A 56,722-nucleotide genomic window follows, 5' to 3' on the forward strand; every position below is an offset into this window, starting at 1 on the left:
GCGTGCGGCGGCCGCGGAGCCCCGGCTGGGCCCGGTGGCGGAGTGGGCGCGCATCGGCCCGTACCGGGTGCTGGCCGCGCTGCCGGTGGCGGCCGCGGCGGACCCCTCGGTACGCCCTCTGCTGGCGCCGGCCCACGCCGAACTGGCCCGGACGGCGGAGACGTTCCTCGACCACGCCGGCCAGGCCGGCCGCACGGCCGCCGCCCTCGGCATCCACCGCCAGACCCTCTACTACCGCCTGTCCCGCGTCGAACAACTCACGGGCCTCGACCTGGACAACGGCGAGGACCGGCTGCTCCTTCATATGACGCTGAAGGCGGCGCGGCTGTAGGGCCTTGCAGGATCCGCAGTTTCAGGTCAGGGTCGGAGAGGCGGTCAACCCGCTGACGAGTTGAGCGAATGCGGTGCGCTGGTTGGGCCGCCTGCGGCGGCGAGCGCCCTGCGGGCGCGTCCTCAATCGCCGGACGGGCTGACATCGGCTGAGCTCAGCCGATGTCAGCCCGTCCGGCGATTGAGGACACCGCCGCGCAGCGGTGGTGCACACGACACGGCCTAGGACACACCGCCGAGCGGCCGGAGGAAGCGGCGTTCGTACCGCTTGATGCACCGCGTGCGACGAGCCAGTTCGAACGCGTCCTGGCACTCCGGATCAGACACGCTGTCCGTGCGGTACTGCTCGTACGCGGCGAGACTGGGAAACGAGAAGAGGGCGTAGGCGATGTCGCTGTCGCCCTCACTCGGCAGGAAGTAGCCATGGTGCGTCCCGCCGAAACGGTTGACCAGCCCAACCCAGCGGCGACCGTATTCCTCGAAGTCCTCAAGCTTGTCGGCGTCGATCTCGTACGTCAGATGAATGGTGATCATGCCTACATGATGCAGCGAGACGGTTCGGGCCCGGCTTCCGGTAGTTCCGCAGGAAGCAGTGCTCACGAACGCGCGGATCCTCCAGCCCGCCGCCGCGGGTGACGGCGTTGGGTGATCATGGTTCGGTGACGGACGACATCGAGAACATCGAGGACAGGATCATCATCGACCTGGACCGGGCCGCCGCGGAGATCACCGGGCGGCTGGCCGGGTGGCGGGCGCGTGGGCTGGTGGCCGGGGCGGTGACCTGGGTCGATCTGGACGCGCCGTGGCCGCAGCCGCTGGAGACCGACCGGGCGCGGGTGGCGAGGCCGTACTCGGTCGGGATCCAGGTCGAGGGCCCCGGGGATTCGGGGCTGTCGGTGGTGCTCTTCCGCGACGGGCGGGCCGACGTGGACTTCCTGGCCGTCGGCGCGGACGAGGTACGAACGGAGGCGCCCGACTCCGCGACGCCCCGGGCGTTCGGGGCCGTACTGGACGACTGCGTCGGCCGCGCCTTCGGTACCGGCCGCCTCAGCTCTCCTCGACCGTGATCGCCTGCACCGGACACGCCCGTGCCGCCTCCCGTACGAGGGGGTCGCCCGCCCCGTCCTCGCGGCCGGGCAGGACGGTGCCGAAACCGTCGTCGTCCTGGGTGAAGACGTTCGGCGCGGTCAGGGCGCACTGGCCGGAGCCGATGCAGTTGTCGCTGTCGATGCTGACGCGGATGTCGCTCATCGTGCTGTTCCTTCTGTTGTTGACGGGTGTCACCAGGTGACGGGAAGGGCGAAGAGTCCTTGCAGGGTGTCGCCGGGCTTGACGGGCACCTCGTCCGGTGCGACGGCGAGCCGCAGGGTCGGGATGCGGCGGACGAGCGTGAGCAGGGCCAGCTCCATCTCCGCTCGGGCCAGGTTCTGGCCCAGGCACTGATGGATGCCGTAGCCGAAGGCGACGTGGTGCCGGGCCGAGCGGTGGAGGTCGAGGGTGTCGGGGTGGTCGTAGGCGGCGGCGTCGCGGTTGGCGACCGAGGTGCCGATCATGACGCCGTCGCCGGCGCGCAGGGTCCGTCCGGCGATCTCTATGTCGTCGGTGGCGACGCGCACGAGCCCGTCGGCGATGGACAGGAAGCGCAGCAGCTCCTCCACGGCGGTGGGCATGAGGGTGGGGTCGGCGCGCAGGGCCGCGAGTTCGCCGGGGTGTTCGAGCAGGGTGTAGGTGCCGAGGGAGATCATGTTGGACGTGGTCTCGTGGCCTGCCACGAGCAGCAGAAGCGTCATCATGACGAGCTCGTCGCGGTCGAGTTGGTCCTCGGCGAGCCGCTCGGCGATGAGTTCGTCGAGGAGGCCGTCGCCGGGGTCGTCCTTCTTCCGGTCGACGAGCCGGTGGAGGTAGGCGCGGAGTTCGTCGCGGGCGGTGGTGGCCTCGCGGTCGGTCCGCGCGGCGAGCAGTGCGCGGGAGCGGGTCTCGAAGAAGTCGTGGTCGGCGTAGGGGATGCCGAGCAGTGAGCAGATGACCATCGAGGGCAGGGGTAGGGCGAAGGCGGAGACGAGCTCCGCGCCGGGGCCCTTGGCGAGCATGGTGTCGATGAGGCGGTCGACGACGGCCTGGATCTGCGGACGCATGGCGTTGACGCGCTGGAGACCGAAGCGGGGGATCAGCATGCGGCGCTGACGGGCGTGTTCGGGGTCGTCGACGCCCAGCAGCGGGAGGACGACGGTGTGCTGGGACTCGGCGCGCGGGGCGACCACGGGAAAGGCCGGATTCTGCCGGTCGGTGGAGACCCGGGGGTCGGTGAGCAGCGCGCGGGCCTCGGTGTGGCCGGTCACCAGCCACACCACGCGTCCGTCGTAGAGCGTCACGCGGGTGAGCGGGCCGTCCGCCGTCAGCTCGTCGTAGTCGGCCGGTGGCTGGTACGGGCACGTACGGTCGCGGGGAAAGGCGGGGGCTGACGGGGTGGTGGATCGGATCCCGGTGTCGGTCATGTCTTACCTTCCAGGCGTTCGGACTGTTGTCCTCTACATCCAGTGCGTCCAGTCCAAGCTCCTCGGCTCCTCTCCGCCATGCCTAGTTCGGCCATATCCCGCACAACGCCGGAATATGTCTCAGGGGCGAGTCTTTTGGACATGAGTCACCGCACGGCACGGCCGACGCGGTGGTGGCCTGGCGGCCGCGCACAGGGAATGGACGCAGGTAAGGGCCGTCGGCCAAGGCGTACGGTCCTTACGACGTACGGTCCTTACGCCGGGCCGGTGGCACCCGGCCCGGCCGACCACGCCCTACCGCCGGTCGTCCCTCCGCTCCGGCCGGCGGCCTCCGATCACTCCCCGTCGGCGCCGGAGGCGTTCAGCACCGTCCCGGCCAGCACCCTGCGCATCCCCTCCACCAGTTCGGCGCCGGTCGGTGCGGTCTTCGCGTCGACGAGCCACTGCACCCACATGCCGATGAAGAGCGCGTGGTACAGGGCGCCCGCGGTCCGCGTCGCCTCCTCGCTCACCTCGGTGTCCTGAACGCCCTCGAAGATCGCCACCAGCCCTTCCCGGCCGCTGGGCAGCACTTCGGCGAACCATTTCTTCAGATCGGGGTTGGACCCCATCTGCCCGATCACTTCCAGCTGGACCCCCCAGAACGGGCGGTCCCGTTCGAACTGCCCCGTCAGTGCGTCCAGCGCGCCCGCGAGGTACTCGCCCCGCGAGACGGCGCCGTCGGCGCGGGCCGCCAGCGTGCGGCTCACCTCGTCGCCCCACTCCTCGGTCAGCTTGATGAACGCGGCCATCATCAGCGCGTCCTTGGAGCCGTAGTGGTAGCCGATGGAGGCGAGGTTGGCGCCCGAGGCGGCCACGATGTCGCGCGCGGTGGTCCGCACCCAGCCCTTTTCGAGCAGGCATGCCTTGGCGCCTTCGAGCAGATCTTCGCGATGTCCCATGCCGGAAGCCTAGCCGGGGTCATACGGGCGTACCAGACAGCCGTACAAGACGGCCGTCCCAGACGTCCGTCTCACACGACCGTCCTATACAAACGTCATAGACAAGCGTTTAAGACAACCGTATAGTCCTCGGCATGACGAACTCCGGCGCACGTGCCGGGCGCAGGGAATGGACGGCCTTCGTCGTCCTCCTGCTGCCCCTCCTCCTGGTCTCGATGGACGTCTCCGTGCTCTTCTTCGCCATCCCCGCCATCAGCACGGAGCTGGCCCCCACCGGCACCCAGCAGCTGTGGATCTTCGACAGTTACGCGTTCGCCCTCGCCGGGCTGCTGATCACGATGGGGTCGCTCGGCGACCGGATCGGCCGCCGCAAGCTGCTGCTCCTGGGCGCCACGGCCTTCGGCGCCGCCTCGGTCGCCGCCGCGTACGCACGGAACCCGGAGATGCTCATCGCGGCGCGGGCCGTCCTCGGCATCGGGGGCGCGACGCTGATGCCCAGCACCATGGCCTTGCTGCGCAACATGTTCCGGGACGGCAAGCAGCGCTCGAAGGCGATCGGGATCTGGAGCGGCGCCATGGCGGGCGGTATCGCGCTCGGCTCGGTACTGGGCGGTGTGATGCTCGACCACTTCTGGTGGGGCTCGGTGTTCCTGATCAATGTGCCGGCGATGGTGCTGCTGCTGGTGCTCGTGCCGCTGCTGGTACCCGAGTTCAAGGACCCGGCGCCGGGCCGGTTCGACCTGCTGAGCGTGCCGCTGTCGATGGGCGCCGTACTGCCGGTGATCTACGGGATCAAGGAGATGGCCGCCCACGGCATCACCCTCCCCATGGTGCTGTGCGTCGCCGTCGGCCTGGTCCTCGCCGTGACCTTCGTCCACCGTCAGCGCACCCGCCCCGACGCGATGATCGGCCGGGCGCTGTTCCGGCACCGGGCCTTCGGGGCCGGCATCGGGCTGAACACCCTCGCTACCTTCGGAATGATGGGTTCCGCCTACTTCACCACCCAGTACTTGCAGTCGGTGCTCGGCAAGAGCCCGCTGGAGGCGGCGCTGTGGGGCACCGTCCCGTCCCTCGCGGTCGGGTTCACCGCGCCGGCGGCCGCCACCCTCGGCCAGAAGCTGCCGAAGTCCTGGGTCATGGCCGCCGGGTTCGTCATCGGCGCCGCCGGCTACGCGCTGCTCGCGGTGTGCGGTCCGCGGTCACTGACCCTCGTGCTGGTCGGGGCGGCCGTCGTCAGCTGCGGCATCGTCGTCGTGATGGCACTGGTCTCCGACATGGCGCTCGCCACCGCCCCGCCGGAGAAGGCGGGCACCGCCGCCGCCCTGCTGGAGACCGGCCAGGAGTTCGGCGGGGCCATGGGCATGGCCCTCTTCGGCACCGTCGGCGTGGCCGTCTACCGCCGCGACGTGAACGACGCCCTGTCCCCGGACCTGCCGCACGGTGCGCTGGAGGCGGCGCGCGAGACGCTCGGCGGCGCGGCCTCCGTCGCGGCCGACCTGCCGGGCCAGGCCGGCGGGACCGTGCTGACCGCCGCCCGCGAGGCGTTCACGCACGGCATGAACGTCGCCGCCCTCGGCGGCACGGCGGTCCTGCTCCTCGCCGCCGTCCTCACGGTGGCCGCGCTGCGGGGCGTACGGACGGAGCCGCCGGCGGCGGAGCCGGAGCCCGAGCCGGCGGCGCGAGCAACGGCCGTCCGCTGAACCTTCCGCCTGGCGCCCCCGTCCCTCACGGACCGGGGCGCCGCCGCGCGATGTGGGCACCCAGCCCGTCCAGCAGCCGCAGCAGCCCGAACTCGAACATCGAGTCCAGGGTCAGATCGACGCCCGGATCGCGCATGATGCGCCCGTACATCGCGTACCGGCCCGACTCGACGATCTCGACCATCGCCGGGTACTGCGCCTCCAGCCACTGGTCATTGGTGATGCCGGTGTCCTGCTCGGCCTCCGCCTCGTCCTCCAGGTTCACGGCGACGCCGCGCACGTAGCCCGCGACGGTGACGGTGATGTGGAGCATGGCCTGCGGGTCGAGCCCCAGCCGTTCCACCGGCGCCATGGCCCACTCCATGTGGGCGAGGGCGTTCGGGGACAGCAGGGGCCGGGTGAAGGACATCGCCTTCGCGAGCCAGGGGTGGCGCCGGTAGAGCGCCCATTGCAGGCGCGCGGCCGCCTCCAGCCGCTCCCGCCAGCCCTCGGGCGCGTCGGCCGGCAGCTCGTCCTCGCCGAAGGCGGCGTCCGCCATCAGGACGACCAGCTCGTCCTTGCCCGGCACATAGCGGTACAGGGCCATGGTGGAGACGCCGAGTTCGGCCGCGATGGCGCGCATGGACAGGGCCGCCGCACCCTCGGCGTCGGCGATGCCGATGGCAGTCCGGACGACGCGCTCCCGGGTGAGCGCGTTCTCGCCTTCGCGCGCGCTGTTGCGCCGGGGCGCGCGCGCCAGGGGTCCCGCACGGCCGCCGGGCGACTCCACGACCGTACCCACGCCCGGCACGGCCCGGACGAGTCCTTCCCGCCGCAGCACCGCCAGGACCTTGGTGGCGGTCGCCATGGCCACGCCCCACTCCTGGGTGATCTGCCGGGTGGAGGGGACCTTCTCGCCCGCGCGCAGTTCGCCGGAGGTGATGCGGTCGCGGAGTTCCGCGGCGATCCGGAGGTACGGAGCGGGGGCCGGAGTCGCCGACCGTTCTAGTGCACCCATGGACGGAAGGCTAGCACCGGATCCCGCTTGCACTAGTGCACTACCTCCCAAGTACGCCCAGAATTGCGGATGTCAGAGGTCTGTGCGTACCTTGTACGCGATGACGCGTACGCCATAAACAGACCGCACTAGGGGGAGCCTCCGATGTCCCGACGGACAGCAGCGCACCACACCGCCTCCGGCCCTCGCGCCGGCCGCAGGGAATGGATCGGGATGGCGGTGCTGACGCTGCCGCTGCTCCTGGTCTCCATGGACGTCTCGGTGCTCTATTTCGCCGTACCGTTCATCAGCCACGACCTGGAGCCGACCGCCACCCAACAGCTGTGGATCTTCGACATGTACGGCTTCGTGCTGTCCGGTCTCCTGCTGACCATGGGCGCGCTGGGCGACCGGATCGGCCGCCGCAAGCTGCTGCTGATCGGTGCCGCCGCCTTCGGCGCCGCGTCCGTGGCGGCGGCGTACGCGCACAGCGCCGAGACGCTCATCGCCGCACGGGCCCTGCTCGGCGTCGGCGGCGCCACGCTGATGCCGTCCACGCTGGCACTCGTACGCAACATGTTCCGCGACGCGGCGCAGCGCGCCACGGCGGTGGCCGTCTGGTCGGCGGTGATGACGAGCGGGATCTCCCTCGGCCCGGTGCTCAGCGGCTTTCTGCTGAGCCACTTCTGGTGGGGCTCGGTGTTCCTGATCAACCTGCCGGCGATGCTGCTGCTGCTGATCCTCGCGCCGCTGCTCGTGCCGGAGTTCAGGAGCCCGGCGACCGGCCGCCGCTTCGACGTGCTCAGCTCGTTGCTGTCCTTCGCGGCGGTCCTGCCCGTCGTCCACGGCTTGAAGCGGATCGCCGCCGACGGCTTCGGCGCCCTGCCCCCGCTGTCCATCGCGGCCGGGCTCGCCGTCGGCGCGCTGTTCGTGCGGCGACAGCGGCGGGTGGCGGAGCCGATGATCAGCCCGGCGCTGTTCCGGGGCCGGGCCTTCGGACCGGCGATCGGCGTCAACGCGGTGGCGATGTTCGCCATGGCGGGCTTCACGGTGTTCTCCATGCAGTACCTGCAACTGGTCCTCGGCAAGAGCCCGCTGGAGGCGGCGCTGTGGTGCCTGATCCCGTCCGTCGCGGTGGGCGGCGCCGCGCCGGCGGCGACGGCGCTGGTACGGCGGGGCGTCGACCGCGCGTACGTGATCGGCGGGGCCTTCGCCGTCGCCGCGTTCGGCTACCTCTTCGCCCTCGCCGGGGCCGGCTCGGGGATCTGGGTGATCCTGGCCGCCTCGGGCATCGTGGCGGTCGGCATCGTCACGGTGATGACCCTGATCACCGACCTGGCCCTGGACGCCGCCCCGGCGGAACACTCGGGCGCGGCGGCCGCGCTCCTGGAGACGGGGCAGGAGTTCGGCGCGGCGCTGGGCACGGCGGTGCTGGGCAGTGTCGGCGCCGCGTTCTACCGCCACGACATCGGCGAGGCGATGCCGGCCGGCCTGCCGGCCGGGGCGCGGGAGTCCGTACGGGAGACGCTGGGGAACGCGCTGGCGGCGGCCGACGGGCTGCCGTCGCGTCTGGGTGACACGGTCGCGGCGGCGGCGCGCGACGCCTTCACCGGCGGCATGCACGCGGCGGCGATCGGCGCGGCGGCGGTCCTGGCGGCGGCGGTGCTGGCCCCGGTGCTGCTGCGCGAGGTGGGCGCGCGGACGGAGGGGACAGGGGCGGACATGGCGGAGGCGGCGCCCGCGGAGACGCCCGTGCGCTGAGCGGCGTACGGGGTGGGGCGCCCGGCGGCTCGTACGCCGGGCGCCCCACCCGTCCGGTGACTCGGACGCCCGCGATGATGATGTCCGGCGCCACCTGCCGTTGCCGGCGGCGGTTCGCGTCACCCGGCCGCATCACGGCCTGCCGCGGCCGTCGGACCGTACCCGCGCCCGGCACGCTGGGCACTGGACCACTGAGCGGAACAGGACAGGAAGCCCTGCGCACCCGTGGGGAGGTACAGCTCAGCTCGCGGGCCACGGCGCCGAGGCTCCGGCCCGGCACACGGCGACGAACACGCGCAGGTCATCCAGAGTCACAACTCCCAAGCCACAGCCGGGAGATGGCAAGCGATCCCCAGGATTGACCGGGGCCCACGAAGGCGGCGAGGATCGTCACAGGGCCCCAGACGGCAACCCGTCCGGTGCCTTCGCGAGGATCCGGACCGGGCGAAGGCACTGGACGGGTGCCGACCGCCGACCGTCGAGCACCGAAAGGACACGGACCTGTGCCGACTCCCCCTGTCGCGTCCGCCCGGGCGGTGACGCTCCTGCGCCGGCTCGGCGCCGAGGCCATCGCCCACCCCGGCGGTACCCTCCTCGCCCACCTGCAGCGCGTCCATGACCGGCTCGCCACGTGGAAAGCCCGGCCGGCTCTCCAACTCGCCGGCCTGTGCCACGCGTTGTACGGCACCGACGGCTTCCCCACGGTGTTGCTGCCGCTCGACCGCCGTGCGGACCTCGCAGCGGTCATCGGCACCGAGGCCGAAGCGATCGTCCACCTCTACGCCTCGTGCGACCGGAAGGCCACCTATCCGGCCTTCGCGCAGGCCGACGCCGCCTTCCACGACCGGTTCACCGGCCGCACCCACACGCCGGAACCGCGGCTGCGCCGGGACTTCGCCGAGCTGTCCGCCGCCAACGAACTCGACCTCGCTCGCTTCGACCCCGTCTTCCGCGAGAAGTGGGGCCCCGAGCTCCTCGCCCTGTTCACCCGCTTCCGCGACTGGCTCAGCGACGACGCCTGGCTCGACTGCCGCACGGTGCTCGCCGCGCCTTCACACCTGCCTCCCGCGCCTGCCATCCCTACGGGAGAACAGATGCGGCGCACCACCTGACAAGGGGGGATTGCCTGGCATTTGAGCAGCACACACTCGCGCTAGTGTGCGTGCGTGAGCCTTTATGTGGTTGTGGGATTCGGACCCGCCGGGGCGGCCACTGCTCGGCTGCTGGCCGAGAAGGGGCACTCGGTACGGGTCGTCACCAGGTCGGGCGGGAGCCCGGAGCCCGGCATCGAGCACGTCGCGTCGGACGCGACGGACAGCAAGCGGCTGATCGAGGTGTCGGGGGGCGCGGCCGCGATCTTCAGCTGTGCCGCACCGCCCTACCCCCGCTGGGCGAGTGGATGGCCGCCACTGGCCTCGTCGGTCTGCGCGGCGGCCGAGGCGACCGGGGCCGTCCTGGTCATGCTGGGCAACCTCTACGGCTACGGTCCGGTGGACGGCCCCATGACCGAGAAACTGCCGCTCGCGGCGACCGGCCCCAAGGGGCGGGTGCGCGCCGCGGTGTGGGAGCGGGCGCGGATGCTGCATGAGCAGGGCGATATCAGGGCGGTCGAAGTGCGGGCCTCGGACTTCTTCGGGCCCGGCGTGACCGACGGCGGGCACCTGGCCGCGCGGGTCGTGCCGCGGCTGCTGCGCGGCAAGCCGGTCTCCACGCTCGGGGATCCGGACGCCCCGCACAGTTGGAGCTATCTTCCTGATGTGGCCAGGGCCCTGGTCGAGGTCGCGGGCGAGGAGCGGGCCTGGGGGCGGGCCTGGCACATCCCGACGGAGCCCGCGCTGTCCACCCGGGAGATGGTCGACCGCCTGGCCGCCCAGTCGCGAACGGGACCGGTAGCGGTGCGCAGGCTCTCGCCGGCCGTGCTGGGTGTCGCTTCGATCTTCTCCCCGCTGATCCGGGAACTGAGGGAGATCCGCTACCAGTTCGAACATCCTTTTGTGGTTGATTCGAGCGCTTACGAATCCGCGTTCGCGGTACGAGCCACCCCGGTCGAGGAGCAGGTCGAGGCGACGGTGGACTGGTGGCGTGAGCGACTGGCCACGGGATGACGCCTGCGGCGGCGAAGGATTCCATGGGTGGGATTCAAGCTACGGTCGAACCATGAAGCTGGGATCCTCGGAAGCCCGGGCGCGCTTGACCGGATCGCCGGTCGCCCGGCTGGCCACGGCAGACGAGACGGGCAGGCCGCACGTCGTGCCCATCACCTTCGCCGTCAGCCGGAATCTCCTGTACTTCGCGATCGACCACAAACCGAAGACCACCCGGAACCCGCGCCGCCTGCGGAACATCCGCCGCAACCCCCAGGTCTCCGTCCTCGCCGACCACTACGCGGACGACTGGCGGCAACTGTGGTGGGCACGGGCCGACGGCCAGGCGGAGATCTGGACGGAAACCGCGGGGCTCGCCACGGCGGTCGGGCTGCTCCGGGAGAAGTACCCGCAGTACGCGGAGCAGCCGCCGGAAGGGCCGGTCGTGGCGATCGAGGTGACGAAGTGGAGCGGGTGGGCGTTCGGCGGTGATATTCCGCTCTGACGGCAGCTTCGATAGCGGAACCGGACTCAGACGCGGGCGACGGCGAGCAGATGGGAGCTCGCGGCCAGCAGGTCCGGATACGGTTCCGCCGCCCGGGCCGCGGCGAGGGCCGCGCGGAACATGGGCGAGTCGACGAGCGACACGCCGCCGTGCAGCTCGGCGGCCTTGAGCAAAGACCAGGTGGGACCTTCGACGCCGTACACCGTGACGTCGCGGAGACCGGCGGCGCGCATCTCCTCGGCCAGCTGGGAACCTGTGTGGAAGTACGCGGCGGTGAACCCCTTGCGGCCCGGCTCGTGCACGCCCGTCGCCAGGATGTCGGTCACCGCGTCCCGCACACTCGCGCGGTCCAGCCAGGTCGTGGCGGTGTGCTCGAACAGCGACGCGTAACGGTTGATCGCGGCCGCGACGACCAGCCCGCCGGCCGCCGTGACCCGGCGCGCCTCGGCCAGCGCCTGATCACGGTCGGCCCGGTCGAGCAGGTGGTACAGCGGGCCGAGCAGGAGCACGACGTCGTACGAGCCGTCGCCGGCGGCGAGGCCACGGGCGTCCCCGACCTCCGCCGTGCAGCCTGCGTCGGCCGCCTGCACGACGTGCTTGGCGACCGGGTCGACGAGGTGCACGCGGTACCCGTCGGCGGAAAGCCACCGCGCGTGCGCGCCGGGACCACCGCCGACGTCGAGAACGGTGCAGGGTGCGGGCGGCAGGTGACGGCGGAGAAGCTCCTGCGTACGGACCATCTCCAACACCCCGTCCGCGGTGCCCGTCAGGCGGGTGGCCTCGTCGAAGGTGTCGGTGTAGAAGTCGATGATCTCCGGATTCACTGGCAGGGTCGTCATGCTGCGGATGCTCTACCGTGACCGGTCCACCTGTCCAGCGATACAGGAGTGTTGAGCCATGCCGATGCTGAAATACGAGCAGATCGCCGACTCCTTGCGACGCCGGATTACCGAGGGGGAGTTCAGCCCTGGCGATCTCCTGCCATCCGGCCGCGATCTGTGTGAACAATGGAACGTATCCCGAGCGACGGTCAATAAGGCATTCGATGTCTTGCGCGCCGATGGCGCGATCATCGCTCACCAGGGCCTTGGCTTCCGTGTGACGGAGGTGCCGTTGGCCCGCTCGGCCGGTAGCCGTGGAGCCACCACCACGCGATCAGCCACAGGCCGTCCATTTCGACGGCTGGGCCAACCGGCCCGGGAGACGCCTCCCGCACGTATCGCTGACGCTCTGGGGCTCCGGGCAGGAGAATCGGCACTGCGGCGGGACCGGCTGGTACTGCTCACCGATGGGGCGCCGTTGTCGCTGGTAAGCGCGTGGTTTCCACCGGATGTGGCAGATCATTGCCCAAAGCTGGCTCAGGCGAAGCCAATCGTCGAGGGGACGACTCACTACGTGACGCGTCAGACTGGCCGCTCCCCCGCTCAGGGCACCGACATGACGACAGTGCGATTGGCGACCGCAATCGAGGCCGAAGTGCTGGAGCGCTCGATTCCACTCGCGGTGGCAGTGGACCTCCACGTCGCTCGTGATGCTGCTGGGGTCCCTCTGGTGTGCGAGGAGGGTGTGACTCCGTCGGACTTGTGGGAGCGAACCGCAAACTACCCCATGGGAACGGCAAGTTGACGCGGGCTTGACTGGTCCGGTTTACCGGTCCAGTGTGGAGGGTGTGACGCAAGCCACGCCCTTCCTTGTCGTGGAGGGGCGCTCTTTCGATCCCTGCGGTCAGAGCGATCGACAGGGATCCGCTCGAAACGAAGACCCCGGCGGCCGCTCCAACGACCCCGGGGCATGGCCAACGCTGAGTAGGAGCGTCAACATGCACGACCTTATCCGCCGCTGGTTCGCATGGGTACGGGCGTATTTCGCGCCCGGCGTCCCCGAAGAGGGCCCGCGCCCCCGCGCGAACGACCCCGCACCCTCACCGAACCGCGCGCCCGCCCCGACGCCACCACCGCACCCAACCCCCACCTGCGCCGTCCACCTCTGGGCCACCGCCCACGGCATCGATCTCAAGCCGAGCTCGCCCCTCCGTACCTGTACCTGCGCCGCCCCGGAACCCCCTCCGCTCCCCGCCCCCGGCACCTTCGTCCTCGACGAGCGCACCGGTCAGGTCGGTGAGGTCATGGCCCACGACGGGCCCCACCTCCAGCTGCGTCCGCCGTCCGGCGGCAGGGAGTGGGACGTCCAGCCCGGCACCGCCCGCCCCGCCACCCCCGCCGAGCTGCTCAGCGCCAAGGTGCGGGCCGTCAACGGTGCCGGGCGGTGGGGGAAGTGAGCGCCCGGACCGTCATCCGGTACGCGGACTGGACGATCGCGCCCGAGAACGCTCCCGAAGCGCCGCCCGTCGTGTTCGAGATGCAGTGCACGACATGCGGCGCCTCGTCCGACGCCGGTGACGACTTCGAAGACGTACGGGACTGGGCGTTCCGGCACGTCGGCCGGAACCCCTCCCACACCGGCTACCGGGAGGTCGTCCACCGCTTCTGGCGCGCCGCGCTCACTCCGTAACCGCGGCCGGCCGCGCCACGCCGGCGCGGCCGGCCTCCGCCGGTTCGTACGCCGAAGGCAGATCGCGGCGGCCCCGCATCGGGCCGAGGGCCAGGATCAGCCAGCAGGGTGCGAGCAGGCCGGTCATGACCCACATCGTGGGGCGGAGGCCGATCACCTCGCCGAGGAAGCCCGCGAGCAACGAACCGAGCGGGATCGTGCTGTGGTTGAGGACCATCGTCGTCGCGACGACCCGGCCCAGCAGGTGCGGCGGGCAGTAGGTCTGCCGGAAGCTGCCCAGCACGACGTTGCAGGCGACGATCCCCGCGCCCACCGTGAACGCGCCGAGCGCGAAGAACAACAGGCCGGCCCCCGGGGTCGTCAGCGGCAGCAGCAGCGCGAACGGGCCGGTGAGCAGTTGCAGCACGAGCATGCCGCGGGCGGTGCCGAAGCGCCGGCCGACGGGGCCGGCGAGCAGCGCGCCGAGGATGCCTCCGCAGCTCCCGGCCATGATCAGGGCGCCGACGGTCGCGGGCGTGACGCCCACCGTCCGCACCAGGAAGACGATCTGGACGCCCTGGTAGCCCATCAGCGCGAGGTTCACCACCGCCCCGTACGTCACCATCGGCCGCAGGTAACGGTCCCGGGTCACGAACCCCAGGCCCTCGCCAATCTGCTGCCGCAAGGTGGCCGTCGGTGCGGGCGCCGCCGGTTCCGGTTCGCGGGCCCGGATCAGGACGAGACAGACGGTCGAGATCACGAACGTCACCGCGTCGATCAGCAGCCCGGACACCGCGCCGAACGCCTGGGCGATCAGGCCCGCCGCTCCCCGGCCGAGAACCCGCGTCGCGGCCTCGCCGCCCTGGAGCTTGGCGTTGCCCTCCAGCAGGTCGGGGCCGTCGAGGACGGCGGGGATGTACGCATGGTAGGCCGTGTTGAAGAACACCGCCGCCACTCCGCACACCAGCGCCACCACGAGCAGGTGGGCGAAGGTGAGCGCGTCCAGCCACGCGGCGAACGGGACGCTCGCGTACATGACCGCCGATACGGCATTGCACGCGATCATGACGGGCCGGCGGCGGAGACGGTCCACCCACGCGCCCGCCGGCAGCCCGATGACCAGCCAGGGCAGCCAGACCGCCGCCGCGAGCAGGCCGACGGCGAACGTGCCGACGTGGAGTACCGCGACGGCTATGAGGGGCAGGGCCACGGTCGTGATGCTGCTGCCCAGTCCACTGGCGGTCTCGCCGGTCCAGAGGAGTCGGAAGTCCCGCGTCCGGAGTACCCCGAAGCGGCGGCGTCCGACGACCCTCGCGCCATTCGTCGTCGTGTCCATGATCAGGATCATCTCCCGCGCCGCCAGAGGACACCCGGCATTTTCCCCGGGCCGGCCGGCAGGGAATTGAGCCCGGCTACTCAGGCGAACCGAGTACGTTCCCCGGTCACCCGCACCGCCCCACCGCGTTGAATGAGGCCATGGCACCTTCCGACACCGGCCTCGTCGCCGACGCACTTCCCGCGGAGCCGTACACGTGGAGCGCCCGCGATGCGCGCAGAGGAGCCGTCGCCGGGCTGGTCCTGCTCGCCCCCATGGCCATCGTCTCCTTCATCCTGTACCTCACCACGGAACGGGCGGCCGCCTGCCTGATGAACGGCGAGCAGTGTTCGGCGTGGCCCGGGGCCTGGATCTACGGAGGGTTCTTCGCGGCGGCGGTCCTCGGTGTCCTGGCCGTCAACTGGCCCGAGCGGTGGGCGAGGTCCGGCGGGGCGCGCGCACTGACGGTCCTGTTCCAGTGGGGCGCCCAGCTGATCATGGCAGCGGCCATCCTCAGCTGACCCGCGTCCCCCATGCGCGTGGGCCCGGCCGCTGTCCCGTACAGGGAAGGGCGGCCGGGCCCACGTACGTACGGTTGACCTCAGTCGGTCAGGTTCACCGCGCGGGCGGACACCGCGCCGATCTCCTCCGCGATCTCCGTGAGGACCGGCAGCGGGATCGACTCGTCGACCGTGAGGGCGACCAGCGCCTCGCCGCCCTCGGTCGCGCGGGAGACCTGCATGCCGGCGATGTTGATGCCGGCCTCGCCAAGGATGCGGCCGACCGTGCCGACGACGCCGGGGCGGTCGCCGTAGCGGAGGAAGGCCATGTGGTCGGCGAGGGCCAGGTCCACGTCGTGCTCGCCCACGGCGACGATCTTCTGGAGGTGCTTGGGGCCGGCCAGCGTGCCGGAGATGGAGACCTCGTCGCCGCCGGAGAGCGTGCCGCGCACGGTCACCACGTTGCGGTGGTCGCCCGACTCCGAGCTCGTGGTCAGCCGGACCTCGACGCCGCGCTCCTGGGCGAAGAGCGGCGCGTTGACGTAGCTGACGGTCTCGTCGACGACGTCCTCGAACACGCCCTTGAGCGCGGACAGTTCGAGCACCTTGACGTCGTGCTGGGTGAGCTCGCCGTACACCTCGACGTCGAGCCGGACCGCGACCTCGCCCGCGAGCGCGGTGAAGATGCGGCCGAGCTTCTCCGCCAGCGGCAGGCCGGGCTTGACGTCCTCGGCGATGACGCCGCCCTGGACGTTGACGGCGTCGGGCACCAGCTCGCCGGCGAGCGCGAGGCGGACCGACTTCGCGACCGCGATGCCCGCCTTCTCCTGCGCCTCGCCCGTGGAGGCGCCCAGGTGCGGGGTGGCGACGACGTTGTCGAACTCGAACAGCGGGGAGTCCGTGCACGGCTCGGAGGTGTAGACGTCCAGGCCGGCGCCGGCGACCCGGCCCTCCTTCAGGGCGGTGGCCAGCGCCGCCTCGTCGACGATGCCGCCGCGCGCGGCGTTGACGATCCGGACCGACGGCTTGACCTTGTGCAGTGCCTCGTCACCGATGAGACCGAGGGTCTCGGGGGTCTTGGGCAGGTGCACGGTGATGAAGTCGGCGGTCTCCAGCAGCTCGTCGAGCGTGAGGAGCTTGACGCCCATCTGCGCGGCCCGCGCGGGCTGTACGTAGGGGTCGTAGGCGACGATCTTCATGCCGAACGCGGACATGCGCTGGGCGACGAGCACGCCGATGCGGCCGAGGCCGACGACGCCGAGGGTCTTCTCGGACAGCTCGACGCCGGTGTACTTCGACCGCTTCCACTCGCCGTTCTTCAGCGCGGAGTTGGCCTGGGGGATGTTGCGCGCGGTGGCGATCAGCAGGCCGCAGGCGAGCTCGGCGGCGGTGACGATGTTGGAGGTCGGGGCGTTCACGACCATGACGCCGGCCTTGGTGGCGGCGGAGACGTCGACGTTGTCCAGGCCGACGCCGGCGCGGGCGACGACCCGCAGCTTCTTCGCGACCGCGATCGCCTCGGCGTCGATCTTGGTGGCGCTGCGCACGAGGACGGCGTCGACGTCGGCGATCGCGGGTAGCAGCTCCGCGCGGTCGGCGCCGTTGCAATGGCGGATCTCGAAGTCCGGACCCAGGGCGTCGACGGTGGCGGGCGAGAGCTCTTCGGCGATGAGTACGACAGGTTTGCGGGAGGAAGCAGTGCTCACGTGGTCCTCAGTCCTCACTAATCCTTCGCGGACGGCCGTCCCGACGGCCGAAGGCGGTGAAGGGGGGCAGCCGCGGGGAAGACGCACGACGCTGTGAGCCTACGGCGTTTGTTGCGAAGCAGTGTATCGGTGGATACGGGCACGTCCGCCGCCGATACGGAAACGTCACCCGCGGGTGGCCGGCCGGGAGACGCGAGCGGTCGCCGGGCGGGCCGCGTGGGCCCGCCCGGCGACCGGCGGAGTGCTACTCCTTGTCGTCCACCCAGCTCATGAGCTTGCGGAGCTTCTTGCCCGTGGTCTCCAGCAGGTGGTCCTCGTCGGCCTTCTTGTACTCGTTGTACTTCGGCAGACCGGCCTGGTACTCCTTCATCCAGTTGTTGGCGAAGGTGCCGTCCTGGATCTCGCCGAGGACCTTCTTCATCTCGGCCTTGGTGCCGTCGTTGACGATCCGCGGGCCGGTGACGTAGTCGCCCCACTCGGCGGTCTCGGAGACCGACCAGCGCATCTTCTCCAGGCCGCCCTCGTACATCAGGTCCACGATCAGCTTGAGCTCGTGGAGGCACTCGAAGTACGCGATCTCCGGCTGGTAGCCCGCCTCGACCAGGGTCTCGAAGCCGGCCTTGACCAGGGCGGAGGCACCGCCGCACAGGACGGCCTGCTCACCGAAGAGGTCGGTCTCGGTCTCCTCGGTGAAGGTGGTCTTGATGACGCCGGCGCGGGTGCCGCCGATCGCCTTGGCGTACGAGAGCGCCAGGGCGAACGCCTTGCCCGTGGCGTCCTGCTCGACGGCCGCGATGCACGGCACGCCGCGGCCCTCCTCGTACTGACGGCGGACCAGGTGGCCCGGGCCCTTGGGGGCGACCATGCAGACGTCCACGCCGGCCGGGGGCTTGATGAAGCCGAAGCGGATGTTGAAGCCGTGGCCGAAGAACAGCGCGTCGCCGTCCTTGAGGTGGTCCTTGACGGACTCCTCGTAGACCTGGGCCTGGATCGGGTCCGGCACCAGGATCATGATGACGTCGGCCTCGGCCGCGGCCTCGGCCGGGGTGACGACGCGCAGGCCCTGCTCCTCGGCCTTCTGCTTGGACTTGGAGCCCTCGTGCAGGCCCACCCGGACATCGACGCCGGAGTCGCGCAGCGACAGCGCGTGGGCGTGGCCCTGGCTGCCGTAGCCGAGGACCGCGACCTTGCGGCCCTGGATGATGGACAGGTCGGCGTCGTTGTCGTAGAACAGCTCGGCAGCCACGTGAGGTATCTCCTTGTTTCCGGGTTTCCGGTTGTGCGTCCCACCGTATGACGGGCGGGTGAGGGGGGAAGCGGTAAGGGGTCTTCTGACCGGAAGACGTTTTCCGGTCGGAGGAGTGAGGCGTCGGGGGCGGCGCGTCAGGGGCCGGCGCGTCAGGCCGTACGGTCCAGCGCGCGCAGGCTGCGGTCGGTGATGGAGCGGGCGCCGCGCCCTATGGCGATCGTCCCGGACTGCACCAGCTCCTTGATGCCGAAGGGCTCCAGCATCTTGAGCATCGCGCCGAGCTTGTCGCTGCCGCCGGTGGCCTCGATGGTGACGGCCTCCGGGGAGACGTCGACGGTCTTGGCGCGGAAGAGCTGGACGATCTCGACGATCTGGGAGCGGGTCTCGTTGTCGGCGCGGACCTTCACCAGCACCAGTTCGCGCTGGATGGCGTTGCTGTCCTCCAGCTCGACGATCTTCAGCACGTTGACGAGCTTGTTGAGCTGCTTGGTGACCTGCTCCAGCGGCAGCGACTCGACGTTGACGACGATCGTGATGCGGGAGATGTCGGGGTGCTCGGTGACGCCGACGGCGAGCGAGTCGATGTTGAAGCCGCGGCGGGCGAACAGGGCGGCGATCCGGGTGAGGATGCCGGGCGTGTTCTCCACCAGGACGGAGAGCGTGTGCTTGGTCATCTCTAACTTCCTCTTCGTCCTCAGTCGTCTTCGTTGTCGCCGAAGTCCGGGCGGACGCCGCGCGCCGCGAGGATCTCGTCGTTGGAGGTGCCGGCGGCGACCATCGGCCAGACCATGGCGTCCTGGTGGACGATGAAGTCGACGACGACCGGGCGGTCGTTGATGGCGTTGGCCTCTTCGATGACCTTGTCCAGGTCGGCCGGGTCCTCGCAGCGCAGGCCCACACAGCCCATGGCGTCGGCCAGCTTCACGAAGTCCGGCACCCGCGTCCCGGCGTGCGTCTCCTTGCCGTCCGACTCCGGGCCCGCGTGCAGGACCGTGTTGGAGTAGCGCTGGTTGTAGAACAGGGTCTGCCACTGGCGGACCATGCCCAGGGCGCCGTTGTTGATGACGGCGACCTTGATGGGGATGTTGTTCAGGGCGCAGGTGACCAGCTCCTGGTTGGTCATCTGGAAGCAGCCGTCGCCGTCGACGGCCCAGACCGTGCGGTCGGGCGCGCCGGCCTTGGCGCCCATGGCGGCGGGCACGGCGTAGCCCATCGTCCCGGCGCCGCCGGAGTTGAGCCAGGTGCGGGGCTGCTCGTAGTCGATGAAGTGGGAGGCCCACATCTGGTGCTGGCCCACGCCGGCCGCGTAGATGGTGTCCTTCGGCGCGAGCTGTCCGATGCGCTGGATGACCTGCTGCGGGGAGAGGCTGCCGTCCTCGGGCTGGTCGTAGCCCAGCGGGTAGGTCCGCCGCCAGCGGTCGAGGTCGGCCCACCAGGCGGTGTAGTCGCCGGTGTGGCCCTCGGCGTGCTCGGCCTGGATCGCGACGATCAGGTCGGCGATGACCTCGCGGGCGTCGCCGACGATCGGCACGTCGGCGGCGCGGTTCTTGCCGATCTCGGCGGGGTCGATGTCCGCGTGGACGATCTTGGCGTACGGGGCGAAGGAGTCCAGCTTGCCGGTGACGCGGTCGTCGAAGCGCGCGCCGAGGGCGACGATCAGGTCGGACTTCTGCAGGGCGGTGACGGCGGCGACGGAGCCGTGCATGCCCGGCATGCCCAGGTGCTGCGGGTGGCTGTCGGGGAAGGAGCCCAGCGCCATCAGGGTGGTGGTGACGGGGGCGCCGGTCAGCTCGGCGAGGACCTTGAGCTCCGCGGTGGCGCCGGCCTTCATCACACCGCCGCCGACGTAGAGCACCGGGCGCCGGGCCTGGGTGATCAGCTTGGCGGCCTCGCGGATCTGCTTGGCGTGCGGCTTGGTCACCGGGCGGTAGCCGGGCAGATCGGTGTGCGGGGGCCAGCTGAAGGTGGTACGGGCCTGGAGGGCGTCCTTGGCGATGTCGACCAGCACCGGACCGGGGCGGCCGCTGGAGGCGACGTGGAACGCCTCGGCGATCGTCCGGGGAATCTCCGCGGCATCGGTGACCAGCCAGTTGTGCTTGGTGATCGGCATGGTGATGCCACAGATGTCCGCCTCCTGGAAGGCGTCCGTGCCGATCGCCTTGGAGGCGACCTGCCCGGTGATGGCCACCAGCGGCACGGAGTCCATATGGGCGTCGGCGATCGGGGTGACGAGATTGGTGGCGCCGGGCCCGGAGGTGGCCATGCACACCCCGACCTTGCCCGTGGCCTGCGCGTAACCGGTGGCGGCATGACCCGCGCCCTGCTCGTGACGGACCAGAACATGGCGGACCTTCGAGGAGTCCATCATCGGGTCGTACGCGGGGAGGATCGCACCGCCGGGAATGCCGAACACGACCTCGGCCCCGACCTCCTCAAGCGAGCGGATGAGGGACTGCGCACCCGTGACGTGCTCGACGGTGGCGGGCTGCTGCGCCGCGCCGCTACGGGCCCGCGGCTGCGGATGGTGGGCCCCGGTGGCCTGCTCGGTCATCGACATTCTCTTCTCGAAGGATTCGACGGATGATTCGACGGATGAGGATTTGGGTGGGTCTGCGTGGTTCCGCGTCGTTCCGGTGCAACAAAAAACCCCTCGTGCCGCGAGGCAAGCGAGGGGAGCGCGCCGGAGAGTTCAGCAGGGCTTATGGGGGGCCTGCTTCAGCCGACGCGCTTTCCAAGTACGAGAATTCGGGTGCGCATGGGACTGACCCTCCACCCGGCGCACATGAGGTGTCAAGTGGGTGGGACAGGCGTCTCATTATTTGAACGCAATGGAGCATGGGCGAGCGATCCCGCGCCGCCCGCGTGCCCCGAACGCGCGCTCGACGGCAGCGCCACGCCCGCCGGCAGCACGCCGCCGACCAGCACGTTCGCAGGGCCGGGCACACGGGGTACGGGGTAGGCGCCGAGGTCCAGGGTGTGGCGCAGGCGGTGCTCGTCGAGCGGCCCCGAGAAGGCCGCGCCCAGACCGTGGGTGCACCCCATGGCGCGCAGGGCCAGTGCCTGCTCGGGCACGTCGACGCCCTCGGCCACGGACCGCATCCCGAGGTCGGAGGCGATCCTCAGGAGCCCGGCGGTGATCTTGTGCAGCCGGGCGGACTCGACCACGCCGTCGACCAGCCCCCGGTCGAGCTTGAGCGTATCGATGGGCAGCCTGCGCAGGGCGCTGATCGCGGCATAGCCGCTGCCGAACCCGTCCAGGGCGATCCGCACGCCGAGCCGGCGCAAGGTCACCAGCCGCCGCTCCAGCTCGTCCAGCGACACGCGGGGATCACTTCCGGACAGCTCCAGGACGAGCGCGCCGGTGGGCAGCCCGTGCCGGATCAGCAGCCCTTCGAGGTACTTGGGCGGCAGCGACCTGTCCATCAGCCGGCCGGCGGACAGCCGGACGTACACCGGTGCGGAGTGACCCGCGCGGCAGCGCTGCGCGGCCTGCTCGACGGCCTTCTCGACCGTCCAGCGGCCCAGCTCGGCGGCGCGCGCGCCTTCGTCGCCGCGCTCGCTCTCGGCCACCCTCAGATACTCGGCGGGGGTGAACAGTATCCCCTGGGCCGAGCGCCAGCGGGGCTGTGCGGCGACGGCGGTGACCAGGCCGGTCTCCAGCTCCACGATCGGCTGGTGGAGCAGCGCGAACTCGCCCTCGTGCAGCGCGGTGCGCAGCCGGGTGGCCAGCTCGGCGCGGCGCACCACGTCGGCCTGCATCTGCGGGGCGTAGAGCTCGACGCGGCCCTTGCCGGCCTGCTTGGCGCGGTACATCGCGAGGTCGGCGTTGCGCATCAGGGCGCCGGGGGTGATGCCGGGCTCGGCGAAGGCCACGCCGATGCTGGCGGCGACGCGGACCTCGGTGCCTCCTTCCACGCGGTAGGGCTGGGAGAGGGTGAGCCGCAGCCGGTCGGCGATCTCGTGAATGCGGTACTCGCGGGCGGCGGGGTCGCGGGTGCCGTCGCCGATGATGAGCGCGGCGAATTCGTCGCCTCCGAACCGGGCGGTGCTGTCGCCGGACCGCACCGAGTCCTGGAGGCGGCGGGCGGCCTGGACGAGCAGCTCGTCGCCGGCCTGGTGGCCGACGGTGTCGTTGACCGCCTTGAACCCGTCGAGGTCGATGAAGAGCACGGCGGTGCCGGCGTCGGTCGCTCTGCGGCCGGTGAGGGCCTGCTGGACGCGCTTGGTGAACAGGGCGCGGTTGGGCAGGTCGGTGAGCGGGTCGTGCTCGGCGGTGTGCTGGAGCTGCGCCTGGAGGCGGACCCGTTCGGTGACGTCCCGGCTGTTGAAGATCAGGCCGCCGTGATGGCGGTTGACGGTGGACTCGACGTTGAGCCAGTCGCCGTCGCCGGAGCGGAAGCGGCACTCGATCCGGGTGGTCGGCTCCTCGGCGGGTGGCGCGGCGAGGAAGCGGCGGACCTCGTGGACGACCCGGCCCAGGTCCTCCGGGTGGATCAGCGAGGCCAGTTCGGAGCCGACGAGATCCTCGGCCTCGCGTCCGTAGACGCCCGCGGCGGCGGGGCTGACGTAGCGCAGTATGCCGGTGGGCGCGGCGATCATGATGACGTCGCTGGAGCCCTGCACCAGGGAGCGGAAGTGGTTCTCCTTCTGGGCCAGTTCCTGGGTGAGGGAGATGTTGTCCAGCAGCATGATGCCCTGGCGGATGACCAGGGCCAGGACGACCGTACAGCCGGTGAACAGCACGACGCGGTCGACGCGGTGGCCGTTGAGGACGTTGTAGAGGATGCCCAGCGTGCAGACGGCGGCGGCGAGATACGGGGTGAGGGCGGCCAGCGAGCCGGCGATGGGGCGGCTGGGGTGGTGCGGGTGATGGACGGCGGGGCCGGGCTTGGCGGAGTCGTCCTCCTCCTCACGGGCCACCCAGGGCGCGTACGCCATCAGCATGTAGCCCGCGAACCAGCCGGCGTCGAGGATCTGGCCTGAACGGTAGTGCGAGCGCAGTAGGGGCGAGGTGAACAGGGCGTCGCACAGGACGGTCAGGGCGAGCGCGGCGATGGCGGTGTTGATCGCGGAGCGGTTGGCGGTCGAGCGCCGGAAGTGCAGGGCGAGGACCATGGACACCAGGGCGATGTCCAGCAGCGGGTAGGCCAGCGAGAGCGCGGTGTGGGCCACGCTCTCGTCCTTGAAGTGCGCGTTGTGCGCGAGGGCCAGGCTCCAGGAGAGGGTCAGCAGCGAGCCGCCGGTCAGCCAGGCGTCGAGGGCCAGGCAAACCCAGCCGGCACGGGTGACGGGCCGGCGGGCGAGGACCAGCAGGCCGATGATGGCCGGCGGGGCGAAGAGCAGGAAGCAGAAGTCGGCCAGGGACGTGCTGGGGACGGACCGGTCGAGGACGACCTCGTACCAGCCCCAGATGAGGTTGCCCAGGCCGGCCATGGCCGAGGAGACGGCGAACAGCAGCCAGGCGAGCCGGAAGCGGGTCTTGTGGGTGCGGCCGTACCAGAAGCAGGAGACGGCGGCGAGGGCGGCGGCGCCGCCGAGCCCGAAGTCGCCCATGGCCGAGGCCAGCTCCCCGCCGCCCCAGCCGAGGACGGCGCCCGTCGCGTAACCGCCGCAGACGAGGGCGAGCAGCAGCTGGGAGGCCAGCTGGGTACCGCCGGCGGGCCGGCGGGGCAGCGTCACTCCGGGGGCGCTCACCGCGCCGCCGTCCCGAGCGAGGGGCCGCACCGGGGTCCGGTCCAGCAGCGCCTCGGGGGTGGGACCGCCGCACAGCGATGCCCTGGTCGGTGCGTGAGCCGCGTCGGGTTGATCGTCCATTGGCCGTGCATCGCCCGTCGCCCCCCTCGAGTTCCGGTACTTCGCTGCGGCCGTTCGGTGCGCGGCGCAGCCCCCGGTCGGGACGATACACCAGACTCGTCACTCAGGGACATAGCTCATATACGTAGCGTAATCGACAGCGGCGTTATGGACACTCACTGCAGTCGAACGGTACCTCTACGTGGCAACTACGGGACGGTGACTACGACATTTTGCAGGGGCGCGTCCAGGGCGAATTCGGCCAGCTGATCGCGCAACAGCCGCTTGGCGCGGGGCAGGTAGGCCGACGAAGGACCACCCACATGAGGGGTGATGAGCACGCCGGGAGCGCTCCACAAGGGGTGTCCGGCGGGCAGCGGCTCCGGATCGGTGACGTCCAGGGCGGCGCGCAGCCGGCCGCTCCCCAGCTCCCCCAGGAGCGCCTTGGTGTCCACGACCCCGCCGCGCGCGATGTTGACCAGCAGTGCGCCGTCCCTCATACGGGCGAGGAACGTCTCGTCGACGAGACGGCGGGTGACCTCCGTGAGGGGCGTCGCAAGGATCACCACGTCGGCGTCGGGGAGCAGAGCGGGCAGCTCGGTGATCGCGTGCACGGGCCCGTGGTCGCTCTCGCGCGAGGAGCGCGCGACGCGCACGACCCGCGCGCACTCAAAGGGGATGAGCCGGTCCTCGATGGCGCGGCCGATCGAGCCGTAGCCGACGATGAGCACGGACTTGTCCGCGAGCGCGGGCCGGAACCCCTGCCGCCACTCCCCCGCGTCCTGGGCCCGGACGAAGCCGGGGATGTCGCGCAGCGCGGCGAGGGTGAGGGCCAGGGCCAGCTCGGCGGTGCTCGCGTCGTGCAGGCCGCGGGCGTTGCACAGGAGGGCGCCGCTCGGCAGCAGATGCAGGGACGGCAGGATGTCGTCGACACCGGCGGTGAGGGTCTGCACGACGCGCAGACCGGTCATGGCGGGCAGGGGGCGCACGGACACCTCGGTGCCGAGCAGATACGGGGGCACGTAGAAGGCGCAGCGGGCCGGATCGGTCGGGAAGTCCGGTTCGCCGTTCCAGTGGGCGTACTCCAGGTTCTCGGGCAGCCCCTCGATCTCCTCGGGCGGGATGGGCAGCCAGACCAGGGGGCGGGCGAGATCGCTGTCATCTGCATTCATGCCTGGAGGCTATGCGAAGCGGGCCGGCCGGCAGAGGTTAGCTTTGGGGGCGAGGAACGGGAGGGGTACGGCCGGTGGAGCGCAGGACAATCGGTGCGACGGCGCTCGAAGTGGGGGCGATCGGCCTAGGGTGCATGCCCATGCACTGGGGGTACACGGCCTCTCAGCAGAGCGGCGAGGGCGCGTTGCGCACGGTGCACGCGGCGCTGGACGCCGGTACGAGCCTGCTGGACACCGCGGACATGTACGGGCCGTTCACCAACGAGCTACTGGTGGGACGGGTGTTGCGCGAGCGGCGCTCCGAGGCGTTCGTGTCGACCAAGTGCGGGCTGTTGGTGGGCGAGCAGCACGTGGTCGCCAACGGGCGGCCGGGCTATGTGAAGCGGGCCTGCGACGCGTCGCTGCGGCGCCTGCAGACCGACGTCATCGACGTCTACCAGCTGCACCGGCCCGACCCGGAGGTGCCGGTGGAGGAGACCTGGGGCGCGATGGCGGACCTGGTCTCCGCCGGCAAGGTGCGGTCCCTCGGCTGGTGCGCGATCGGCGCGCGGGCGCAGCGCCGCTCGCGGGCGGGGATGTACGACGCGACGATCCGGCAGCTGGAGCGGGTGCAGCAGGTCTTCCCGGTCAGCTGTGTGCAGGCGGAGTTGTCGGTGTGGTCGCGGGAGGCGCTGACGGCGCTGATGCCGTGGTGCGCGTCGCGCGGGGTCGGACTGCTGGCGGCGATGCCGCTGGGGAATGGTTTCCTCAGTGGCACGCTCACCCCGGGCCAGGGCTTCGAGCCGGCCGATCTGCGGGCCCGGCACCCGCGCTTCACGGCGGAGATGATGGCCGCCAACCAGCCGATCGTGGCCGGGCTGCGGCGGGTGGCGCACCGTCACGACGCGACGGCCGCGCAGGTCGCCCTGGCGTGGGTGCTGACGCAGGGGCGGCACGTGGTGCCGGTGCCGGGCACCAAGAAGGAGCGGTGGGCGGTGGAGAACGCGGCCGCGGCGCGGCTGCGGCTCACGCCGCAGGACCTCGCGGAGATAGCCGCGCTGCCGCGGGCGATGGGCTCGTGGGAGTGACACCGCGTGCGGGCCGGACGCGCGAGGCCGACGCCCCGGGCGCGGACACCGGCTCGTAGGGCGGGCCGTGCGGGTGCGGCGTGTATAAGGAAGCCTGTGCAGGGAAGCGTGCGCACGGCCCCGTCGCCGCTTCCGCCCCGTCCCCGCTCACGCGAGAGGATCGAACCATGCGACGCGTGACACGTCTGCGTGTCCCGGCCGCGCTGGCCATGGCCGTGCTCCTGGCGGTGGCGGGCTGTTCGGACGACGAAGGCTTCCCGGGCGAGGGCCCGCCATCGGGTACGGGGGCCCCGGCGCCCGGCTCCGGCAGCCCCTCGGCCCCGGCGTCCGCCGCGCCCGCCAAGGGCTCGGTGAAGGTCGTCCGCACGCTCACCACCAAGCTCGTCTCGCCGTGGGGCGTGGCGCCGCTGCCCGACGGTGATCTGCTGGTGGGCTCACGCGACACCGGGAAGATCATCCGGGTGTCGGCCAAGGACGGCGCGCAGAGCGAGGTGGGCACGGTGCCGGGCGTCGCGGCCGGGGGCGAGGGCGGCTTGCTGGGCCTGGCGGTGTCCCCCGCCTTCCGCACCGACCACCTGGTGTACGCGTACTTCACCACCGACGACGACAACCGCGTCGCCCGTTTCCGCTACGACGAGGGGAAGCCGGCCGGCCGGCGGATCGGCGCGCCGGACTCGGTGTTCCGGGGCATCCCCAAGGGCGCCGTCCACAACGGCGGGCGGATCGCCTTCGGCCCGGACGGGATGCTCTACGCGGGGACGGGCGAGAGCGGCGAGCGCGGCCTGGCGCAGGACGCGGAGTCCCTCGGCGGAAAGATCCTCCGCATGACCCCCGACGGCCGCCCCGCGCCCCGCAACCCCGGGACCGACTCGGTGATCTACTCCTGGGGCCACCGCAACGTCCAGGGCCTGGCGTGGGACGCGGACAAACGGCTGTGGGCGACGGAGTTCGGCCAGAACACCTACGACGAGCTCAACCTGATCGAGCCGGGCGGCAACTACGGCTGGCCGACCGTGGAGGGCAAGGGCGGCAAGGCCGGCTACAAGGACCCCGTCGAGCAGTGGCGGACCGCCGACGCCTCCCCCAGCGGCCTCGCCTTCGCCAAGGGCTCGCTGTGGATGGCGGGGCTGCGGGGCGAGCGGCTGTGGCGGATCCCGCTGCGGGGCGCGACGCCGGTGGCCGCGCCGCAGCCGTTCCTGTCGGGCGCGTACGGGCGGCTGCGCACGGTCGTGGCCACCGGCGACGGCGGGCTGTGGGTGACGACGAGCAACACCGACGGGCGCGGCAAGCCGGGGGCGGACGACGACCGCGTTCTGCGGCTGGAGGTGAGCTGACGGTTCCGCTCACGCTCACCGGGTTCGTACAGCCGTCCGCGTACAGTGGAGTGCCAGGGCTGCGACGGGAGTTGAGATGTTCGATCTGATGGAGGAACTGTTCGCGCCGGGCCGCAAGCACAGCGAGGACGAGCGTAACCGCCTGGAGCTGGTCCGCGACGACGTCGGGGACTCCGATCCGGGGAACGGGCCGATAGACCTCGACTCGGGCCACGTCGTCATACGGCCCCGGCGGGGCTGAATCCGCGGGGGCCGTGTCCGGCGGATCATGTGAGCGGGCGGCTGCGGGGCCGTGGCGTGCGCACCACCGCTGCGCGGTGGTGTCCTCAAACGCCGGACGGGCTTGATTTCGGCTGAGCTCAGCCGATTTCAGCCCGTCCGGCGATTGAGGACGCGCCCGCAGGGCGCCCGCCGCCGCAGGCGGCAACGACGGCCCGCCCCGCCGCAGGCGGCCAGGCGGCAAAACAGCCCGCAGCCGAAGACCCGCCGGCCACCGCCTAGACCGGTACCCGGGACGGCTCGGGGGCCGGGGACGGCTCGGTCGTGCGCGAGATGCCGGATCGCGGGATTCCGGGCTCCTCCGCCCGTACCCGCACCGGCACGACCACGGGTTCCGCCGGCACCGCGTGCTCGTCGGTCGGTTCGATGCTGATGCGCGGCAGGAGGCGCTCCAGCCGGGCCGGCAGCCACCAGTTGGCGCTGCCGAGCATGTGCATGAGGGCGGGGACCAGCAGGGTGCGCAGGACGAAGGCGTCCAGGGCGACGGCGGAGGCCAGGCCGATGCCGAACATCGCGATGACGCGGTCGCCGCTGAGCACGAAGGCCAGGAAGACGGAGATCATGATGACCGCCGCGGAGTTGATGACGCGGCTGGTCTCGGCCAGGCCCACCCGCACCGCCCGGCGGTTGTCGCGGGTGGCCAGCCACTCCTCGTACATCCGGCTGACCAGGAAGACCTGGTAGTCCATGGAGAGGCCGAAGAGGACCGAGACCATCACGACCGGCAGGAAGGGCTCGATGGGGCCGGCGGCGCCCAGGCCGAGGAGTTCACTGCCCCAGCCCCACTGGAAGATCGCGACGATCACGCCGAAGGAGGAGGCGACGGCGGCGATGTTCATGAGCGCGGCCTTCAGGGGGATGCCGATGCTGCGGAAGGCGAGGAGCAGCAGCAGGCAGCCGAGGCCGACGACCGTGCCGACGAAGAGCGGCAGCTTGCCGAGGATGACGCCGGCGAAATCGTCGTAGCTCGCGGTCAGGCCGCCGACGTGCACCGCCAGGCCCGTTCCGTCGGTGGCCTTGGGCAGGACGGTGCCGCGCAGCCGCTCGACGAGGTCGCTCGTGGCGGCGGACTGCGGTGAGGTGGTGGGGACGACGGTGATCACGCCGGTGTCACCGCTGCCGTTGACCGTCGAAGGGGTGACGGAGGCGACGCCCTCGGTGTGGTGGAGGGTGTCGGGCAGGCGGTTGAAGGCGAGGCGGTCGGCGGCGCTGTCGAGGTCGGCGACCAGGGTGAGGGGCCCGTTGACGCCGGGGCCGAAGCCCTTGCCGAGCATGTCGTACGCCTGGCGGGTGGTGGAGCTCGCCGGGTTGTTGCCCTGGTCGGAGGTGCCGAGGTGGAGGGAGAGCGTGGGCAGGGCGAGGCCGAGCATGACGGCGGCGGCCACCGCGCCCAGCAGCTTGGGGTGGCGCTCGACGAACGCGGACCAGCGGGCGGCGAACCCGGTGAGGGACTCCGGGAGCGGGCCGCGCGCGGCGAGGTGGCGGCGTTCGCGGCGGCTGAGCGCCCGGTGACCGATCAGGCCGAGCAGCGCGGGCAGGAGGGTGACGGACGCGGCCACGGTGAGGACGACGGTGAGCGAGGCGGCTATCGCCACGCCGTTGAGGAAGCTCAGCCGCAGGATGAGCATGCCGAGCAGCGCCACGCAGACCGTGCCGCCCGCGAAGACGACGGCGCGTCCGGTGGTGGCGACGGCCCGTTCGGCCGCCACGTGGACCGGCAGCCCGGCCCGGAGGCCCTTGCGGTGCCGGGTGACGATGAACAGCGCGTAGTCGATGCCCACGCCGAGGCCGATGAGGGTGCCCAGCATCGGCGCGAAGTCGGCGACCGTCATCAGGTGGCCGAGCAGGACGGTGCCCATGGCGGCCGTGCCGACGCCGACCAGGGCGGTGGCGATGGGCAGCAGGCTGGCGGCGAGGGAGCCGAAGACGACGAACAGCACCACCGCCGCCACGAGCACGCCGATGATCTCGCTGAGGTGGCCGCTCTTGCCCTCGGCCGTGCCGATGGAGCTGCCGCCGACCGCGACCTGGAGGTCGTCGGTCGCGGCGGCCCGCGCCGTCTCGACGACCTTCTTGACCTGAGCCTTGTCCGGGTCGCCGCCGTCGGTGGCGAAGGTCAGGGAGGCGTAGGCGGTGTGCCCGTCGGGGCTGACGCGGGCGGCGCCGTCGGAGCCGTACGGACCGTTGACGTCCGTGACGCCGGGCAGCTCGCCGACCTCGCGCAGCACGGCGGACATGCGCTGCTCGACGTCGGCGGCACGCACGGTGCCGGAGCCGGTGTGCCAGACGATGCTGTCGTTGCCGCCATCACCGGGGAACGCCTTGGTCAGCAGGGCGGTCGCGTGGGCGGCCTCGGTGCCCGGTACGCCGTAGTCGTTGGAGTAGGCGGAGCCGGCGACCGTGGCGGCCGCGCCGGTGCCCAGGAGGGCTACGAGCCACAGCACGATCACGGTGAAACGGCGGCGCAGGCACCACCGGGCGAGTGAGGTCAAGATCCCTGCTTCCGGGACGACGCGTCGAGCTCTCCGGGAGACGACCCGTGCTTCCGAGCGCTTGAGAGCTACTGGGCGGAAGGCCCCGTCCGGCGCGCGGGACGCGGGCGGAGAACAGCAGGGGCCTCTGCCGATCCACTGTGGCAGGGGAAAAAGATCCTTTGTCCCTTTTGTGGGTTAGGCCACACGAGGGACGGTGGTGTCAGCCGGTGACGGATTCCCTGCCGTTCTCGATGTGCCCCATGAGCCGCCGTGCGAAGGACCGGTCCTCGGCGACGCCGATCACCAGGTCGTACCACCCGTCCGCCCCGCCCGCGGCGTGCGGCAGGGTCCGCGTCGCCCCGGGCGCGAGGGTGACGGTCCGGGGCCGCCCGGTGCCGTAGCCGTGGACGGACAGGGTGACGGTCAGGGGCACGGGTCCCCGGTTGGCCAGCGTGAGGTGCAGCTCGCGCCGGGCGGCGTCGAGGCGGGTGGCCAGGTGCAGCCCGGCGGCCGCGCCCCGGGCCGTGCCGGCGCACTCGCGCCGGAAGCCGCCGGGGCCGGTGAGGACGAAGTCGTACGCGCCCTTCCGCACCGGTACGTCCCACGAGGCGCTGCCCAGCACGTCGCGGTGCTGCGGCGTGCCGTACTCCCCCGCGTACGGGTACAGCGCGAAGTGCGCGCTGGAGCGTCCGGCGTTGCGCAGCCGCAGCCGGAACAGCTCGCCGTCGAGTCCGCCGTCCGCGTCGGGCCGGTACGGCAGCGGGCGCGTGGGGCGGGTGCCGGGCTCCTGGCGGGGCATCCGCTGCTCGGCGGGCGGCCGGGGGCTCCAGCGGCCGGTGAACGGCGGAACGGCGCCCGGCCGCTCCACCGGGGGCAGCCGGCGGCCGCGGGTGAAGTCGAAGGCGCCGGTCAGGTCGCCGCAGACGGTCCGCCGCCAGGCGCTGATGTTGGGCTCGCGGACGCCGAGGCGGCGCTCCAGGAAGCGGATGACGGAGGTGTGGTCGAAGACCTCGGAGCAGACGTAGCCGCCCAGCGACCAGGGCGAGACGACGAGCATGGGCACCCGGATGCCGAGGCCCACCGGGCGGCCCTGCCAGAACTCGCCCTCCGTGCCGGGCGGGGGCACGGGCGGCGGCACGTGGTCGAAGAAGCCGTCGTTCTCGTCGTAGGTGATGAACAGCGCCGTGTGCCGCCAGACCTCGGGATTGCGGCCCAGCGCGTCGAGGATCCGGTAGACGAGGGAGGCGCTGGCGACGGGCGAGGACGAGCCGGGGTGCTCGGAATCGGCGGCCGAGGGGACGAGGTAGGAGACCTGGGGCAGCGTGCCGGCGGCGACGTCCGCGGCGAAGGCGGTCGCCAGGGAGCCGGGCTCGCCGCGCCGCAGGGCGCGGCGGAAGAGGGTGCGGTCGGCGTCGGTGAGCGCGGCGACGCCCTCGTCGAGGAGGGCCAGGAGCCGCTCGCGGGCCGGCGCGTCGGCGGCGGCCGCCTTCTCGTAGAAGGCGGTCATGGTGCGGACGCCGTCAATCCTGGCGAGGGCCTTGCGCGCGACGGCCTTGAAGCTCGCGAAGAACTCCAGGTTGTTGTCGGTGAAGTTGTCCCACTCCTGGTAGACCTGCCAGCCGACGCCCGCCTTCTGGAGGCGCTCGGCGTAGGTCGTCCAGGTGTAGCCGGGGTGGGTGTCCTCGGCGTAGGCGTCGTTGCCGACGGCCCGCTTGCCGCCGGCGCCCGGCTCGAAGCCGGTCCAGCCGCTGAACAGGTGGTTGCGATTGGGGCTGGTGGAGGAGTGGATCGAGGAGTGGTAGGCGTCGCAGACGGTGAAGGTGTCGGCGAGCTCGAAGTGCAGGGGCACGTCGGCGCGGTCGTAGTGGGCCATGGTGGCGGGTGACTTGGCGGCGGTCCAGCCGTCCATCCAGCCGTCGCGCCACGCCTTGGCGCCACCGTCCCAGCTGTGGTCGAGGGCGCCGATGTACTGGAGGTCCCGGTGCTGGGCGGCCGCCGCGTCCCGGACGCCGAACGGCAGAACAGGCCCGGAGGGGCCGGGCTGCCGGAAGACGGTGCCACCGCCGGGCAGCCGTACGGCGTTGCGGTCGCCGAAGCCGCGTACGCCCCGGAGCGTGCCGAAGTAGTGATCGAAGGAACGGTTCTCCTGCATCAGGATCACCACGTGCCGGATCTCGTCGAGCCCCTGGCGACCGCCCCGCCCGGCGTCGGCCGCGATCACCCGCTGGAGGGACGGCGGCAGCAGCGAGCTCCCGGCGGCGAGCGCCGCCGCGCCGCCGGCGCCCAGGGCCAGGGCGCGTCTGCGCGACATCTCCCCGCGCGGTATCGCCCCGGCCGGTCCCGGCATCCCCTGTGTCACGATCGGCCTCCCCGCCTGTGGTCCACGGTCCGGGAGGTCCGGATCACGCCGTGGGTACCGGCCGGGACGGTAGTGGCACGGGGTGGCCGAGGGAAGTCCCCCGGCCGGCCCGGCGGTGAACAGCGTCAGCCGGCGGGCGCCTGCCAGCTGTGCGCCACGTCGACGACGAGGCGGTCGCCCCACTGGAAGACCCGGAACGGCAGCTTCCCGCGCACGCCGAGCCCGATCTGGGTGTCGCCCTCGAAGCTGCTGGCGTAGCGAGTGTCCTGGAACGTGCGGTACCCGCCGATGTCCACGCCCGGCAGCGGCTGTCCGGCACGGCCCGGGTAGGTCGGCTTGCCGGTGTTCGGGTCGTAGCTGGGCGCGGCCACCCGGACCTCCAGGATCGCGCCGCCGCCGACCGGGATCGGGTCTCCGGAACCGTCCTGGTACAGCGTGTCGACGTAGCTCACGCGGTAGCCGATCGGGCGGCCGCCGGTGTTCCTGACGTCGAAGACCATGCGGTCGTAGCACTCGTGCTGCCCGGTCCTGATAGCGGTCAGCGGCTTGTACCCCGTGTCCGTGCTCGCCCTGGGCAGGCTCCCCCAGCCGCTGTCGCAGCTCGTCGTGGACGCCGTCCCCTTGTCGAGCGCCGTCGACGGGACCGTCGCCGCCGTCAGTCCGGCGCCCGCCAGCACGATCGCGGCCAGCGTCCTGCTCCACCGTCGCATCACTACCCCCAGCCATCGGTTACGGGCACACCCTGGGCCCGCACCACGCGATCATGCCGGACCGTTTCCACACACGGGGTGCGTATGAGTCAATTCCAGCCAACTGCGGCTGACTTCGGCTGTTTTCGGTAATACGAGAAGGCGGTTGTAGGGCTTACGGCCGGCGTTCGGCCCGCTCACGACGACGGCCGGCGTTCGGCGCGCTCACGACGACGGCCGCCCCTCGCGCGGAGGGACGGCCGTCGCACTGCGGAACGGGAAGGGGTCAGCCCTCGACGCCCAGCTTCTCCAGGATCAGCTCCCGCACGCGTGCCGCGTCCGCCTGGCCCCGGGTGGCCTTCATGACCGCGCCGACGAGCGCGCCCGCCGCGGCGACCTTGCCCGAGCGGATCTTGTCGGCGATGCCGGCGTTGGCCGCGATGGCCTCGTCCACGGCCGTGCCCAGCGCGCCCTCGTCGGAGACGACGGCCAGGCCGCGCTTCTCGACGACGGTGTCCGGGTCGCCCTCGCCGGCCAGGATGCCCTCGATGACCTGGCGGGCCAGCTTGTCGTTGAGCTTGCCCTCGGCGACCAGGGCGCACACGCGCGCGACCTGCTCCGGGGTGATCTCCAGCGCGGCGAGGTCGGTACCGGCCTCGTTCGCCCGGCGGGCCAGCTCGCCCATCCACCACTTACGGGCGGAGGCGGCGTCCGCGCCCGCCTCGATGGTGGCGACGATCAGGTCGACGGCGCCCGCGTTGAGGATCGACTGCATGTCGTGCGCGGAGACGCCCCACTCCTCGCGCAGCCGGTTGCGGCGCACGCGCGGCAGCTCGGGCAGCCCCTTGCGGAGCTCCTCCACCCACTCCCGGGCGGGAGCGACCGGGACCAGGTCCGGCTCGGGGAAGTAGCGGTAGTCCTCGGCGTTGTCCTTGATACGGCCCGCCGTGGTGGACCCGTCCTCCTCGTGGAAGTGCCGGGTCTCCTGCACGATGGTGCCGCCGGAGGACAGCACCGCCGCGTGCCGCTGGATCTCGAAGCGCGCCGCGCGCTCGACCGAGCGCAGCGAGTTGACGTTCTTCGTCTCCGAGCGGGTGCCGAACTTCTCGGTGCCGTTCGGGCGCAGCGAGAGGTTCACGTCGCAGCGCATCTGGCCCTGCTCCATGCGGGCCTCGGACACGCCGAGCGCCTTGATGAGCTCGCGCAGCTCGGCGACGTACGCCTTGGCGACCTCGGGGGCCCGCTCGCCCGCGCCCTCGATCGGCTTGGTGACGATCTCGATGAGCGGGATGCCGGCCCGGTTGTAGTCGAGCAGGGAGTGCGAGGCGCCGTGGATGCGGCCGGTGGCGCCGCCCACGTGCAGCGACTTGCCGGTGTCCTCCTCCATGTGGGCGCGCTCGATCTCCACGCGGAAGATCTCGCCGTCCTCCAGCTGGACGTCCAGATAGCCGTTGAAGGCGATCGGCTCGTCGTACTGGGAGGTCTGGAAGTTCTTCGGCATGTCCGGATAGAAGTAGTTCTTCCGGGCGAAGCGGCACCACTCGGCGATCTCGCAGTGCAGCGCGAGACCGATCTTCACGGCGGACTCGACGCCGATCGCGTTGACGACCGGCAGCGAGCCGGGCAGGCCGAGGCAGGTGGGGCAGGTCTGCGAGTTGGGCTCGGCGCCCAGCTCGGTGGAGCACCCGCAGAACATCTTGGTCCTGGTGCCGAGCTCGACATGGACTTCGAGGCCCATGACGGGGTCGTAGGACGCCAGCGCGTCCTCGTACGACACCAGATCAATGGTGGTCACGGAAAACTAACCTCTCAGTCCGCGAGGACGTCGTCGCTGCTCATCCGGCGCAGTTCGCGCACGAGCAGGGCGACACCGGTGGCGATGGCGGCGGCGGAGACGATGGCGTCCACGAGCTGGAGAGTGTCCTGCTCGCCCTTGGCCTTCTTCGCCTGCTTGATGACGCTCACGGCGCCGAAGAGCGTGGTGCCGATGGACAGGTACGTGCCGGGCTTGGACTTCTTGAAGCCCTTGGCCTTCGCGAGCTTGCCGGTCTTTTCGGTCACAGTGACGGTGCCTCCTCGAGCAGCGGGTGCCCCCAGCGGGCGTTGAACGCGGCCTCGACCGCGGCGCCCACTCGGTAGAGCCGGTCGTCGGCCATGGCCGGCGCGATGATCTGCAGACCCACGGGCATCCCGTCCTCGGGTGCCAGACCGCAGGGCAGCGACATCGCGGAGTTGCCGGCCAGGTTGGTCGGGATGGTGCACAGGTCGGCGAGGTACATCGCCATCGGGTCGTCCGCCCGCTCGCCGATCGGGAACGCGGTGGTCGGGGTGGTCGGCGAGATCAGCACGTCGACACCGCCCTCGCCGAACGCCTTCTCGAAGTCGCGCGTGATCAGGGTGCGGACCTTCTGCGCCGAACCGTAGTACGCGTCGTAGTAGCCGGAGCTGAGCGCGTACGTACCGAGGATCACGCGGCGCTTGACCTCGTCGCCGAAGCCGGCCTCGCGGGTGAGCGCGGTGACGTCCTCGGCGGACTTCGTGCCGTCGTCGCCGACCCGCAGGCCGTAGCGCATGGCGTCGAAGCGGGCCAGGTTCGAGGAGCACTCGGACGGCGCGATCAGGTAGTACGCGGCCAGGGCGAGGTCGAAGGAGGGGCAGTCCACCTCGACGACCTCGGCGCCGAGCTCCCTGAGGAGCTCCACGGACTCGTCGAAGCGCTGGAGGACACCGGCCTGGTAGCCCTCGCCGCGGAACTGCTTGACGACGCCGACGCGCATGCCCTTGACGTCGCCGTTGCGGGCCGCCTCGACGACCGGCGGGACCGGGGCGTCGATGGAGGTGGAGTCCAGCGGGTCGTGGCCGGCGATGACCTCGTGCAGCAGGGCCGCGTCCAGGACCGTACGGGCGCAGGGGCCGCCCTGGTCGAGGGAGGACGAGAAGGCCACCATGCCGTAGCGGGAGACGGCGCCGTAGGTCGGCTTGACGCCGACGGTGCCGGTGACGGCGGCGGGCTGGCGGATGGAACCGCCGGTGTCCGTGCCGATGGCGAGGGGGGCCTCGTAGGCGGCCAGGGCGGCGGAGGAGCCGCCGCCGGAGCCGCCGGGGATCTTGGTGAGGTCCCAGGGGTTGCCGGTGGGCCCGTAGGCGCTGTTCTCGGTGGAGGACCCCATGGCGAACTCGTCCATGTTGGTCTTGCCGAGGATGACGACGTCCGCTTCCTTGAGCCTGCGGGTCAGGGTCGCGTCGTACGGCGGGATCCAGCCTTCGAGGATCTTGGAACCGACGGTGGTCGGGATCCCCTTGGTGGTGAAGATGTCCTTGAGCGCGAGCGGGACGCCGGCCAGCGGGCCGAGCTTCTCGCCGCGGGCCCGCTTCTCGTCGACGGCGCGGGCCTGCGCGAGGGCGCCCTCGCGGTCGAGGTGCAGGAAGGCGTTGACCTTCTCGTCGACGGCCTCGATGCGGGCCAGGTGCGCCTCGGTCACCTGGACGGCGGTGACCTCGCCCGAGGCGATCTTCGCGGCGATCTCCGCCGCGGTCAGCTTGATCAGTTCAGACATGGTCAGTCCTCCCCCAGGATCTGCGGCACCTTGAAACGCTGCTGCTCCTGGGCCGGGGCGCCGGACAGCGCCTCCTGCGGGGTCAGCGACGGACGGATCTCGTCCGGACGCATGACGTTGGTCAGCGGCAGCGGGTGGGACGTCGGCGGTACGTCCTGGTCGGCGACCTCGGAGACGCGGGCGACCGCGCCGATGATGTCGTCGAGCTGTCCGGCGAAGTGGTCGAGCTCTTCGTCCTTGAGCTCCAGACGTGCCAGCCGGGCGAGGTGGGCGACCTCCTCGCGCGTGATGCCAGGCATGCGGCGATCCTCAGGGTTCGTGACGGTTTCTGGGCGGTTTATTGGCCCAATCCTATGGCTCCGCCACCCATGCCCGCGAAATCCTTTCGCGGGGGGCCCACCGATCCAGCCCGTCCGGCGTTTGAGGACGCCCGCCGCAGGCGCCACGGACCCGCGCCTTCGCGTCCGGCCGCCCTGCCAATGCAGCCCGTCCGGCCTTTGAGGACGCCCACCGCAGGCGCTACGAACCCGCGCCTCCGCGTCTGGCCGCCCTGCCAATCCAGCCCGTCCGGCGCTTGAGGACGCCCGCCGCAGGCGCCATGGACCCGCGCCCCGCGACCGGCCGCGCCCTACGTCACCGGCTGATCCGCCTCCTCCGAAGGCGCCACGGGCGCCACCGGCGGCACCGGCGCCACCCGCAGCCGGTCCACCTCCCGGTGCCACCCGCTCTCGTTCCGCAGCCGCAGCCACGCCGTCATCTCGTCCGGCGGCATCGCCGCGGCCACGAGCCAGCCCTGGACCGCGTCGCAGCCCAGGTCGCGCAGGCGCTCCCAGGTCTCGTCGTCCTCGACGCCCTCGGCGACGACCAGCAGGCCCAGCGAGTGCGCCAGGTCGAGCGTGCAGCGGACGATCTCCGCGTCCTCGTTGTCGATGACGAGGCGGGCGACGAACGACCGGTCGATCTTGAGTTCGCTGACCGGGAGGCGGCGCAGGTGGACCAGGGAGGAGTAGCCCGTGCCGAAGTCGTCGAGGGACATCTTCACGCCGTGTCCGGTCAGCCCGGCGAGGGTGTCGGCGGCGCGCTGGGGATCCTCCAGGAGGACGTGTTCGGTTATTTCCAGCTGGAGGGCCCCGGGGGGAACGCCGTGCCGGGCCAGCCGCGCCGCGACCGATCCCGCGAAGCCGGGTGTGTGGACGTCGCGCGGCGAGACATTGACGGCCACCGGCACCTCCAGGCCCATCGCCCGCCACTTCGCGACCTGGCCGAGCGCGGTCTCCAGGACGTACTCGGTCAGCCGCGGCATCAGTCCGGAGGATTCGGCTATGGCGATGAACTCGTCCGGCGAGACCCGGCCGCGCTCGGGGTGGACCCAGCGGACGAGCGCCTCCAGCCCCTCGACATGGCCGTCGAAGCCGACCTTCGGCTGGTAGTGCAGCTCGACGTCGCCCGCGTCCAGCGCCCGGCGCAGGTCGCCCAACAGGCCCAGCCGGTCGCGGGTGTTGCCGTCGCGCCGGGTCTCGTAGACCTCCACCCCGCTGCGGTCGCGCTTGGCCTGGTACATCGCCACGTCCGCGCGCTGGAGCAGGCCCGCCGCGTCGAGCGCGTGGTCGGGGTAGACGGCGACGCCGGCGCTGGCCTCCAGGACCAGCGTGAGGCCGTCCAGGTCGAGCGGCGAGCCGAGCGCCGCGACGAGGGAACGCGCCGCTCGCTGGGCGCTGGTGAGGGAGTCGGCGATGGGCAGCAGCACGGCGAACTCGTCGCCCCCGAGCCGGGCCGCCTCCGCGTCGCGCGGCAGGGCCAGCCGCAGCCGCTCCGCTATCTGCAGGAGCAGCCGGTCGCCGGCGAGGTGGCCGAGGGTGTCGTTGACGGACCGGAAGCGGTCGAGGTCTATGAGGACGAGGGCGGCCCTGGTCCCCGCCCGCTCCGCCTCGTCGAGGGCGGTGCGGGTGCGCTGCAGCAGCCAGTGGCGGTTGGGGAGACCGGTGAGGGGGTCGCGCAGCTGCTCCTCGGCGCGGGCGCGGGCGATCCACAGGGTGGAGTCGAGGGCGATCAGCGGGACGGCGAACAGCGGCAGCAGCAGCGGCATGTGATCGGCGACGACGGCGATGAGCGGCGCGATGCCGAGCAGGGCGCCGCCGACGAGGCCCTGCCGTACGAGCGCGGTCTGGGCGATGGTGGTGAGGCCGCTGGTGGGGGCCATGGAGTACCACAGCAGGGCGCGCGTGACCACGAGGTACAGGAAGGCGGCGAGGGCGATCTTGGGGACGGCGGTGAGCGGCCAGTCCTCGGGCAGCCAGGGGTTCTCCACGCTGGCGACGACCCCGCACAGGGCGAGGGAGAGGGCCGCGGCGCCGATGCCGAGGATGTCGACGGCGCCGTGGAGTAACGCCTGCCGCCAGCGGTGGCGGCGCGCGGTGGCGACGAGCAGGACGACGGCGATGCTGATGAGGACGGCGGGCAGCCAGCCGTAGAGCATCAGGACGGCGAGGGTGAGGGCGGCTCCGGAGCCGGTGCCGCCCCACCAGCGGTCGCGACCCAGGGCGACGAGGTGGGCGACGATGAGGCCGCTGAGGGCGGCCAGTGACCAGCCGACCGTACGGCCGGGGAATATGGCGTGGCCGTCGGTGAGGACGCGGCAGATCCCGGCGGCCAGCGCGAGCGCGGCCACGGTGACACAGACCGTCGGCAGCGCGGGCGGAGGAACCCGGCGCAGCCGAGATGCCGGTTCGGCGCTGTCGGTGGGTTTCATGCCCGTCCCTCTCACAGCCGGCGGTGCCCGCGCCACGGCAGGCGCACATCTCAACAGTAGGCCGCAGAAGGCTACGACGGGCAGCGATCGGCAGCGGTTGCCCGATTGGGACACGGCCTGTTGTAGCCATCTGGTAAGCGCTGTAGAGGTAATGCCCAATGCCTATGCAGGCATTACTCCACTGGGGTGGCCGGCTGGCTCCGGACGGCCGTCGCGGGGCCGGGTGGGGCGGGGGCGGCGGGGGTGCCGCACGGGGCGCGGCACGTTCTCCGGCGCACGCCCCCCGGGCCGCCGCGACCGCACCCCGCCGCCCGCCCCGGCGCCGCGTCAGGGCTGCGCCACAGCCGCCTCACGGGCGGCGTCGGGCCCCTCGGCGAGCAGTACGGCGAAACCGTCCTCCTCCAGCACGGGAACCTTCAGCTGCATCGCCTTGTCGAACTTCGAGCCGGGGTTGTCGCCGACGACCACGAAGTCCGTCTTCTTCGAGACCGAGCCCGTCACCTTGGCGCCCCGGCTCTGCAGCGCGTCCTTCGCCGCGTCGCGGGTGTACGAGGCGAGCGTGCCGGTGACGACGACGGTCAGGCCCGTCAGGGGGCCGGGGCCCTCGTCCTCGGCCTTGGACTCGTCCTCGAAGCGGACGCCGGCGGCCCGCCACTTCTCCACGATCTCGCGGTGCCAGTCCTCGGCGAACCACTGCTTCAGGGACGCCGCGATGGTGGGGCCGACGCCCTCGACGGCCGCCAGCTCCTCCTCGCTCGCCTCGGCGATGCGGTCCAGGGAGCGGAAGACCCGGGCCAGCGCCTCCGCCGCGACGGGGCCGACGTGGCGGATGGAGAGGCCGGTCAGGAAGCGGGCCAGCGGCCGGTTCTTGGCGGCCTGGATGTTCTCCAGCATGGCCAGGGCGTTCTTCTTCGGCTCACCCTTTTGATTGGCGAAGAAGGTGACGACCTTCTCCTCGCCGGTCTTCGGGTCGTGCTTGGGCAGCCCGGAGTCCATGTCGAGGACGTAGGACTTGATGGGCAGGAGCTCCTCGATCGTCAGGCCGAAGAGGTCGCCCTCGTTGACCATCGGCGGGGTGGCGGGCTCCAGCGGCTGGGTGAGGGCGGTGGCCGCGACGTAGCCGAAGTTCTCGATGTCGAGGCACTTGCGGCCGGCCAGGTAGTAGAGGCGCTCGCGGATCTGGGCGGGGCAGCTGCGGGCATTGGGGCAGCGGAGGTCGATGTCGCCCTCCTTCATGGGCTGCAGTCCGCTGCCGCACTCGGGGCACTCGGCGGGCATGACGAACTCCCGCTCGCCGCCGTCGCGCAGGTCGACCACCGGGCCGAGGATCTCGGGGATGACGTCGCCGGCCTTGCGCAGCACGACGGTGTCGCCGATGAGGACGCCCTTGGTCTTGACCACCTCCTGGTTGTGCAGGGTGGCGAACTCCACCTCGGAGCCGGCGACCGTGACGGGCTCGACCACCGCGTAGGGCGTGACGCGTCCCGTGCGGCCGACTCCGACGCGGATGTCGACCAGCTTGGTGTTGACCTCTTCCGGCGGGTACTTCCAGGCGATGGCCCAGCGCGGGGCGCGCGAGGTGGAGCCGAGCCGGCCTTGGAGGGGCACCTCGTCGAGCTTGACGACGACGCCGTCGATCTCGTGCTCCATGGAGTGGCGGACCTCGGGGTCGCCGTAGTGCGCGATGAACTTCCGCACGCCTTCGAGGGAGTCCACGACCTGCGCGTGCGCGGCGGTCGGCAGGCCCCACTCGCGCAGCAGGTCGTACGCCTGCGACTGGCGGTCGATGGCGAAGCCCTTCCGGGCGCCGACGCCGTGGACCACCATGTGCAGCGGGCGGGAGGCGGTGACCTTGGGGTCCTTCTGGCGCAGCGAACCGGCGGCGGCGTTGCGCGGGTTGGCGAAGGGCGGCTTGCCGGCCTCGACCAGGCGGGCGTTGAGCTCCTCGAACTTCTCCATCGGGAAGTAGACCTCGCCGCGCACCTCCACCAGCTCGGGCACGCGGTCGCCCCGGAGCCGGTCGGGGATCTCCTCGATGGTGCGGACGTTGGGCGTGATGTCCTCGCCCGTGCGCCCGTCGCCGCGGGTGGCGGCGCGGGTCAGGCGCCCGTGCTCGTACGTCAGGTTGACGGCGAGTCCGTCGACCTTCAGCTCGCACAGGAAGTGGTACTCCGCGCCCTCGCCGACCTCCTTGGCGACGCGGTCGGCCCAGCCGGCGAGCTCCTCGTCGTCGAAGGCGTTGTCGAGGGAGAGCATGCGCTCGCGGTGCTCGACGGCCGTGAACTCCGTCTCGTAGGCCCCCGCGACCTTCTGGGTGGGCGAGTCCGGGGTGCGCAGCTCCGGATACTCCTCCTCCAGCTTCTCCAGGGAGCGCAGCAGCCGGTCGAACTCGGCGTCGCTGACGACCGGGGCGTCCTTCACGTAATACCGGAAGCGGTGCTCCTCGATCCGCTCGGCGAGGCGCGCGTGCTCTTCCCGCGCCTCCGCGGGTGCCGTGGCAGGCGACGTCTCCGCCGCGAGCCTGTCGCCGTGCTGTCCGCCAGCCACCGTCTCGTCCTCCCGTTGTCCCATGGGCGAGCCCTTGAGCGCCGTCACTCAGGGTTGTCCGCGAGCGATCTCGCCGCCCGGGCGCAGTGCGCGAGGGCCGTACGGGCATATGCGGGCGAAGCGCCCGCGAGTCCGCACGACGGGGTGACCACCACGGACTCGGCGAGAGTCCCCGGCGACAGCCCCAGCCTGCGCCACAGCGTCCTGACACCCATGACGCTACCGGCAGGGTCTGACAATGGGCCGTCCACGCCCGGCACCACGCCCACGAACAGCCTGGCGCCCGCCTCCACGGCCTCACCGACCGCTTCCTCCTCACGCTCGGTGAAGAGCGAGAAGTCGAACGAGATGCCCTCGACGCCGGCCCGGCGCAGCAGCGCGAACGGCACGGCGGGGGCGCACGAGTGGACGACCAGGGGCGCGCCGGTCGCCTCCCGCGCCATGGTGACCAGCTCGCGCAGCGCGCCCTCCACGACGGCCCGGTCGACGGCCCGGTAGGTGCGGTAGCCGCTGGCGGTGCGCACCCGCCCGGTCAGGACGGCGGTCAGCGAGGGCTCGTCCAGCTGGAGCACCACCTGGGCGCCGGGAACCCGGCGGCGTACGTCGGCGAGGTGGCCGCGCAGTCCTTCGGCGAGCGAGGCGGTCAGGTCGCGGCAGGCTCCCGCGTCGCCCAGCGCGGCCTCGCCGCCGCGCAGTTCCAGCGCGGACGCCAGCGTCCAGGGTCCGACGGCGGAGACCTTGAGCGCGCCCTCGTAGCCCTGGGTGTGCTCCTCCAGGGCGTCGAGGTCCTCGCCCAGCCAGGAGCGGGCCCGCTTGGTGTCGCGGCCGGGCCGGTCGCTCATCCGCCAGCCGCTGGGCTCGACGTGCGCGTAGACGTCCACCAGCATCCCGGCGGTCCGTCCGATCATGTCGGCGCCGGGTCCGCGGGCGGGCAGTTCCGGCAGGTACGGCAGGGCCTCCAGCGACCCCGTGACGGTTCTGGCGGCCTCCCGGGCGTCGCCTCCGGGCATCGATCCGACCCCGGTGGCGACCCCGGTTCCCCAGCTGAAGTTGCTCTTCTCGCTCACGCTGGAAGGGTACGGGGCGCGGCCGCGGCGCCCGCGAAGCGCTGCCTCAGCGGCCGGGCCGGACGGAGATGTCGTTGACCTCGGCGTCGCGCGGCAGGTCGAGGGCCATCAGGATGGTCGTCGCGACCGAGGCCGGGTCGATCCACTGCGAGGCGTCGTACTCCTTGCCCTCCTGCTGGTGCACCTTCTCCTGCATCGGCGTGGCCGTGCGGCCGGGGTAGACGCTGGTGACCCGGACGCCGTTGGCGTGCTCCTCGGCGCGCAGGGCGTCGGCGACGGCCTTCAGGCCGTGCTTGCTCGCCGCGTACACGCCCCAGTTGGGGTGGGCGTGCAGCCCGGCGCCGGAGTTGACGAAGACGACGTGTCCCTTGGCGATGCGCAGCTGGGGCAGGAAGAGGCGGGTGAGTTCGGCGGGCGAGACGAGGTTGGCGGCGAGGGTGCGGTTCCAGGCGCGGGTCCCCAGGTCGCCGATGGTGCCGAGGTCGCAGACGCCGGCGACGTGCAGGAGCGAGTCGACGCGGTCGGGCAGCGTCTGCTTGCTGAGCGCCCAGGCGATGCGGTCGGGGTTGGCGAGGTCGGCCACGATGGTGCGGGCGCCGGGGAAGCGGGCGGCCAGCTCCTTGGCCCGGCCCGCGTCCCTGGCGAAGAGGTACAGCTCGTCGCCGCGCGCGAGCAGCCGGTTCGTGACGGCCTCGCCGATGCCGGAGCCGGCACCGGTGATCAGATGTGTTGCCATACCTCCACCTTGCCCTACCGCAGGCCGGCGGACTCCTCCAGGTAGGCCATCGCCCCGACGCCGTCCTCGGCGAAGAACACCAGGTCGGTCAGGGGCAGCGGCAGGAAGCCCTCGTCCTCCATCCGCTGGAACTGCTGCCGCAGCCCGTCGTAGAACCCGGCGGTGTTCAGCAGCACCACGGGCTTGGTGTGCATCCCGTGCTTCTTCAGCTCCAGGATCTCCGTCGCCTCGTCCAGCGTGCCGGTGCCACCGACCATGATGACGACGGCGTCGCCGCGCGCGAGCAGTCCCGCCTTGCGCTCGGCGAGGTCCTTGGTGATCACCATCTCGTCGGCGTTCTTCCGGGCGGACACCGCGAGGAACTCCACCGATATCCCGACCAGCCGCCCGCCGCCGGCCTGCACGCCGTCGGCCATCACCTTCATCAGCCCGGACTCCGAGCCGCCCCACACCATCGTGTGGCCGCCCCTGCCGATGAGCTCGGCGAACTCACGGGCGGCGGAGGTGTAGCGGTCGTCCAGGTCGGCGGCGGAACAGAAGACGGTGATGTTCATGGACGCCACCGTACGCCGTCGCCGCGGCCGGCCTGACTTGGTCGGTTTTCGGCCCGTCCCTGTCCCTGTTACGGCCCCGTTCCGTTGCGGCTTCGTCACAGACACCGAGCTGGTTTGGCGGCTTGTAAACACGTTGTTAGCCTGACGTGCACTCGTCAGCCCGGGCGTCAACAGGCGCTGATTCCAGCCAATTCATCGGGGGAATTTCCAAGTGAAGCTTCGTCATGTCCGCGCGGCCGCCATCTTCGGAATCGCCGTCGTCGCCCTGACCGGAGCCCGCGGGCACCACGGCGGCAGCTGCAGCGGCGGCAGCTCCAGCCACAGCAGCAGCTCCACCTCGGGTGGGTCGACCACGACCGGCGGCACGACCTCCGCCGGTACGACCGGCGACCTGACCTCGGGCGGCACCACCACTGGCGGCACGACCACCGGCGGCACGACCGGCGGCTCCACCAGCAGCGGGTCGACCAGCGGCATCACCACGGGCGGCACCGGGGGCAGCGCGAGCGCCTCGCGCGACCTCAAGATCATCAGCTGCGACTACAGCGACACCCGCGGCATCACCGCAAAGATCAGCGTCACCAACCCCAGCGCCACGGACAATTACACCTACACGTTCTCGGTGAAGTTCACCGACTCGACCGGCACGCTCATCGGCACCCGCAACCGCACCATGCCCTACGTCGGCCCGGGCAAGACCGAAACGCAGGACGTCTCCCAGTCGTACCTGCCGAAGGCGGGCACCGTGGCGAGCGGCAAGTGCGCGGTCGAGAACGTGGCCCGCACCAAGTCGTAACGGCCGGCACCGCCGCCCGGGTCAGGCGCTCCGCGCCGCCCGCGCGGCGGCCGACCGCTCGGTCGCCGCGATCGTCGCCGAGCCGACGACGCGCGTGCCGTCGTACAGCACGATCGCCTGGCCCGGGGCCACGCCCCGGACCGGCTCGGCGAAGGTCACCCGCAGCTCCGTGCCGTCGACGAGCTCGGCCGTCACCGGCGTCTCGCCGCCGTGGGCGCGCAGCTGGGCGGTGTACGAGCCGGGGCCGGCCGGGGCCACCCCGCACCAGCGGGGCTTGATCGCGGTCAGGGCCGTGACGTCCAGGGCCTCGACCGGTCCGACCGTCACCGTGTTGTCCACCGGGGAGATGTCCAGGACGTAGCGCGGCTTGCCGTCGGCGGCCGGGTGGCCGATGCGCAGGCCCTTGCGCTGGCCGATGGTGTAGCCGAAGGCGCCCTCGTGGGTGCCCAGCTTCGTGCCCGACTCATCCACGATGTCGCCCTCCGCCTTGCCCAGGCGGGAGGCCAGGAAGCCCTGTGTGTCGCCGTCGGCGATGAAGCAGATGTCGTGGCTGTCGGGCTTCTTCGCCACGGCCAGGCCGCGCCGCTCCGCCTCGGCCCGGATCTCTTCCTTCGTGGTGAGCGTGTCCCCCAGCGGGAACATCGCGTGCGCGAGCTGCTTCTCGTCCAGGACGCCCAGGACGTAGCTCTGGTCCTTGGCCATGTCGCTCGCCCGGTGCAGCTCACGGCTGCCGTCGTCCTTGAGCACGACCGTCGCGTAGTGGCCGGTGCAGACCGCGTCGAAGCCCAGCGCGAGGGCCTTGTCCAGCAGCGCCGCGAACTTGATCTTCTCGTTGCAGCGCAGGCAGGGGTTGGGCGTGCGCCCGGCCTCGTACTCCGCGATGAAGTCCTCGACGACGTCCTCGCGGAAGCGCTCGGCGAGGTCCCACACGTAGAAGGGGATGCCGATGACGTCGGCGGCGCGGCGGGCGTCGCGCGAGTCCTCGATGGTGCAGCAGCCGCGGGCGCCCGTACGGAAGGACTGCGGGTTCGCGGAGAGGGCGAGGTGCACGCCGGTCACGTCGTGGCCGGCTTCCGCGGCGCGGGCCGCGGCGACGGCGGAGTCGACGCCGCCGGACATGGCGGCGAGTACGCGCAGTCGCTCGCGCTCGCGGGGGACCGTGGGGTCGGGTGCACCGGGGAAGTCAGTCATAGCTGTACCAGGGTACGGGGTGCGCTTCCCTGCCGGGTGGGCTGGATCTTGGCCTGGCCACGTGGGTGGGTGCCGGTCACGGATGTCCTCAAGCGCCGGACGGGCTCGTTTTTGGCTGAGCCACGTCCGCACCTGCCGGTCACCGATGTCCTCAAACGCCGGACGGGCTGAAATCCAGCCCCGTGGGAACCGGGGCGGCCCCCGAACGCGTTCCGCACCTCAGGGGGAACACATGGAACACATAAGTCGGCGCCGTCTGCTGATCGGCAGCGCCACCGCCGCGGTCGCCGGCGCAGCCGGATACGCCGCACAGGACGCCGTCGAGCGCTGGTGGTGGCGGGCCTCCGGGCGCGAGAGACCCCGCACGGACGGCGAGCTCGACCACCCCGGCGCCGAGTGGGTCGCCGCCTCGTCGGCGAACTGGCGGCGGGCCGAGCGGCCGGCCGACTACACCGTCGACCGGATCGTCGTCCACGTGGTCCAGGGCAGCTACGGCGACGCCCTCCGGGTCTTCCGCGACCCCCTGCACCGGGCCGCCGCGCACTACGTCGTGCGCGCGGACGGGCACGTCGCGCAGACCGTCCGCGAGCTGGACGTCGCCTTCCACTCCGGGAACCGCCGGTTCAACGAGCGCAGCGTGGGGATCGAGCACGAGGGCTACGTCGACCGGCCCGGCGGCTTCACGGACGCGATGTACACCGCGTCGGCCCGGCTCGCGGCCGGGATCTGCGCGCGCTACGCGATCCCCGTGGACCGGGCCCACATCGTCGCCCACTCCGAGGTGCCGGGCGCGGATCACACCGACCCCGGGCCGCACTGGGACTGGGACCGGTATCTGGGGCTCGTACGGGCGGCCGCTAGCTGAGGCCGGCCGAGCGTGCCCGCTCGACCACCGGCCCGATGGCCCGGGCCACGGCGCGCACGTCCTCCTGGGTGGAGGCGTGGCCGAACGAGAACCGCAGCGTGCCCCGGGCCAGGTCCGGGTCGGTCCCCGTCGCCAGCACGACATGGCTGGGCTGGGCCACTCCGGCCGTGCAGGCGGAGCCCGTGGAGCACTCGATGCCCTGGGCGTCCAGGAGCAGGAGGAGGGAGTCGCCCTCGCAGCCGGGGAAGGAGAAGTGCGCGTTGGCGGGCAGCCGCCCGGCCGGGTCCGGGTCGCCGCCGAGGACGGCGTCGGGTACGGCGGTGAGGACGCTCTCGACGAGCGCGTCGCGCAGGGCGCCGACCTCGCGGGCGTGCTCCTCGCGCCGCTCGGCGGCCAGCGTGCCGGCGGTCGCGAAGGCGGCGATGGCGGGCACGTCCAGCGTCCCGGAGCGCACGTGGCGTTCCTGGCCGCCGCCGTGCAGCAGCGGTACGGGCGCGTACTGGCGGCCGAGCAGCAGGGCGCCGATGCCGTAGGGGCCGCCGATCTTGTGGCCGCTGACGGTCATGGCGGCCAGGCCGGACGCGGCGAAGTCGACGTCGAGCTGGCCGAACGCCTGGACGGCGTCGGCGTGCAGGGGTATGCCGAACTCGGCCGCGACGTCGGCCAGTTCCCGGACCGGCATGATCGTGCCGATCTCGTTGTTGGCCCACATGACGGTGGCGAGCGCGACGTCGTCGGGGTTGCGGGCGATGGCCTCGCGCAGGGCGTCGGCGTGGACCCGCCCGTGGGAGTCGACGGGAAGGTACTCCACGGTCGCGCCCTCGTGCTCGCCGAGCCAGTGCACGGCGTCGAGGACGGCGTGGTGCTCGACGGGACTGGTGAGGACGCGGGTGCGGGCCGGGTCGGCGGCGCGGCGGGCCCAGTACAGGCCCTTGACCGCGAGGTTGTCGGCCTCGGTGCCGCCGGCGGTGAGGACGACTTCGCTGGGGCGCGCGCCGAGCGCCGCCGCGAGCGACTCGCGCGACTCCTCGACGGTGCGGCGCGCGCGCCGCCCGGCGGCGTGCAGCGACGAGGCGTTCCCGGCGAGGGCGAGCTGGGCGGTCATCGCCTGCACCGCCTCCGGGAGCATCGGGGTGGTGGCGGCGTGGTCGAGGTAGGCCATGGTGCGACGATTCTACGAGGCCGGGCGCGGGGGCGTACCGGGCGTTCCCGGTCTGCCGCGGAGCGGCACTTGCGTTGGAGCGCGCTCCAACTCCTACCGTCGTGGCATGACCGAGAAGAACAGCACGGACGACGGCAGCCGGCAGACCCGTTTCGACCACGGGCTGGAGGTCCTTGAGCGGGTGGACGGCGAGGCCGGGCAGCGCGTCATCGACTCCCTGTCCGACATCTCACCGGAGCTTGGCCACCAGATCGTGGCCTGGGGCTTCGGCGAGATCTACGACCGCCCCGAGCTGGCGCCGCGCGACCGCCAGCTGGTGACCCTGGGCATGCTGACGGCCCTGGGCGGCTGCGAGGCCCAGCTGGAGGTGCACGTCAACGCGGCGCTGAACGTGGAGCTGACCCCGTCGGAGGTGGTGGAGGCGCTCCTGCACTCGGCGGTCTACTGCGGCTTCCCCCGTGCGCTGAACGCGACGTTCGTGGCGAAGAAGGTCTTCGCCGAGCGCGGCCTGTTGCCCGCCGGGCCTGCGGCCGGCTAGGCGGATCTTCGGCTGCGGGCCGTCTTTGCCGCCTGCGGCGGCGGGCGCCCTGCGGGCGCGTCCTCAAACGCCGGACGGGCTGACATCGGCTGAGTCCAGCCGAAGACAAGCCCGTCTGGGGGCACCTCCCAGCGGTAGCTGGGGGAGATTGAGGACACCACCGCGCAGCGGTGGTGCGCACGACAACGACCCGCAGCCGCCCGCCCGCGCACATGATCCCCCGGACACCGCTAGCCGCGAGGCGCCACCGCGAGCTGGCGGGCCTGGGCCACCAGGTGGTCCTCGCTGTCCCAGACCTCGGCGTCCTCCTCCAGGAAGCCGCCGGCGAGGTTCCGCGTGGTCATGGAGACGCGCAGGGGGCCGGGGGCGGGGCGGCGGCGGATGTGGGCGGTGAGTTCGACGGTGGGGACCCAGCCCGGCAGGCCCATCTCGAAGGTGGTCGGCGGCAGGGCGTCGACGGCCAGGAGCAGGGTGAGCGCGTCGTGGGGGCGGCCGTCCGCGAGGTCGAACCAGCCGCGCGTCTCGCCCTTGCCGCTGGGCCGGCCGGAGATCCAGCCCGCCGTGTCGGGGTCGAGGCGGATGTCGAGGCGGCCGGTGAGCTCGCTGACCAGCCCGGCCGGGACGCTCTCGGGACCGAGGCAGTGCTCGGACGGGGGCATGGCGGGCGGCTTGGCCGTCGTGCGGACGTCGTCGCTGAGGGCGTCCAGTTCGCCGTAGGTGGCGAGGACGCGGATCCGCTCGACCTCGGTGCCGTCCGCCTCGTACTGCAGGAGGCTGGCCTGACCGGTCGACAGGCGGCCGCCGGTGCGGATCGACCGGGTGCGGATGACGGCGGGGCCGGGCCGGGAGACGGACAGGTAGTGCGCGCTGACCGAGAAGGGGTCCGAGTGCGGCAGGGCCTGGCCGAGGGCGCGGCCCACCATGGCGAGGAGATAGCCGCCGTTGGCCGCGCCGAGGATGGTCCAGCCCTCGGAGACGTCCGCGTCGTAGACGTCGCGCTCGCGGGCCGTGACCGCGGTGTCCCGGTCGAATTCGCTGTTACCGATGGTTGCCTGTGCCATGGTCCGACGCTACACGGGAAAGTTACTGATGGGTAGCCTATGGGTGAAGCTTCAACCGGAAGCCCTCATGCCTCTTCCGCCGCCGCGCTGCGCCGGTGCCAGGCGCGCGGCGCCCGCCAGTGGAACCGCATCGCCAGCAGCCGCAGCACGAAGGCCGTCAGGACGGGGATGGTGCTGGTCGAGGCGTTGAGCACGTCGAAGCGGATCAGCAGGGCGGCCATCGTCGCGCCGACCATCGCGGGCACGGCGTACAGGTCACGGTCCCAGCGCAGCAGTGAGGGCACCTCGTGGGCGAGTATGTCGCGCAGGACGCCGCCGCCGACCGCGGTGGCCAGCCCGAGGGTGGCGGAGGAGGTGAGGCCGAGCCCGTGCCCGTACGCCTTGACCGTGCCCGCGACGCAGAACAGGCCGAGCCCGGCGGCGTCGAAGACCCCGACGGCCTTGGTGATCCGCTCGACCTCCGGGTGCAGGAAGAAGACGATCAGCGTGGCGACCAGCGGGGTCAGGAAGTAGCCGAGGTCGGTGAAGGCCGCCGGCGGCACCGCCCCGATGATCAGATCCCGGAACAGCCCGCCGCCCAGCGCCGTGACCTCGGCGAGCACCGCCATGCCGAAGACGTCGAAGTTCTTGCGTACGGCGAGGAGCGCACCCGAGATCGCGAAGACGAAGATCCCGGCGAGGTCCAGCGAATGCTGGACGGAGGGGCTGAACAGATCGGTGAGCACGCGACATTCTTACTCGTCCCGTACGCATTTCCGGACGCGCCCGCTCCGCCGCCCCTTCCCTCCTTCAGGCCGACGCGCCCTCCGGGGCGTTCTCCGGGTGGTGACAGGCCACCTGGTGCCCCGGCTCCAGCGCCAGCAGCGGTGGCTCCTCCCGCTTGCACACCTCCGTGGCCTTCCAGCACCGGGTGTGGAAGCGGCACCCCGACGGCGGTGAGATCGGCGAGGGCACATCGCCCTTGAGCAGGATCCTCTCCCGTTTCGCGCGCCGCTTGGGGTCGGGCACCGGCACCGCCGACAGCAGCGCCTTGGTGTACGGGTGCATCGGCTTCTCGTACAGGGACGCCCGGTCGGTCAGCTCCACGAGCTTGCCGAGGTACATCACCGCGATCCGGTCCGAGACATGGCGGATCACCGACAGGTCGTGCGCGATGATCACGTACGTCAGGCCCAGCTCGGCCTGGAGGTCGTCCAGCAGGTTCACCACCTGCGCCTGGATCGACACGTCCAGCGCGGAGACCGGCTCGTCCGCGACCACCAGCTTCGGGTTGAGCGCGAGCGCCCGGGCGATGCCGATGCGCTGGCGCTGGCCGCCGGAGAATTCGTGCGGATAGCGGTTGTAGTGCTCGGGGCTCAGGCCGACCAGCGCCAGCAGCCGCTGGACCTCCTTCTTCACCCCGCCCTCGGGCGAGATGCCCTGGAGGCGGAACGGCGCGCCGACGATCGTGCCGACCGTGTGCCGGGGGTTCAGCGAGGAGTACGGATCCTGGAAGATCATCTGGACGTCGCGGCGCAGCGGGCGCATGCCCGCCACCCCGAGGTGGGTGATGTCCTTGCCCTCGAACTCCACCCGGCCGGCGGTGGGCTCCAGCAGGCGCGTGATCAGCCGGCCCATGGTCGACTTGCCGCAGCCGGACTCCCCCACCACGCCCAGGGTCTCCCCGGCCCGGACGTCGAAGGTGAGGCCGTCCACGGCCTGCACCGCGCCCACCTGGCGGCGCAGCACCCCCTTGGTGATCGGGAAGTGCTTGACCAGCCCCTCGACCTTCAGGAGCGGCGCTGCTGCGGCTTCGTCCTTCACGGCTTCTTCGTCCTTCACAGCTTGGGCGCAATCTCTTCGGTCCAGATCCGGTTCCGCTCCTCGTGCGGCAGGTGGCAGGCGGAGTGGTGCCGCGCGCTTCCGGGCACCTGGCGCAGCTCGGGCCGCTCCGTGCGGGTGACGCCGCCGGCCGGCAGGTCGGCGTACGGGCAGCGCGGGTTGAAGGCGCAGCCGGACGGCACGTTGATCAGGCTGGGCGGGGAGCCCTTGACCGGGATCAGCCGCTCGGTCTGGGCGCGGTCGATGCGCGGCATGGAGCCGAGCAGCCCCCAGGTGTAGGGGTGCTGCGGCTCGTAGAAGACCTTCTCCGCCGGTCCGCGCTCCACGCAGCGGCCGCCGTACATCACCAGGATGTCGTCGGCCAGCTCGGCGACGACGCCCAGGTCGTGGGTGATGACGATGACCGCGGAGCCGAACTCCTTCTGCAGGTCGCGGATCAGGTCGAGGATCTGCGCCTGTACGGTCACGTCCAGGGCGGTCGTCGGCTCGTCGGCGATGAGCAGGTCGGGGTTGTTGACCAGCGCCATGGCGATCATCGCGCGCTGGCGCATCCCCCCGGAGAACTGGTGGGGGTAGTCGTCGATCCGGCGGTCCGGCTGCGGGATGCCGACGCGGTCCAGGAGCTCGACCGCGCGCTTGCGGGCGGCCTTCTTGTCGACGTCGTGGTGGACGCGGTACGCCTCCACGATCTGGTGGCCGATCGTGAAGTACGGGTGCATGGCCGACAGCGGATCCTGGAAGATCATCGCCATGTCGCGGCCGCGCAGCCGCCGCACCTCGTCGGGGTCGGCGGACATCAGCTCCTTGCCGTCCAGCCAGACCTCGCCGGAGATACGGGCCTTGCCTCGCCCGTACTGGCCGACGGTGTGCAGGCCCATGATGCCCAGCGAGGTGACCGACTTGCCGGAGCCGGACTCGCCGACGATGCCGAGGGTCCTGCCCCGCTCCAGCTGGAAGGAGAGCCCGTCGACGGACTTGACCAGTCCGTCGTCGGTGGGGAAGTGGATCCGCAGGTCGCGCACGTCGAGATAGGCGCTGCCGGGCGGGGCGGCCGCGGACACCGGTTCGCCGACGGCGCCCGTCTTCTGCGGGGGGATGCCGGGGGTGTCCCCCGGGGCGGGCACGGTGGTCATGAGAGCCTCACTCGGGGGTCGATCACGGCGTACAGGAGGTCCACCACGAGGTTGGCGAAGACGACGGCGGACGCCGTGATCAGCGTGACCCCCAGGATCATCGGCAGATCGCGTTCGTTGATCGCCGAGACCGCCGCCGCGCCGAGGCCGGGCAGGCTGAAGGCCGTCTCGGTGAGGATCGCGCCGCCGACCAGTGCCCCCAGGTCCATGCCGAGGACGGTGAGGATCGGCGTCATGGTGGAGCGCATCGCGTGTTTGCCGATGACGACGGGTTCGCGCAGGCCCTTGGCGCGGGCCGTGCGGATGTAGTCCTCGCCGAGGACCTCCAGCATGGTGGCGCGGGTCAGCCGCGCGTACATCGCCGCGTAGAGGAAGGCGAGCGTGATCCAGGGCAGGATCAGTCCGCCGAACCAGCCGGCGGGGTCGTCGCCGAAGGCGATGTACTCGCCGCCCACCCAGCCGAGCTTGTACTTGAAGACCGCCAGCGAGAGCAGCGCGGTGAAGTAGATCGGCAGCGAGACACCGCTCAGCGCCACGGTCATGGCCGTGCGGTCCCACAGCGTGCCGCGCTTGAGGGCGGAGACGACACCGGTCAGGACGCCGCCGGTCACCCACAACAGGCAGGCGCCGCCGGCGAGGGTGAGGGTGACGGGCAGCCGGCTCTTGAGCTCGGGCCAGATGGGCATGTCGTGGCGGAAGGAGTAGCCGAAGCAGGGCGCCGGGCAGTTGATGCTCTGCCCGCCGCCGGTGTAGTCACGGCCGGCGAAGAGTCCGGAGACGAACTCCCAGAACTGCTCCAGGATGGGTTTGCCGAGCCCCAGCTTCTCCCGGATGCCTTCGATGGCCGCCGGGTCCGCCTGCTTGCCGACGTACATCAGGGCGGGGTCGGTCCCGGTGAACTTCGGGATCGCGAAGAAGATGCCGAAGGTCACGAGGATGACCACGAGGAGCATCACGATGACGGCGAACAGCCGCCTGACGATATAAGCGAACACAGCGGTCGGCCCGGCGGCGGCCGGGGAGCTCCCCCCTGCGGGGTCCTCCCCGGCCGCCGCGCACGGCCATCACCTGCCCTTCGGGCCTAGCGGCGGGCGCGCCGGCGGAGCGGACGGACGGTCACTTGACGACGCCGAGCGAGGAGTAGTCGTAACGGCCGTTCCAGGCGTCGGCCGTGTAGACGTTGGTCAGCCGGGAGCTGCGCCAGATGATGTTCTTCTCGTAGGTGAAGGGCAGGTACCAGCCGCCCTCCATGACCTTCTTGTTGGCGTCCTGGTAGAACTTCCCGGCCTTCTCGGGGTCGGTCTCCGCGATGCCCTGGTCGAAGAGCTTGTTGACCTCGGGGTCGTCGAGCTCGGGGTAGTTCTGGTTGCCGCTCTGCTGGATGAAGCGGCCGTCGGCGATCGGCTGGAGGAAGCCCTGGCCGCTGGGGAAGTCGGCGCCCCAGCCCATGATGATGATGCCGTAGTTCTTGGACTTGACGTTCTTGGGCGAGCCGATGATGCCGGTGGACTGGGCGCCGTCGAACTTGTCGATCTGCGCCTCGACGCCGATGGCCTTCAGCGACGCCTGGAGCGATTCGGCGGTGGCCACCTCGGCGGGCTTGTTGTTGCGGACCGCGATGGTGGTCTTGAAGCCCTCCGGCTTGCCGCAGGCCTTCAGCTCCTCCTTGGCCTTGGCCGGGTTGGGCGCGCCCTGCTTGAGCGCGTACGGGTCGTAGCCCGCGTCGTAGCCCTTGACGGCCGGCGGCAGCATGCTGGTGCCGATGTCGCCGCCCGCCTGGGCGCCGCCGCGCGCGGTCTGGAGCGACGTGTGGTCGGCGCCGTAGATGACCGCCTTGCGGCAGTGCTCGTTGTCGAAGGGCGCGACGGTCTTGGGGAAGGCCGCGTAGCGGATGAAGCCGGTCTGCGGGTTGTCGACGTTGTCCTTGTGGGACTTCAGCGCCTTCTGGCGGCCGGCCGAGCCCATGCCCGTGGCGTTGAGGTCGACGTCGTAGTTGCCCGAGATCAGGCGGTTGTCCATGTCGTCGGCGCTGGTGATGAGCGTGACGGAGACCTTGTCCGGCAGGGCCTTGCGCACCGGGTCGGACGCCTTGTTCCACTTGTCGTTGCGGACCAGTTCGAGGCCCTTGTTCGGGCGGTACGAGACGAACTTGTACGGGCCGCTGGAGAACGGCTTGAGGCCGTAGCGTTCCGCGGTGTCCTTGTCCGGGCGCACCGGGGACGCCGCCGGCAGCGCCAGCATCCGCAGGAAGTCACCATTGGGCTTGGGCAGCTTGAAGACGATGGTCTTCTCGTCCGGCGTCTCGATCGCCTTCAGGCCCAGCTTGTCCTTGCTCTCGTCCTTGTACGGGCCCTTGTACTCCTTCTCCGGGTCCAGGGCCTGCATCAGCCAGGTCGGGCCGCCGGAGATCTTGTCGGTGGCCCAGGTGCGCTCGATGCCGTACTTGATGTGCTGCGCGGTGATGGGCTGGCCGTCCTCCCAGGTCAGGCCCTCGCGCAGGGTGAAGGTGTAGGTCTTCTTGTCGTCGGAGATCTTGCCGGTGTCGGTGGCCATGTCCGGCACGACCTCGGAGCTCTGCGTGCCGGGCGCCGGTTTGGGGGTGACCAGGGTGCGCGAGTAGTAGCGGGCGAAGTCCCACATGAATCCGTAGTAACCACGCTGCGGATCCCAGGAGTCGGCGTCCTGCGTGCCGATGAACTTCAGCTCGCCGCCCGTCTTGTCCGACGCGGCGGCGACCTTGCCGATGCCCGCGTTGAAGCCCGCGGCCTTGCCGTCACCGCCGCCGTCGCTCTTCCCGCCGCCGCCGCAGGCGGCGGTGGAGACCAGGGCCGCGACCACGAGAGCCGCCCCCGCGGCGGTCTTCCGCCTCGAAGTTCTTTGGGTAGTCAAGGTGTCGCGACCTCCGTGAGTGACGCCGCCCGGGGAACCGGGTCGGCGGGTTCGGGAAACGGCCTCCTGACGGATCGACAGGGGCGGTCGGTAACGTGCCTGGTGGTGAGCGTGTGGCCTGCGGACGGGCGCATGGCGGCTCCGGCGGGTGCTAGCGCGAACCCTTGGGGTCCAGCGCGTCCCGTACACCGTCGCCGAAGAGGTTGAAGGCCAGGACGGTGACGAAGATGGCCAGACCCGGGATGATCATGTAGAGCGGGTCGGCTTCGTAGTGGTCGACGGCCCTGGAGAGCATTTCGCCCCACGATGCCGTGGGCGGCTTGACTCCGGTACCGAGGAAGCTCAGGGCGGCCTCGGTGAGGACGTTGGTGGGGATCATCAGCGTGGTGTAGACGGTGATCGGCGCCACCAGGTTGGGCAGCAGCTCGCGGAAGAGGATGTACCCCCGGCCGGCTCCGAGGCTGCGCGCGGCCTCGACGTACTCGCGCTCCCTGAGCGAGAGCGTCTGACCGCGCACGATGCGCCCGATGTAGGGCCAGCCGAAGAAGCCGATCACCGAGATCAGCACCCCCATGCGGACGCCCGAACCGGTCAGGCCCCACAGGGAGTCGGGCACCACCGAGACCAGCGCGATGATGAACAGCAGCTGGGGGAAGGCGAGCAGCAGGTCCATCAGGCGGCTGACGACCGCGTCCACCCAGCCGCCGAAGAAGCCGGCGACGATGCCGAACAGCGTGCCGAGGACCACCGCGACGACGGCCGCGAGGAACGCCACGAGCAGGGATACGCGGGCCCCGTAGACGATGCGGCTGAACACGTCGCGGCCGTTGGTGGGTT

At 71.6% G+C, this 56,722-nt stretch carries 51 protein-coding genes (1 of these 51 cut by a window edge); 17 read left to right on the top strand and 34 right to left on the bottom strand.

Features of this window, described 5'->3' with window-relative positions; translation table 11 throughout:
• Positions 1-331, top strand: a 331-nt coding sequence (locus J7E86_RS17455) for a CdaR family transcriptional regulator (RefSeq protein ID WP_215082622.1), incomplete at its 5' end; no start/stop codon positions are given.
• 221 nt (positions 332-552) lie between these two features.
• Here J7E86_RS17455 and J7E86_RS17460 read toward each other — a convergent pair.
• Entirely contained in the window at positions 553-864 is a 312-nt protein-coding gene (locus J7E86_RS17460; protein ID WP_215082623.1) for an NIPSNAP family protein, read from the bottom strand.
• A 125-nt stretch (positions 865-989) separates the two neighbouring features.
• On the opposite strand from J7E86_RS17460, the gene J7E86_RS17465 reads away from it, so the two are divergent.
• Positions 990-1,397 carry a hypothetical protein gene (locus J7E86_RS17465; protein WP_215082624.1) on the top strand — a complete coding sequence of 136 codons (408 nt, stop codon included), beginning with the start codon at positions 990-992 and terminating at the stop codon, positions 1,395-1,397.
• Here the strand turns inward: J7E86_RS17465 and J7E86_RS17470 are convergent.
• The 3 genes from J7E86_RS17470 to J7E86_RS17480 all read right to left on the bottom strand — a co-directional run bounded on the left by J7E86_RS17470 (position 1,378) and on the right by J7E86_RS17480 (position 3,766).
• Complete coding sequence (locus J7E86_RS17470) at positions 1,378-1,581, bottom strand: ferredoxin (protein ID WP_251019272.1); 204 nt, start codon at positions 1,579-1,581, stop codon at positions 1,378-1,380. The genes J7E86_RS17465 and J7E86_RS17470 overlap by 20 nt on opposite strands.
• 29 nt (positions 1,582-1,610) lie before the next feature.
• A complete protein-coding gene (locus tag J7E86_RS17475; RefSeq protein ID WP_215082625.1) occupies positions 1,611-2,825 on the bottom strand; it encodes a cytochrome P450 in 1,215 nt (404 codons plus the stop codon).
• Between the two features lie 335 nt (positions 2,826-3,160).
• Positions 3,161-3,766, bottom strand: a complete 606-nt coding sequence (locus tag J7E86_RS17480; RefSeq protein WP_215082626.1) for a TetR/AcrR family transcriptional regulator — start codon at positions 3,764-3,766, stop codon at positions 3,161-3,163.
• Positions 3,767-3,900: 134 nt separating this feature from the next.
• Between J7E86_RS17480 and J7E86_RS17485 the strand changes: the two genes are divergently transcribed.
• Complete coding sequence (locus J7E86_RS17485; RefSeq protein ID WP_215082627.1) at positions 3,901-5,466, top strand: MFS transporter; 1,566 nt, start codon at positions 3,901-3,903, stop codon at positions 5,464-5,466.
• A gap of 25 nt (positions 5,467-5,491) precedes the next feature.
• Here J7E86_RS17485 and J7E86_RS17490 read toward each other — a convergent pair whose 3' ends face one another.
• Positions 5,492-6,463, bottom strand: coding sequence for a TetR/AcrR family transcriptional regulator C-terminal domain-containing protein (locus J7E86_RS17490; protein WP_215082628.1), 972 nt, complete (start codon positions 6,461-6,463; stop codon positions 5,492-5,494).
• A gap of 213 nt (positions 6,464-6,676) precedes the next feature.
• Here J7E86_RS17490 and J7E86_RS17495 point away from each other — a divergent pair, with 213 nt between their 5' ends.
• The 4 genes from J7E86_RS17495 (at position 6,677) to J7E86_RS17510 (ending at position 10,792) form a co-directional block, all read left to right on the top strand.
• Positions 6,677-8,203 carry an MFS transporter gene (locus J7E86_RS17495; RefSeq protein ID WP_251019273.1) on the top strand — a complete coding sequence of 509 codons (1,527 nt, stop codon included), beginning with the start codon at positions 6,677-6,679 and terminating at the stop codon, positions 8,201-8,203.
• Positions 8,204-8,706: 503 nt separating this feature from the next.
• Positions 8,707-9,315: a DUF6817 domain-containing protein gene (locus tag J7E86_RS17500; RefSeq protein WP_308312626.1), complete on the top strand. Its 609-nt coding sequence runs from the start codon at positions 8,707-8,709 to the stop codon at positions 9,313-9,315.
• A gap of 54 nt (positions 9,316-9,369) precedes the next feature.
• Positions 9,370-10,308 (top strand): NAD-dependent epimerase/dehydratase family protein, encoded by a 939-nt coding sequence (locus J7E86_RS17505; protein ID WP_215082630.1) that lies wholly within the window; start codon positions 9,370-9,372, stop codon positions 10,306-10,308.
• Positions 10,309-10,360: 52 nt separating this feature from the next.
• Positions 10,361-10,792, top strand: a complete 432-nt coding sequence (locus tag J7E86_RS17510; protein ID WP_215082631.1) for a TIGR03668 family PPOX class F420-dependent oxidoreductase — start codon at positions 10,361-10,363, stop codon at positions 10,790-10,792.
• Between the two features lie 26 nt (positions 10,793-10,818).
• On the opposite strand, the gene J7E86_RS17515 is transcribed toward J7E86_RS17510, so the two are convergent.
• Entirely contained in the window at positions 10,819-11,631 is an 813-nt protein-coding gene (locus tag J7E86_RS17515; RefSeq protein ID WP_215082632.1) for a bifunctional 2-polyprenyl-6-hydroxyphenol methylase/3-demethylubiquinol 3-O-methyltransferase UbiG, read from the bottom strand.
• 58 nt (positions 11,632-11,689) lie between these two features.
• Here J7E86_RS17515 and J7E86_RS17520 point away from each other — a divergent pair, with 58 nt between their 5' ends.
• The 3 genes from J7E86_RS17520 (at position 11,690) to J7E86_RS17530 (ending at position 13,303) form a co-directional block, all read left to right on the top strand.
• A complete protein-coding gene (locus J7E86_RS17520) occupies positions 11,690-12,418 on the top strand; it encodes a GntR family transcriptional regulator (protein WP_215082633.1) in 729 nt (242 codons plus the stop codon).
• A 193-nt stretch (positions 12,419-12,611) separates the two neighbouring features.
• A complete protein-coding gene (locus J7E86_RS17525; protein ID WP_215082672.1) occupies positions 12,612-13,070 on the top strand; it encodes a hypothetical protein in 459 nt (152 codons plus the stop codon).
• Positions 13,067-13,303, top strand: a complete 237-nt coding sequence (locus J7E86_RS17530; protein WP_215082634.1) for a hypothetical protein — start codon at positions 13,067-13,069, stop codon at positions 13,301-13,303. The genes J7E86_RS17525 and J7E86_RS17530 overlap by 4 nt, the downstream gene beginning before the upstream one ends.
• On the opposite strand, the gene J7E86_RS17535 is transcribed toward J7E86_RS17530, so the two are convergent.
• Positions 13,293-14,618 carry an MFS transporter gene (locus J7E86_RS17535; protein ID WP_215082635.1) on the bottom strand — a complete coding sequence of 442 codons (1,326 nt, stop codon included), beginning with the start codon at positions 14,616-14,618 and terminating at the stop codon, positions 13,293-13,295. The genes J7E86_RS17530 and J7E86_RS17535 overlap by 11 nt on opposite strands.
• A 140-nt stretch (positions 14,619-14,758) precedes the next feature.
• On the opposite strand from J7E86_RS17535, the gene J7E86_RS17540 reads away from it, so the two are divergent.
• Positions 14,759-15,118: a hypothetical protein gene (locus J7E86_RS17540; protein WP_215082636.1), complete on the top strand. Its 360-nt coding sequence runs from the start codon at positions 14,759-14,761 to the stop codon at positions 15,116-15,118.
• Positions 15,119-15,198: 80 nt separating this feature from the next.
• Here the strand turns inward: J7E86_RS17540 and serA are convergent, their stop codons facing one another.
• The 6 genes from serA to J7E86_RS17570 all read right to left on the bottom strand — a co-directional run bounded on the left by serA (position 15,199) and on the right by J7E86_RS17570 (position 25,017).
• Positions 15,199-16,803, bottom strand: a complete 1,605-nt coding sequence (gene serA, locus J7E86_RS17545; RefSeq protein WP_215082637.1) for a phosphoglycerate dehydrogenase — start codon at positions 16,801-16,803, stop codon at positions 15,199-15,201.
• Positions 16,804-17,047: 244 nt separating this feature from the next.
• Positions 17,048-18,049 (bottom strand): ketol-acid reductoisomerase, encoded by a 1,002-nt coding sequence (gene ilvC, locus J7E86_RS17550; RefSeq protein WP_215082638.1) that lies wholly within the window; start codon positions 18,047-18,049, stop codon positions 17,048-17,050.
• Between the two features lie 152 nt (positions 18,050-18,201).
• Positions 18,202-18,726 (bottom strand): acetolactate synthase small subunit, encoded by a 525-nt coding sequence (gene ilvN / locus J7E86_RS17555; protein ID WP_116214047.1) that lies wholly within the window; start codon positions 18,724-18,726, stop codon positions 18,202-18,204.
• A 20-nt stretch (positions 18,727-18,746) separates the two neighbouring features.
• On the bottom strand, positions 18,747-20,609 hold the full coding sequence (locus J7E86_RS17560) for an acetolactate synthase large subunit (protein WP_215082639.1): 1,863 nt from the start codon (positions 20,607-20,609) through the stop codon (positions 18,747-18,749).
• Positions 20,610-20,842: 233 nt separating this feature from the next.
• Positions 20,843-23,746, bottom strand: coding sequence for a putative bifunctional diguanylate cyclase/phosphodiesterase (locus J7E86_RS17565; RefSeq protein ID WP_374223815.1), 2,904 nt, complete (start codon positions 23,744-23,746; stop codon positions 20,843-20,845).
• Between the two features lie 308 nt (positions 23,747-24,054).
• Complete coding sequence (locus tag J7E86_RS17570) at positions 24,055-25,017, bottom strand: 2-hydroxyacid dehydrogenase (protein WP_215082641.1); 963 nt, start codon at positions 25,015-25,017, stop codon at positions 24,055-24,057.
• 74 nt (positions 25,018-25,091) lie between these two features.
• Between J7E86_RS17570 and J7E86_RS17575 the strand changes: the two genes are divergently transcribed.
• The 3 genes from J7E86_RS17575 to J7E86_RS17585 all read left to right on the top strand — a co-directional run bounded on the left by J7E86_RS17575 (position 25,092) and on the right by J7E86_RS17585 (position 27,659).
• On the top strand, positions 25,092-26,084 hold the full coding sequence (locus J7E86_RS17575; protein WP_215082642.1) for an aldo/keto reductase: 993 nt from the start codon (positions 25,092-25,094) through the stop codon (positions 26,082-26,084).
• Positions 26,085-26,251: 167 nt separating this feature from the next.
• Positions 26,252-27,418 (top strand): PQQ-dependent sugar dehydrogenase, encoded by a 1,167-nt coding sequence (locus J7E86_RS17580; RefSeq protein WP_215082643.1) that lies wholly within the window; start codon positions 26,252-26,254, stop codon positions 27,416-27,418.
• Positions 27,419-27,494: 76 nt separating this feature from the next.
• Positions 27,495-27,659 carry a DUF6191 domain-containing protein gene (locus J7E86_RS17585; protein ID WP_215082644.1) on the top strand — a complete coding sequence of 55 codons (165 nt, stop codon included), beginning with the start codon at positions 27,495-27,497 and terminating at the stop codon, positions 27,657-27,659.
• A gap of 256 nt (positions 27,660-27,915) precedes the next feature.
• Here the strand turns inward: J7E86_RS17585 and J7E86_RS17590 are convergent, their stop codons facing one another.
• The 12 genes from J7E86_RS17590 to J7E86_RS17645 form a co-directional block, all read right to left on the bottom strand.
• Positions 27,916-30,189: an MMPL family transporter gene (locus J7E86_RS17590; protein WP_215082645.1), complete on the bottom strand. Its 2,274-nt coding sequence runs from the start codon at positions 30,187-30,189 to the stop codon at positions 27,916-27,918.
• Between the two features lie 202 nt (positions 30,190-30,391).
• Positions 30,392-32,482 carry a phosphocholine-specific phospholipase C gene (locus J7E86_RS17595; RefSeq protein WP_215082646.1) on the bottom strand — a complete coding sequence of 697 codons (2,091 nt, stop codon included), beginning with the start codon at positions 32,480-32,482 and terminating at the stop codon, positions 30,392-30,394.
• Positions 32,483-32,655: 173 nt separating this feature from the next.
• Positions 32,656-33,240, bottom strand: coding sequence for a hypothetical protein (locus tag J7E86_RS17600; protein WP_215082647.1), 585 nt, complete (start codon positions 33,238-33,240; stop codon positions 32,656-32,658).
• Positions 33,241-33,505: 265 nt separating this feature from the next.
• Positions 33,506-35,014: an Asp-tRNA(Asn)/Glu-tRNA(Gln) amidotransferase subunit GatB gene (gene gatB, locus J7E86_RS17605; protein WP_215082648.1), complete on the bottom strand. Its 1,509-nt coding sequence runs from the start codon at positions 35,012-35,014 to the stop codon at positions 33,506-33,508.
• 14 nt (positions 35,015-35,028) lie between these two features.
• Complete coding sequence (locus tag J7E86_RS17610) at positions 35,029-35,280, bottom strand: hypothetical protein (RefSeq protein ID WP_215082649.1); 252 nt, start codon at positions 35,278-35,280, stop codon at positions 35,029-35,031.
• The gene (gatA, locus tag J7E86_RS17615; protein ID WP_215082650.1) at positions 35,277-36,776 is read right to left on the bottom strand and encodes an Asp-tRNA(Asn)/Glu-tRNA(Gln) amidotransferase subunit GatA; all 1,500 of its coding nucleotides are present in this window, start codon (positions 36,774-36,776) and stop codon (positions 35,277-35,279) included. Before gatA ends, J7E86_RS17610 begins: the two co-directional genes overlap by 4 nt.
• Positions 36,777-36,778: 2 nt before the next feature.
• Positions 36,779-37,075 carry an Asp-tRNA(Asn)/Glu-tRNA(Gln) amidotransferase subunit GatC gene (gatC, locus tag J7E86_RS17620; protein ID WP_087926138.1) on the bottom strand — a complete coding sequence of 99 codons (297 nt, stop codon included), beginning with the start codon at positions 37,073-37,075 and terminating at the stop codon, positions 36,779-36,781.
• A gap of 329 nt (positions 37,076-37,404) precedes the next feature.
• On the bottom strand, positions 37,405-39,525 hold the full coding sequence (locus J7E86_RS17625; RefSeq protein ID WP_215082651.1) for a bifunctional diguanylate cyclase/phosphodiesterase: 2,121 nt from the start codon (positions 39,523-39,525) through the stop codon (positions 37,405-37,407).
• A gap of 327 nt (positions 39,526-39,852) precedes the next feature.
• Positions 39,853-42,096, bottom strand: coding sequence for an NAD-dependent DNA ligase LigA (ligA, locus tag J7E86_RS17630; protein ID WP_215082652.1), 2,244 nt, complete (start codon positions 42,094-42,096; stop codon positions 39,853-39,855).
• Between the two features lie 20 nt (positions 42,097-42,116).
• Positions 42,117-43,139 carry a methionine synthase gene (locus J7E86_RS17635; protein ID WP_308312627.1) on the bottom strand — a complete coding sequence of 341 codons (1,023 nt, stop codon included), beginning with the start codon at positions 43,137-43,139 and terminating at the stop codon, positions 42,117-42,119.
• A 46-nt stretch (positions 43,140-43,185) separates the two neighbouring features.
• Positions 43,186-43,875 (bottom strand): SDR family oxidoreductase, encoded by a 690-nt coding sequence (locus tag J7E86_RS17640; protein ID WP_215082653.1) that lies wholly within the window; start codon positions 43,873-43,875, stop codon positions 43,186-43,188.
• Positions 43,876-43,889: 14 nt separating this feature from the next.
• Positions 43,890-44,429, bottom strand: a complete 540-nt coding sequence (locus J7E86_RS17645) for a TIGR00730 family Rossman fold protein (protein ID WP_215082654.1) — start codon at positions 44,427-44,429, stop codon at positions 43,890-43,892.
• A 211-nt stretch (positions 44,430-44,640) separates the two neighbouring features.
• On the opposite strand from J7E86_RS17645, the gene J7E86_RS17650 reads away from it, so the two are divergent.
• Positions 44,641-45,225 (top strand): hypothetical protein, encoded by a 585-nt coding sequence (locus tag J7E86_RS17650; RefSeq protein WP_215082655.1) that lies wholly within the window; start codon positions 44,641-44,643, stop codon positions 45,223-45,225.
• 21 nt (positions 45,226-45,246) lie between these two features.
• Here J7E86_RS17650 and mnmA read toward each other — a convergent pair whose 3' ends face one another.
• Complete coding sequence (gene mnmA / locus J7E86_RS17655) at positions 45,247-46,416, bottom strand: tRNA 2-thiouridine(34) synthase MnmA (RefSeq protein ID WP_215082656.1); 1,170 nt, start codon at positions 46,414-46,416, stop codon at positions 45,247-45,249.
• Between the two features lie 232 nt (positions 46,417-46,648).
• Between mnmA and J7E86_RS17660 the strand changes: the two genes are divergently transcribed.
• A complete protein-coding gene (locus J7E86_RS17660; RefSeq protein WP_215082657.1) occupies positions 46,649-47,281 on the top strand; it encodes an N-acetylmuramoyl-L-alanine amidase in 633 nt (210 codons plus the stop codon).
• Here the strand turns inward: J7E86_RS17660 and J7E86_RS17665 are convergent.
• Positions 47,274-48,443 (bottom strand): cysteine desulfurase family protein, encoded by a 1,170-nt coding sequence (locus J7E86_RS17665; protein ID WP_215082658.1) that lies wholly within the window; start codon positions 48,441-48,443, stop codon positions 47,274-47,276. The two genes, J7E86_RS17660 and J7E86_RS17665, sit on opposite strands and share 8 nt — an antisense overlap.
• Positions 48,444-48,549: 106 nt before the next feature.
• Between J7E86_RS17665 and J7E86_RS17670 the strand changes: the two genes are divergently transcribed.
• Positions 48,550-48,981, top strand: a complete 432-nt coding sequence (locus J7E86_RS17670; RefSeq protein ID WP_215082659.1) for a carboxymuconolactone decarboxylase family protein — start codon at positions 48,550-48,552, stop codon at positions 48,979-48,981.
• A gap of 230 nt (positions 48,982-49,211) precedes the next feature.
• Here J7E86_RS17670 and J7E86_RS17675 read toward each other — a convergent pair whose 3' ends face one another.
• From J7E86_RS17675 to J7E86_RS17705, 7 genes are all read right to left on the bottom strand, one after another.
• Positions 49,212-50,042, bottom strand: a complete 831-nt coding sequence (locus J7E86_RS17675) for a thioesterase family protein (protein ID WP_215082660.1) — start codon at positions 50,040-50,042, stop codon at positions 49,212-49,214.
• Between the two features lie 65 nt (positions 50,043-50,107).
• Positions 50,108-50,767: a trimeric intracellular cation channel family protein gene (locus tag J7E86_RS17680; protein ID WP_215082661.1), complete on the bottom strand. Its 660-nt coding sequence runs from the start codon at positions 50,765-50,767 to the stop codon at positions 50,108-50,110.
• Between the two features lie 64 nt (positions 50,768-50,831).
• Positions 50,832-51,863 carry an ABC transporter ATP-binding protein gene (locus J7E86_RS17685; protein WP_374223814.1) on the bottom strand — a complete coding sequence of 344 codons (1,032 nt, stop codon included), beginning with the start codon at positions 51,861-51,863 and terminating at the stop codon, positions 50,832-50,834.
• Complete coding sequence (locus J7E86_RS17690) at positions 51,860-52,996, bottom strand: ABC transporter ATP-binding protein (RefSeq protein ID WP_215082663.1); 1,137 nt, start codon at positions 52,994-52,996, stop codon at positions 51,860-51,862. Before J7E86_RS17690 ends, J7E86_RS17685 begins: the two co-directional genes overlap by 4 nt.
• Positions 52,993-53,991 (bottom strand): ABC transporter permease, encoded by a 999-nt coding sequence (locus tag J7E86_RS17695; protein ID WP_215082664.1) that lies wholly within the window; start codon positions 53,989-53,991, stop codon positions 52,993-52,995. Before J7E86_RS17695 ends, J7E86_RS17690 begins: the two co-directional genes overlap by 4 nt.
• A 121-nt stretch (positions 53,992-54,112) precedes the next feature.
• Positions 54,113-55,885: an ABC transporter substrate-binding protein gene (locus J7E86_RS17700; protein ID WP_215082665.1), complete on the bottom strand. Its 1,773-nt coding sequence runs from the start codon at positions 55,883-55,885 to the stop codon at positions 54,113-54,115.
• A 151-nt stretch (positions 55,886-56,036) separates the two neighbouring features.
• Positions 56,037-56,722: the 3' portion of an ABC transporter permease gene (locus J7E86_RS17705; RefSeq protein WP_215082666.1), read on the bottom strand. 313 nt of this gene lie beyond the right edge of the window; the window shows 686 of its 999 coding nt (coding positions 314-999); the start codon falls outside the window, past its right edge; its stop codon occupies positions 56,037-56,039.

Origin of the sequence: Streptomyces sp. ISL-11 (genome assembly GCF_018614525.1) — a bacterium.
Lineage (GTDB): Bacteria > Actinomycetota > Actinomycetes > Streptomycetales > Streptomycetaceae > Streptomyces.

Excerpts from the sequence above, each read along its gene's own strand:
- J7E86_RS17670 (WP_215082659.1), top strand. The coding sequence starts at position 48,550 with ATGACCGAGAAGAACAGCACGGACGACGGCAGCCGGCAGACCCGTTTC.
- gatC (WP_087926138.1), bottom strand. The coding sequence starts at position 37,075 with ATGCCTGGCATCACGCGCGAGGAGGTCGCCCACCTCGCCCGGCTGGCA.
- J7E86_RS17520 (WP_215082633.1), top strand. The coding sequence starts at position 11,690 with ATGCCGATGCTGAAATACGAGCAGATCGCCGACTCCTTGCGACGCCGG.
- J7E86_RS17675 (WP_215082660.1), bottom strand. The coding sequence starts at position 50,042 with ATGGCACAGGCAACCATCGGTAACAGCGAATTCGACCGGGACACCGCG.
- J7E86_RS17480 (WP_215082626.1), bottom strand. The coding sequence starts at position 3,766 with ATGGGACATCGCGAAGATCTGCTCGAAGGCGCCAAGGCATGCCTGCTC.
- J7E86_RS17510 (WP_215082631.1), top strand. The coding sequence starts at position 10,361 with ATGAAGCTGGGATCCTCGGAAGCCCGGGCGCGCTTGACCGGATCGCCG.
- J7E86_RS17540 (WP_215082636.1), top strand. The coding sequence starts at position 14,759 with ATGGCACCTTCCGACACCGGCCTCGTCGCCGACGCACTTCCCGCGGAG.
- J7E86_RS17645 (WP_215082654.1), bottom strand. The coding sequence starts at position 44,429 with ATGAACATCACCGTCTTCTGTTCCGCCGCCGACCTGGACGACCGCTAC.
- ligA (WP_215082652.1), bottom strand. The coding sequence starts at position 42,096 with ATGGGACAACGGGAGGACGAGACGGTGGCTGGCGGACAGCACGGCGAC.
- J7E86_RS17580 (WP_215082643.1), top strand. The coding sequence starts at position 26,252 with ATGCGACGCGTGACACGTCTGCGTGTCCCGGCCGCGCTGGCCATGGCC.
- J7E86_RS17475 (WP_215082625.1), bottom strand. The coding sequence starts at position 2,825 with ATGACCGACACCGGGATCCGATCCACCACCCCGTCAGCCCCCGCCTTT.
- J7E86_RS17460 (WP_215082623.1), bottom strand. The coding sequence starts at position 864 with ATGATCACCATTCATCTGACGTACGAGATCGACGCCGACAAGCTTGAG.
- J7E86_RS17595 (WP_215082646.1), bottom strand. The coding sequence starts at position 32,482 with ATGTCGCGCAGACGCGCCCTGGCCCTGGGCGCCGGCGGCGCGGCGGCG.
- J7E86_RS17515 (WP_215082632.1), bottom strand. The coding sequence starts at position 11,631 with ATGACGACCCTGCCAGTGAATCCGGAGATCATCGACTTCTACACCGAC.
- gatA (WP_215082650.1), bottom strand. The coding sequence starts at position 36,776 with ATGTCTGAACTGATCAAGCTGACCGCGGCGGAGATCGCCGCGAAGATC.
- ilvN (WP_116214047.1), bottom strand. The coding sequence starts at position 18,726 with ATGACCAAGCACACGCTCTCCGTCCTGGTGGAGAACACGCCCGGCATC.
- J7E86_RS17570 (WP_215082641.1), bottom strand. The coding sequence starts at position 25,017 with ATGAATGCAGATGACAGCGATCTCGCCCGCCCCCTGGTCTGGCTGCCC.
- J7E86_RS17665 (WP_215082658.1), bottom strand. The coding sequence starts at position 48,443 with ATGGCCTACCTCGACCACGCCGCCACCACCCCGATGCTCCCGGAGGCG.
- J7E86_RS17585 (WP_215082644.1), top strand. The coding sequence starts at position 27,495 with ATGTTCGATCTGATGGAGGAACTGTTCGCGCCGGGCCGCAAGCACAGC.
- J7E86_RS17485 (WP_215082627.1), top strand. The coding sequence starts at position 3,901 with ATGACGAACTCCGGCGCACGTGCCGGGCGCAGGGAATGGACGGCCTTC.
- J7E86_RS17690 (WP_215082663.1), bottom strand. The coding sequence starts at position 52,996 with ATGACCACCGTGCCCGCCCCGGGGGACACCCCCGGCATCCCCCCGCAG.
- J7E86_RS17660 (WP_215082657.1), top strand. The coding sequence starts at position 46,649 with ATGGAACACATAAGTCGGCGCCGTCTGCTGATCGGCAGCGCCACCGCC.
- J7E86_RS17535 (WP_215082635.1), bottom strand. The coding sequence starts at position 14,618 with ATGGACACGACGACGAATGGCGCGAGGGTCGTCGGACGCCGCCGCTTC.
- J7E86_RS17625 (WP_215082651.1), bottom strand. The coding sequence starts at position 39,525 with ATGAAACCCACCGACAGCGCCGAACCGGCATCTCGGCTGCGCCGGGTT.
- J7E86_RS17560 (WP_215082639.1), bottom strand. The coding sequence starts at position 20,609 with ATGTCGATGACCGAGCAGGCCACCGGGGCCCACCATCCGCAGCCGCGG.
- J7E86_RS17525 (WP_215082672.1), top strand. The coding sequence starts at position 12,612 with ATGCACGACCTTATCCGCCGCTGGTTCGCATGGGTACGGGCGTATTTC.
- J7E86_RS17495 (WP_251019273.1), top strand. The coding sequence starts at position 6,677 with ATGGCGGTGCTGACGCTGCCGCTGCTCCTGGTCTCCATGGACGTCTCG.
- J7E86_RS17600 (WP_215082647.1), bottom strand. The coding sequence starts at position 33,240 with ATGCGACGGTGGAGCAGGACGCTGGCCGCGATCGTGCTGGCGGGCGCC.
- J7E86_RS17470 (WP_251019272.1), bottom strand. The coding sequence starts at position 1,581 with ATGAGCGACATCCGCGTCAGCATCGACAGCGACAACTGCATCGGCTCC.
- J7E86_RS17490 (WP_215082628.1), bottom strand. The coding sequence starts at position 6,463 with ATGGGTGCACTAGAACGGTCGGCGACTCCGGCCCCCGCTCCGTACCTC.
- J7E86_RS17640 (WP_215082653.1), bottom strand. The coding sequence starts at position 43,875 with ATGGCAACACATCTGATCACCGGTGCCGGCTCCGGCATCGGCGAGGCC.
- mnmA (WP_215082656.1), bottom strand. The coding sequence starts at position 46,416 with ATGACTGACTTCCCCGGTGCACCCGACCCCACGGTCCCCCGCGAGCGC.